This is a genomic window from Legionella anisa (genome assembly GCF_001467525.1).
Taxonomy (GTDB): Bacteria; Pseudomonadota; Gammaproteobacteria; order Legionellales; family Legionellaceae; genus Legionella; species Legionella anisa.
In genome coordinates this window covers 57,672-115,342 of record NZ_LNXS01000004.1, presented here as the reverse complement: position 1 = coordinate 115,342, position 57,671 = coordinate 57,672, and the positions used below count along the sequence as shown (strand labels likewise).

Here is a 57,671-nt window from a genome sequence, read left to right as displayed (position 1 = left end):
TTTCTTGGAAGGCCAAATCGATCTGCTGTCTTTGGATGCGTTGTATGAAATGCAGTATCAAAACAAGCGATTTGTCGTAAATTAGGATAGAGTTTATTGATACTCTCAATTGCTTCGAGATTGTAGGGCTGATGCAGCGGAGCAAAAGGAATGAGTTTTTTTAATTTTTCCATGATTTCCGCAGAAATACAAACAGGTGAATTAAACTCATGACCACCATGCACTACCCGATGTCCTACGGTACTGATTTGAAAACCAAATTGATTGGTTTTTAAGGCTGAGAATAATAATTCATAAAAGTAGCTGTACCCGCGATCTTTTTCGAAATGATTTTCTCTCACTAAAACATTATTTTTGTCATACAATTTCAGAGCAGGTGATTCCCGAATGTTTTCAACAATACCGTGCAGCTGTTTGGGCAAAGTAGAACTCAGTTCGTATACAGCGAATTTAATACTTGAAGAGCCTGAGTTGAGCACAACTATATGGTTATTATCCATAATATCACACACGAGTATAAGGGGAGTGGAATTCCATTATTTTGGTCTTAAGTATAGAGCATTTGGCAAAATTATAATATGTTTTACATCTGTCTCACATTGAATAAAACTAAGAATATTGGGGAATAATGAGTTTGGCGACCATGAATAATATAAGACCTAAACCTTTGCAAGAGGGAGATACTTTAGGCATTGTTTCACCTTCTAGCCCTTTACGATCAAAATCCATTGATTTAAGCGTTCGTTATCTGCATGAAATGGGATTTAGACTAAAGTTTGGAGCTCATTATCAGGATGAGGAGCGATTTTTAGCAGGTAGCGACGCCGATCGTGCTCAAGACATTATGAGTTTTTTCGCAGATCATGACATTAAAGCAATTATTTGTAGTCGCGGCGGTCAAGGATCTCAACGGCTTTTGCCCTTACTTGATTATGAGCTAATTGCGCAAAATCCTAAGATACTGGTTGGTTTTAGCGATACCACCGCTTTGCAGTTGGGGATTCTAAAAAAAACGGGCTTGATTTCCTATACTGGATTTACATTAACCACAGCACTTACTCCTTTAATCAAAGAAACACTTTTAGCCTGTCTGATGAATGAACCTTATCGTATTGTTGCCGGTGAATGTGTTAATCCAGGTATCGTCCAAGGATGTCTTATTGGTGGGAATTTATCACTGATTACTTCATTAATAGGAACACCATATCAGCCCGATTTCAGAGGAAAAATAATATTATTAGAAGATGTAGCAACGGAACCTTTTAATGTAGATAGAATGTTGTCTCACTTAGAACTAGCCTCTGTATTTACGCAAGTTTCAGGAATTGTTTTCGGAACATTTGAACAATGCATTTCAAAAGATCCTGAAGAAGGGACAATTGATGAGGTGATTAATGAATGGTCGACTCGTTTTAAAGTGCCATGTATTACATCTTTTTCTTACAGTCACGGGGAAATAAGCTGTGTGTTACCGCTGGGTGGGCAAATTACCTTAAATGCTTCTGCTTCTTCGTTGAGTTTTTAATTAACTCTTTCTGCAAATTTATTTGTTTTAATGTGCTAAATTTATCATAATGGCTGCTTTTTTCAGTCTAAGGATCCTATGTCATCATTGCTTACAATCCAGGTGCTAGAAGATTTGGTTCGTGCTGCAGAGTTGAATCAAGAGGGTAAAACCGCGGATTATATTCCAGAACTTGCAAATGTGAATCCGGAGTTGACAGCGATTGCTGTTCAACCATTAGGTGAGCAATCGCTTTCTTATAGCAACAGCCCTTTGAATCCAGTCACGTTACAAAGTACAGCAAAAATGATTCCTTTGATTGGCCTTCTTGAAGAGTTTGGTGAAGAACAATTGTTTGACTGGGTTAAGGTAGAACCCTCTGGGGATGATTTTGCGTCAATTACTCGTTTGGAACAATTTGGCCCTAAACCTTCAAACCCCATGCTGAATGCTGGGGCGATTACCTTGTGCTCCCATATTCCAGGAAAAGGTGAGCAACAATTTGGATGGTTAGAGCATTGGACACAAAAATTATTTAATCAACGCCTCAGCATTAACCCCTTGGTTTTTGCTTCTGAAAAACGAACGGGTAACCGCAACCGAGCCCTCGCCTATTTATTAAAAAGTAGAAATAATCTTGGAGCGGATGTTCATGAAACTTTGGATTTGTATTTTGCGCTTTGCTCCTATGAAGCCAAGTTAGAACAAATGCTTTTCCTGCCTACGCTATTAGCCAACGCAGGCCGAGATCCAGAGAGCGGGAACCAAATCATTTCTACCGATACCTGTAAAATTACTTTAGCGATTATGGCAACCTGCGGACTTTATGATGAAACAGGTACGCATATGGTTAAAACCGGCATGCCCGCTAAAAGTGGCGTGTCTGGTTATACGATTGCTGTTCTTCCTGGTAAAGCAGGAATTGTAGTATTAAGCCCCAGAGTGAATGCAAAAGGGAACAGTATCCGCGGTGAAATCATGCTTGAAGGCCTATCCAGAGCGATGAATTGGCATTTTGCATTACCTTAATCGATGAATACAGAAGCGTAGTTTGGATAAGAGTAAACCCGGGTTCCGCTTTGCTTCACCCAGGCTACATTCTGATGCACCGACTTGTTCACTTAATATTACAATTCAAATTTTTTTCTTAGAGAATCATCTTGGTTTTCTAATTTTGCTAACTCCGTCTCTACCGCTTTCTCCTCAGGATCTTCAACATCGTCAGCATCTTTTGCTGGTGTAGCGGTTTTGAGGTCATTCGCCAAGGAGGAAAATAAGCTGGAAAATTGAGTCAATAAGCTACTCATTCCATTTAAGGATTCAATAGTTTCTCTAAGGGTTGCAAGCTCTTTCAGAGAATGTTCCAGATCTTCAGTTAGAGGGCTTTTACTTTCCAATTTCTTTATCTCTTGCAGTAGAGTATCTTGTTCTTTGAGATGCTCTCGATATTTTCTACCTCCTTTTCGATTGTAAATTTGGTAGCGAGTGATCTCTTTCTGGACATCAATGAGTTGAGATTTTTTCTCAATTATTTGTAAGTTATTGTTTAACTTTTCGAGAACGGCAGCTTTTATAAAATCAAAATCCAGATCGGTCAGATCAAGTCCCTCTAATAGCTTATCCATATTTTCGAGTTCATTATTTGCAGTAATATTTCTTTGTCGTCGTTGTGTCCTAGTGAGTTTGGAAGTGAGAGCGGAAGATGCTCTATGTAGTTCTTGGTTGATGGCGATGATCTCCGGCTCTTTCTTCAATCTACTTATTAGAGGGCCGAAATATTTTTCCTCTAGGTGATTCGCATTTTTTATTAAATAGCGTGAACTTGGCTCACTCCACAGGGGGTTTTGCAAAGCTTCCAATTGTACTTCAAAGCTTTTTATTTCTAGTTCTATAGAACTCAATTCTGCTATATCAAGATCATTTCGTTCCAGGTAAGCGTGCAGTAAAATAGTTAGATTTTTTAAAAAATCAATGGAGTCAATCGTTTTGTCACGATTCATTAGTAATGCTTTAAACAGTGGATGAGTGTCGCCGGAGAGTATTGAGTAAGCAATCGGTAAACCCTTATTTTTATTATCGGGTACAAAAAGGGAGCCTCCATGTTTGATGAGTACAGAAAGACATTCAATCATAGAGTTTGAACCACTATGCTCGTAAAAACATGCGTGTACCGCAGAAGGATAAGATGTTTTGCGTACGATGACAGGCTGATTATTTACATCAATATCACTATATTCCAAAATAAAATCCAACAGCTCAGAATTTCGTGTTTGCAAGGCTAAATTGAGGTATTTTTCATCACGTAACAGATGGTGAAAAGAAGTTAATAAAGCAGCCAATTCAAATTGCTTATTTAAGAGTAAGTTAGGTAATAAACTGGCGCCAAGTTTGTGTAAATCTCGACGTATCTTTTGTAATTGCTGTAGATCCTTCAATTTAATTTGATGCTCATAGATCAAGCCGATGGCATATGTTTTAGACAGTAACTGTTCTATTTTTTTAGTTTGTACTTCTTTGGAAGATTCAGAAAGCTTTGCAAATTGAGAACTTAATTTCTTGAGTTCGAGCTCCAATTTGTGAGTAGCCCGAGTGCTCGATTTTTTTGATGCATTCTTTTTCATTTTTGGGAGAGCAGCAATATCTGCTGTGGCGGCTACTTCTGCTTGTGAGAAAGTAACATCTGCTGCGGGAACTTCTACTGCAGAGACTGCAGGCCGTGGCATAACTTCGGCACGTGAAGAAATGTCTTCGTGGGCATCAATTGATGTATTATGCAAATCTTTTATTTGAGAAGTAGCGTCAGCTGCAACTTGAATGGCATGTTGTTCTCGAAGGGAGTGAGCCGCCATTTCGTGAAAGCGAAGAACTTTGGCGTAATTTGAAGAGCGAACAAGGGGAATAAGTTCTCTTAATATGTCACATGCAGCTTTAGTTATCTGTAACGCTTCAATTGTATCCTCTTTTCGAGAGTCAAAAAGTTCTGCAAGACGCTCATCATACTCATTATAACGGGCTTCCAAAAGTCTAATCGTTTCATTATGTTGCTGTCGCAGTTTCTTCATTAAGGGTACTGTATGCTTCAGTGCCAAGATTATAAATTGCTTTTTTAAATCCTTGTTATCTACCAATTCATAACCATTATTGGTTTCTTTCTCAAAGGCTATATTTGGCAGTAAATTATCAAAAGCGTTGAAGTAAACATGCAGTCGATAGCGTCCCCCTAATTGGTTTGTAAATTCAGCAGTGTAATGATATTGGCTTAATTTTGGATTATGCCGATATTCATTTTGATAAACACTAACATGGTGGTTATCCAATTCATATTCATTTTCTTTATCGTTTACGACAATATTTACTTGCGTAGGGCATTCAATACGGTAGTAGTTTTGGCTTTCTTTGTTGGTATCTAATACCAATTTATGTCCTTGAGGAAGTTGGACAGTAGTCTCGTTTTTGAAAAGAAAATTAAACAGTGTATTTTTAGCCATAGGGAATCTCTAAAATAAAAAATTGTCCATATTATAATTAAAAAATACGTTTTGTAAAAAACTATATTATTTTGATTTACAGGGATTCTTTTTGTTGTTATTTAGTGCTTTTTTAGCGTTTCAATAATCAATAAAAACAAAAAGTTATGAAATAAAATAAATGAAAAAGATTGGTTAAGATTCGTAAACGCGTTTGCATTGGGCGCAACCTCTACACGAACTCACCCGCGGGTACTCAATTTCTAAAGGATTCCTTTTGCTCTTTTGTTAGTATTTCATTGGCCGCTCGAAGTCCAGATAAATAAGCACCATGTACGGTACTTGGATCAGTTGTAGAAGTAGCCTCTCCCGCAAAATAGAGCTTTCCAGCTACAGGTTTAGCTAATAATGCAATAACACTTTTATCTACACTGATTGGTAAATAGGAATAACTTCCAAGAGTGAAGGGATCACTACCCCAGTGAGATTGTTTTACTTTGATTGGCTCAGGAATATTTACTCCATAAATCGTTCTTAAGTGTTGCATTGCCCATTCTTTTAGATGGCCTCTTTTTTCCATATCACGTGCAAGTTTGCCACTAGTAAATACAATGAGTACGGGTTTTTTTGTGTATTTGTAATAATTAAAGATATTAAATGCTTCTTTCTTATTTTTAGGTAACATGCCAATCCATTCTTTATCTTTATCCCAAAAGACTTTATCAAACAACAAATATAATTTTTCATAATTCCCCATTTTTAATTGAGCTATTGCGTTACTTTTGTCTTTAGGCAAGGAAGGGTGAAATATAATTTTATTGGATTTAAGTACTCCTAAAGGAACAGTGATAATCACGTGTTTGGCATGATAGGTATCTTTTTGAGTCATGACACGAACATCATCGGCGGTATAATCAATTTGTTGGACAATTTGATTCAAATGGATGGGAATATGCTGTGAAAAGTGTTGAAAAAGCTGAAAATAACCTTCTGGAATAAGTGCATTTTTGCCAGAGGAAAGTGAGTCTTCGTATGCAGAATAAACATTACGTGATAATTGCGTCAAATTATCAGCAAATTCATAAGTGTAAATATTTTCTAATGCATAATACAGTAAGGCGCGCTGATCTGCATTCAACTTTTTTTCCTGTGCAAATGCAGTAAAATTTTGAGCAAAGGAGATCATGATATTCTGTGTTTTACTGTAACGTATAAACTCATAAGCCAAACTGGAAAATAACTTTAAAGAGTTTTCTGATACAGGTTTTCCTTCACTATTATACAAGGCAAAGTCTTTTAGCATATCCGTTGATTTGGAGTTATTGTAACTATTGGGCACGATAGCGTGTTGGTTTAGTAAAGGGATTAGCGGGTTGCGTTCAATCCCATGAATCCAGGTAGCTCCCAAATCAATGGCAAACCCCCAATTATAGTCTGTATGTACTCGGCCACCGAGGCGATCTTTTGCTTCAATAATAAGTACATCTTGGTGCGCTTGATGTAATTGCTTTGCGGCAGTTAATCCAGACACGCCTCCTCCAATGATTATGGTGTCATAAGAATGTTTTGCCCAGGAGCATGGAGCAATCAATAACAACAATACGACGCAAATAAATTGCTTTTTTATAAAATATAAATGAGTAATCTTTGAGAGTAATTCATTATATTTTTTTAATTTAGTTTGTTTATTCATGTAAATCGACCCAAAATTATTTCTCGTGCAATGCCCAGAATAAATAAAAATTAATAGCAGTACATGCTATGTTCCAAGTCGCTCTCTAAATCCTAATTTGTCCTCGTAAACTTTTGGGACTGCTAGCGTATCTTATTTATCACAAAAAAAGATAAAAAATAAGCAAATACTTAAGGGCTGTTTCCATTTCGCGAGCTTGAGTCAAAATGGCCTGATGTTTGAGCACCGAAGCGCGGCATACACGAGTATGTGAGCATCGGAGCGCAGAAAATCAGGACAGTTTGGTCAAGATAGTAGAAAGTTAAACAGACCCTAGTGAATAGTCCAAGTGATAATACCGCTTGCATAATAAGAGATGTTACTTTGATTGCCATACCAATATTGAGCAACAGGCAAGGAAATACCAAGCTGAATCATTATTTTGGGTGTAGAAAATGAGATTGAAGGGGTTGCATAAATAATATTTCCCCCTGTGTTAGGAACAGTATGCGAGTCAAATTTGGTTTTAGCGCTATATTGACCATTTAATTCAAGCAATCCAAAAAGGATGTATTTTTTTTCTGTGCTTTTGATGTTACGTCCTATTCCCAAATTGTAATAATATTGTGTTCCTTGCTGAATTGAATTTTTTTTGCTTGCGAATAAGGCTCCTGGGGCAATAAAACCATACCAGTCAACGAGCATACGCGAGTAAGTGGCTCCAATAAAATAAGTCATCGCATCGAAACTGGATGGAGCATTTTTTCTAGAAAATCCTGATACGCGGCTACTTGGATTAAGTTTTTTAGAAATCTCATCTAAATTACTGACAGGAAAAGAAGAGGAGAAAATAATAGTTGCTTGATCTGAGTATCTTGAATTTTCGTAATTATAAAATGCATATTCTAAATCAAGGGCAAGATCACCGATGCCAGATAGGGTTTGATTGCCATTTTTATAACTAAAAGCATAAGGCAGCGTGAGTAATACCGAGGCTGAGTCTGTGATTCCATAAAGTATGGAAGGGGTTCCGTCTAAAATGATTTGGGTCTGGCTGTATAAGTAATTGGGGTTGAACGAAACAATAAATTGTTTCTTATCAATAATATTTTGGCCAAAAGAAAAAAAAGGACCTGGCTGTTGTGACGTTGCCAGAGTAAAATTCCCTATGGCAGGGGGTTCATTGAGCGATGAAGGCGTAATAGCGGCTGACCACTTTGCATAGCTTATGAATAGTAAAAATAACAATCTTCCAAGTGAGCTTAGTCGATTGGTTTGTTCTTGCATCCTGCACTCCCTCTAAGTAAATCCTTCATATTGTTGAGTGAACCTGCTTATCATAAATCATTTGCACCCTTTCGCTCAAAGAAGTCTATTAAAAAAAATACCTGGATTGCATCATCATTTCTATAAAATCGAATCTATTAAATGAAGTTTAAATCGGGTAACTTATAATGTAAGTTGTTCAATGGGGATATGAGTAAGGACACGTCAAATGACCAAAAATGAAGCAACGCAAAATAGAAGCAGTATCATCAGATGGACAGTGATTGCTATTTATTTTCTGGCAACTCTTTTTTCTGCTGCCTGGCATGGTCCGCTCGCAGTGACGTTTTTACCCATTATTCTCGTCTTTACTATTTTTATTTCAGCTTGCCTGCATGGTAAAGAGCGATATGGACTAAAGAATCTCATTTTATTTTTTATTATAACGTGGCTAGTCAGTCATTTTTTTGAAGCGTTAAGCATTCAGACGGGATTTCCTTTTGGTCATTATTATTATGATAAATTAGCTGGGCCAAGGCTGTTTCAAGTGCCTCTTATTATTATGTTTGCTTACTTTGGAACAGGCTACGCTTCGTGGATTCTGGCGCATATACTTCTGGGGCAATATGCTGCGCCACTGACTGGAAAGCAGATAGTTCTTGTGCCTTTAATTGCGGCATTTATCATGGTGATGTGGGATGTATGTATGGATCCTCTTTCCTCAACAGTCTATTCATTATGGGTATGGAGGGATGGGGGGCCTTATTTTGGTGTTCCGTTGCAAAATTATTTTGGTTGGTTTTTTGTGGTTTATATTATCTATCAAATTTTTGCAGTTTATATTGCCAAGCATGATGTTATGGCTATGAGCAAGCCCCCTCTTTTTTCTTCTAAAAACTTTTGGAGGGAAGCGGTCGCTATTTATGGGATACAAGGTTTATCACAATTAGTTGACCCTTTAGGTGCTTCAACTCATTTAGATATTTATGCGTCGATGGCTCTAATTACCGTGTTTACGATGATGTTCGTGGTCTTACTTGCCTCGCTTAAAATCAATGCGAGTCATTTGGGTGTTATTGAAAAAATACCCGGCATTTGAAGTACTCCTATTAAGAAGAGAAACACTTATGCTTTTTTCAATTCCGCGAGCTCTAAAATAATACCATTGGGTCCTTCAAAATAAACAAGTTTTCTATTGTTAAAATCTAATATCTCACTGAGTATTTTTACATTATTGTTTTGGAGCCGCTCAATAACTTCCTCAATGTTATCCACTGCCAAACACAAATGATTATAACCATATTTATCAAGGCGATGAATATTGGGATCCATTTGTGGTTTAGGATGATAAAAATGCAACAGCTGGATCTCAAAATGAGGCTTTGCTTCTTTATCGCCGTGATATAAAACCAGCGTGACATGATCTGCTTTAACAGCAGGAATATTCATATATTTTGCAAACGGCTCGTTTTCAATGATGACATTATGCGTTTCAATAAAATTGAGTAATTTAAAAAACTCTATTGCTGCGGGTAAATCATTTACTGCAATCGTTACATGGTCAGCATTTTTGATCATTATATTTTCCTTTTGAAAGGAGCTCATAAAATAATAATAGTTGATGCATGTGAAAGTAAAAACCACTCCGGTAATGTAGCCTGGGTGCAGGTGAAGCCGTAACCCGGGTTTATCACTTTTCCGTAACCCCGGGTTCCGCTTCGCTTCACCCAGGCTACATTTATCGTTAGCTGAAAGCGTGAGGCGAAGGTAGAGAAGTGATAAAGCCAAGCACCCAGCTAACCACTTGGTTTTTATAGTTTATATTATACAATAGGATTCATTATTTGTCTTAGTGTTCATATAAGTGCCCATTAACTCTGTAAACACAAAAAATAATGAAGATTTAAACGATGTATCAGGAGCAATTGATGCAGCCGACACCACGGACGGATCCGAGAACCGGACTCCCCAAAGCTTATTCGATATGTGTACCGCATTAATCGCTAAAGATCCTTCCTTGAGTTTAATGATGATTCGCAATAATGACATTGATGCGCCTCATATTAACGATGCCTTAATAAAAATTACTCCTTTTATCCAGCTGTTACCTAATGAGTTAAAGTGCGAGTTCGTTATGTTCCTTCCTGTTCAAGATTGGAAATTGTTACGGAGGGTAAGTCATGAATGGCGGCAAGTAGTGAACACTGCGGCAAAAATTTTTCTTAATCAAGTGGAGCGGGATAACTTGCCAGTTGTTCGGGTTGACGCTAAAGATTTTGATGCAATTTTAAAAAAATTGTTGGCTAATGTAGGCTATTATGCTCACAATGGCGGCAGAAGAGGCAATCAAGTACAAGAGGTAAGGAAACTTGCAGGGGAGGCGAGCTCTTTTATACAGCCTTTAGAAAAATTAATGTACTGTAATAAAAAGGTCAAAGAGATTCAAAGAACTATAGACAATGAATATGAGGTTGGACATATGCTCTCCTTTTTTCGCCGCCCAAATAACAGTCAATTGTATGAAATTCTTAAATCCTTCCTCAATGAAAGCCAAGATTTAATTGGGCGCTCACCCTGGCTCCAAAAAATCAAGTTCTGTGCGAGTCTTTATCCCCAGCATGCAATTACCAAACGACTTTCAGAAGTTCTTTTAGAGATTAAAGGCCAAAAAAGCAAAGTAGAGGAAAAGTCAAAGCCAAAGCAGGATATAGACGACGAAAAACAGGTTTTTTCTCTTTTTCGAGCGGTCTAGTATATGACGAGACATTCATTTCTAAAACACTGGACCCCGCGGACAAGCCGCAGGGCGCAAGCAGAGATGTGATCAAGAGACAGTTTCAAGCAAGCAGGCTTGCTTTTCTGGAGCAGATGTATTTACTTGTTTATCATTCATCAGCCCTTCTTCAAAACAATCATTTTTTCTTTGGACATCTCTTCCATAGTCCAAGGTATTCCTCCTATGCCATAGCCTGATTGTTTTGATCCAGCAAAAGGCATCCAATCGGCACGGAAGGCGGTGTGATCGTTAATGAGTATTGTGGAAGCTTCTAGCTCTTCTGCTGCTTTCAGTGCCGGCGCTATATCCTCAGAAAATACACTGGCTTGAAAAGCAAAGGGTAATGAATTTGCGGTGTGAATTGCCTGGTCCATTTGTTCATATTCATAAACGCAGGTTACCGGACCAAAAATTTCCAATTGCGATACTTTGGCATCGGCAGCTGGATTGAGTAATACGGCGGGAATTAACGTTGTTTCGGAAAGCCGGCCGCCACCAAATACTTTTGCTCCCTTTGCTACTGCTTCATCGATCCAGGACATGACGCGTTCCGTTTCACGTGGAAGAATAAGCGGCCCCACTTCAGTTTCCTTTAAAAGTGGATCACCAACGCGTAGCGCTTTAACTTTATTGACGAATTCGTCCATAAACGAAGTAATAATGTCTTTATGAACAAAGATTCGCTGTACCGAAACGCATACTTGCCCGGCATGATAATACCCCCCTTTGACAAGAGCCTGGATGGTTTTCGCTAAATTTGCACTGCGATCAACAATCACGGGTGCGGCACCTCCATGTTCTAAGGCACAACGCGCTCCCGGAGCGAGTTTGCTCCTTAAGTACCATCCCACTTTTGCTGAACCGATAAAGCTTAAGAAAGCGACTCGTTCATCGGTTGCGAGTCGTTCCGCCAAGTCATTATCTTCAGTAATGAAGGTTTGGCACCATGCATCCGCTAGTCCTGCTTTGCGTAATAATTCGATGAGTTCTAAACAACATAAAGGGGTTGTCGATGCCGGTTTAATAATTATCGGACAGCCCACTGCAATTGCTGGGGCTACTTGATGCACAATCAGATTAAGTGGGTGGTTAAATGCCGAAATAGCGGCTACCACGCCAATGGGTTCTTTAATGGTGAATGCCCAGCGATGCGCGCTGGCAGGGGTGAGTCCCATCGGAATTTCTTTGCCCGCAAAGTGGCGTAACTCTTCGGCAGCATCGTTTAATCCATCTATGGCACGTGTTACCTCAACTGCTGCATCCGTAAAGGGTTTCCCTCCTTCTTGGGCAATCAACTTCGTAAAACGTTCTTGCTCGGATGCCAAGAGCTCGGCGGTACGTTTCAGTATGGCCATACGCTCGTAAGGTTTGAGCCAAGCATCACGATTGCTTAGGGCTGATGCGGCTTTGTTAAGTTTTTCTGCAAGTGCTTGTGCATCATCAGCAGGAATTTCTTTGATTAATGCTCGATCAAATGCACGTACCACACGAAGTGTTTTTGTCATTATTTTCCCTTTTTCTTTGGTGGCATTCGCTCTTGTAATTCATCCACAAGAACACGTTTATTTTCTGAATAATCAATGGGGAATACCACAAGATGGACTCCTCCCTCCTGGAATGCGTTTTCCAGAATGGATTGAAAACTTCCAATGGACTCAACCCGCGTCCCTCGCGCTCCGTAAGATTCAGCGTATTTTATGAGATCAGGATTTGTGAAGGTCATGCCATAATCGGGGAAATGATCTACTGCTTGTTTCCAACGGATCATGCCAAACGCATGATCTTCAAGTACCAGTACGACCAGGTTTAATTTAAGTCGGACAGCAGTTTCTAACTCTTGACTGTTCATCATAAAACCCCCATCACCACATATAGCCATCACGCGGCGATCCGGATACAAGAGGGAAGCCATAATGGCTGAGGGAAGGCCTGCCCCCATAGTAGCAAGCGCATTATCAAGAAGAATGGTATTTGCCACTTGGGTACGATAATTGCGAGCAAACCAGATTTTATACATCCCATTATCCAATGCGAGAATCCCATCACGCGGCATCACTTGCCGAACATCATAGACCAAACGTTGGGGGGTGAAGCGATCTTCGGTGGCTCTTGCCGCGATTTTACTCAAAATCCCTTCACGTAAATGAAGAAGTGCATCCGCATGAGGAAGCTTACCTTCAAGTTTATCTGCAAGCAATTTTAAGGAGGGGCCCATATCGCCAATAACCTCTGCCTGCGGAAAATAAATTTGTTCTACGGTGGCGGATTTGTAACTGACATGAATGACTTCAAGATGAGGTCCCATGATAAAAGGTGGCTTTTCTATTGTACTATGTCCAATAGTGATAATCAGATCGGCTTGTTCTATTGCCTCGTGTACATAATCTCGCTCTGAAAGGGCCGCAGTACCCATATAAAGTTCTGTTGCTCCAGAAACAGTTCCTTTACCCATCTGGGTTGTAAAATAAGGAATTTTTGTTCGCGTAATAAATTGAGACAGGGCATTGGTTGCTCTCGGACGTGAGGCTGCAGCACCAAGCATAACGAGAGGACGTTTTGCTTTTTTAATCATTTCCGCTGCGCGATTTAACGACGTCTCACTCGCTATAGGGTATTCGAGAGGGTGGGGCGGAATGAGTTCAACCTTTTTGCTTTTTTCCGCGGCAATGTCTTCAGGAAGTTCCAAATGCACAGGTCCTGGAGTTTCTTCTTGAGCGAGATGGAACGCTTCCCGTACGATGGTAGGAATCATTGACGGAGAGACAATTTGGCGCGACATTTTGGTTAAGGGCTGCATTGTTGCCACCGTATCTACCATCTGAAATCGTGCTTGACGCGAGGATAAAACGCCTTTTTGCCCAGTAATCATGATCATGGGCATGTGGCCAAGAAGGGCATAAGCTGCTCCCGTAGTGAGATTTAGAGCACCAGGGCCTAATGTGGTGATACAAACCCCGGCTTTACCGGTTAATCGCCCATAGGTTGCTGCCATAAACGCGGCCGCCTGCTCGTGTCGGGTGAGCACCAGTTTGATGGACGAGTTACGGAGTGCTTCTACAACATCCAGATTTTCCTCGCCAGGAATACCAAAAATATGTTGTACCCCTTCGTTTTCCAGGGCAGCAACTAAGAGTTCAGAACCTTTGAGCATCGTTTCCTCACTTATTCCAGAATAACCCCTATCTCAATAGTATAACTAAAATTCACAAATATTCTTCGTTCTTATTTCGATGCTCGCTGATCAGTAATAACGCGAGACATAGAGATATTCTGCGTAAAAGTGTCATCGATGAGTTTTTTTAGTTGAATTTCTTAGCCTGGGCACTAGTGGAAAAGAGCTGTGGGGTATACGAGGAGGAGCTACCACATCCATGTGGTTTTGCATCTTCCGTGATGCGACATATTCCTTTTAAGACATCCATTGTCATTCCTCGTTCTTGTTAAGCATAACAAATTTTTCTAAAAGGTCATCGCCATACTCGCTTAAATTCGTGTAAGAAATTTCTTAAAGTGATCCAATGCTTTTTGACGGCTCGCCCAAATCCAGAGTTTTTATAACTTCATTATCTATCTGGCAATACATCAATTTTAGTGACAAAACATTTCGTTTCACCACTCCAGGGAAGGGTATAGGCATCACAATGATAACTAATAATCACATGTTTATTATTTTGCATGGCAAAATCAGCTTGCTTTACCAATTCTGATTTGAACTGACCCAGAGTAAAATGAAAGGCACGACCGCTTGCCCCACTGGCGTTTTCTAAACCGCCCAGGATCATTTCACCTTCATAGGTTCCCCAAAGTTTACCTTCTTTGGCAACTTTGACAATGACTCCAGATTTTTGTCCCTTCTGTACTGTCCAGCACCCTGTTAAGAAACATAAAGTAATGAGTAAAATGGATGAGAAGAATATTTTTTTCATGATACCTATTCTATGGTTAGAGTGAAATGAATACTCTTTCAATGAGTATTCTATTATTGTAGAGCAGTTTTACTATTGAAGTAATAACATGATGTTGGATTCAGTTCTAAATAAAATAGAAATTTTTATGTTCCATATAAAAAAACTCTATAAGCATGATACCTCCAATTGTAAATGTGTTCCTTTACTGAATCAGCCAAAATAAAATTTGCTTTTATAATGGACAGTGAGAACACCTGTTGATATATTTCCCCATCTATTTTTCACTAAGGAAGAAGAATGTCTCTAGAAAAAGCAATCAAAATAGCTCAGAAAATTTTAGCCGATATTCAAAAAAATATGGTGACTCGTAACAGTATTATCCCTTTAGCTGAATTGCCTTTTGTTTATGAAGATGAACTCGAACAATATCGAGTTAAATTTGGAAAATCTTTGGATTTACTCCTGCAATCCATAACGAATCTTAACTTAGTGAGAGATGCCTCGGAGGTATTAGCAAAAAAAATAAAAGGTTTTCCAAACGGAGCTACGTCAACCCATATGCTGAAACAGCTTGCGGTCGCTTATTGTAAAATGGGTTCCTGTGGCGAGCTTTCAACGTACGCTTTATTTGAATTATTAAAACAGTTTAAGACGGAAAATATTGATTTGCCGATTACCTTCATTGCATTGGATAGTAAAAAGAAGAATGTATTTACAGGAGAATCTTACAATCATGCATGTCTTTTGATTGGAGATGTCAGCATTAATCCGGGTCAACGCATAGATAAATTCAAGAGATTGCCTGATAGTGTCATCTGTTTTGATCCCAGTATAGGGTGGATTGCACCGGCAAATAAAATGCTAGAAATAAACCAAGCATTTTTTGCGGCGCACGAAATCGATCGTGTGACTACAGGGTATCCTGGCGTTATCCTTTTTCAGCCAAATGATAATGCTTTGCAGGAAAAAGTACTTAAGATTGAAGAAGCAGCTCGTATTCTAAGTAAGGAAATGTTAGAAAAATTAAAAGGAATACGTGATTTTAAACCGCTCTCTTTAGATGATAAATCATTGCCGAAATTAGCTAAGAATGAATTCAGTTTTATTAACCAAAACGCTAAAAAAGACTATGAAGATGCTTTAGAGAAATGTACAAGCTCTCTTTTTGAAGACAATTTATCTCATTGGAAATATTATCCTAGACGTGATGGTGAAAAAGCACGTCCGGCTCAAATTTTATTAACTGTAAAGAATGAGGATAAAGCAAGGGTTGTTCTTGAGCACTTAATAAAGCATAAAATAACAGGTGTTCATTCAACAATGCAGCGTGTGCAAACAACTGGTGAATATGCAGTATTGATTGTTGAACCTAATTTTGTCCAGCTGCGCGATTTACCAAAGATAGAAAAAAATCAGAAGGAGCAAGATGAGGTTTTATCGGAAGCTTTAACGGTCTAATTGCTTAATTGGAGGCTCAATCCAGGAAGTTAAATTTTTATTTTTAAGATCGTGCTAATTCTTCATTTGTCTCGCTCTTATAGCGTTTTATTTTTTTAAATAAACGGAGTAACTTGATATTGAGCTTATTTTCTAATTCAGCAAGGGGCATTTGATAGTTGCCTAAATGCAAGTCTTTAACAGAAGATTTACTGGCAAATAAAATATAATTATTGCTCACTGTTGGACAAATAAATAGATCAGCAAAATAATCGTGCATGCATTGAATAAAAAAGGAATCCAGTTCGGGAAGTTCATGGAAATTGATAACCAGCCAACCGAAATCATCTAAAATACGGTGAGTTTGTTCGACAAATTGCTGCTGAATTTGAAATAAGTCCATTCCGTAATCAAGATACATGTCAGCAAAAACGATTTGAGTACTGTTACTTTTTTGAAATTTGATTGCAACTTGCGCATCTGCAATCTCTATTTCGATATTTTTTGCTTTTGGTAATTGAAAAAAATCCATTGCTGCGCCATACACTTTTTCACGGAGTTCAATACAAAAAAGGCGACACTCTGGTAAAAGAAAATGAAGGCAGTGAATTAAACTTCCTCCACCTAATCCTAATAAAGTGATATGGCTTGGTTTAGTCAATGCAAGAACCAATACCATGACACGAGTATATTCATGTACTGGGATGTGAGGATATTGAATAAAAATGCCAGTTTGATCATAGACTGGATCAAAGTTTAACGCCCTGATGCTTCCCTTATCGATTACGAAAATATCGCCCCAAGAATCGTGTGTGCGATAAATAATCGTATTTCCAAAAAAATCATTATGGTTTAAATTCTTAGATCCCAATTGTATGTCCTTTAATACAGCTGCTCATTAAAGAACCCCAGACCTTGGTCATTAATAATTCTCAGGCCTATGGGGTTCAAACATTGGAACTTATCCAAAAGTAGCATTGGGCACTAACGGTTGACTGATCTCTTTGCTGTTGGTTCCCTGTAATGCAAATACACCATGTTGGCGTGCTGCTTTGGCGCTTCCAGGTAACAGGGAAGTTTCCATTGGTTTTTTAGCAAAAGACTTTTTATCGTCAAGCAGGGTATTGCCACTGCTATCGGTAATCGTTAAATGCAAGGTTTCATTATCCTTATGTTGGTTTGACTTTAACGCAACAAATTGTCCTGACATATCGTAAGAACGAACGTATTCTTCTGATTTGGCGCCCAGGTCGGAGCCATTCGTAACCTCTAGACGACAGGTAAATAATTCGCGAGCGGCCGCCCATTCCTGCAATTTACCTTTTTTAGATAATGCTTCGGTAAAATCAATCGTATCGGTATAGAGAACAAGAGAGCCAAATGTGTCTGCCACTTGATGCAAAATATCAGGTTGAGTTGTGCCATAACTCAGGATGAAAAATTTATTGCGCACAGGAATTAAAGAGGAGCCATCCTTTAAGGATTTAACTGCTTTTTCCAGCTCTGCGATGAGTAGATCGTTATTACCTACTGTATTCTCACCATCAGTAAATAATAAAACATTATTATGCTGTGTTGATTGTGCTAGCATCGATAATTGATCAGATACTGTGCCAAAAAGTCGAGTTTGTCCAGAGGCACTTAAACGATTGATTTTTTTAGATAGCTCATCAAAGTCTTGTTTTCGGTAACTACCCATTCCCACTTTTTCACTAGCGCTATTAAATTTAGTGAAATTAATGACTGCATCAGGTTGAAATTGAAATAGGGCATCGGCAAATTCAATAACACTCTTTTTCAACTTAGTCAATGGCTCCCCATCCATACTGCTGCTGGTATCTAAAACAAAATGATAGGTAGGCGGCGTAAGCGCATCCGGAACGAAAAAGTAGGGAGTCACTTCCACTGTATCCTCGCTGATTCTTTTCTCTGCATAAAAAACCTTTTTCTTTTCAAAGGAATCTGAGTGGGCAAACAGCAAAGGTGAGTTTCCATCAATTAAAATAAGTTCTTGCTTATGAGCTTTTAGAAATTCCTTGATGTTGAATTTGATTTGCTCACCTTCAATGCTCAGGTACTTATAATTTAAAGAATTAAATAAGGGAGCAAAAGCAGCAGATGGAAGTTGGATATTCAAATATTCCTGTTCTTCATCAAGCGTGTATTTAAGTCCAATCATTTGTTGTAACGTGCTCAATACAGACAGGCAGGATTGTTTGTGTATTTCAGCCTTTTCATTATCAGAGCAGGTCGCTTGAGCAATTTCTTCAGTTATTAACTCCACAACAGTCATTCGTCTTAGATTCGATTTTACAGTATCTTTTTGTAAGATTTCTTGCAAACTTGTTGCTAGAGTTTCGCCGTCTTTCGTTGTTTTTGGGGTAAAAATAACGCGCTCATCTTTACAGGAAACCTTGGCATTATTTAAATCAATCCCCATAGCGTGCAACAGCGCCTCCATATTTTTTGTGCGTAACACATTATTAACAAGATGTCCCATAAATCCTCCGGTTTATTAAAATAAATGCACAATTACCTACGATAATACACAAAAGAAAAAAATAGGCAATTGCGCTATTTACATAATAAATCCGCGTGCTACTCCCCAATTATTTTCACTAAGACTCTTTTATCGCGGCATCCATCGAATTCACCGTAAAAAATTTGCTCCCAAGGCCCAAAATCAAGCGTTCCCTCCGTAATCGCTACGACAACTTCCCGGCCCATTATTTGTCTCTTGATATGGGCATCCGCATTATCTTCTCCAGTATTGTTATGTTGATAATGCGATATGGGGTCATGGGGCGCAATGTGTTCTAACCATTTTTTATAATCTTGATGCAAGCCTTCTTCATCATCATTAATAAAAACAGATGCAGTAATATGCATGGCATTTACTAGAACCAGACCTTCCTGAACACCGCTATCGTTTAAGCACTCGCGTACTTTCTCGGTTATATTTATAAATCCCATCCGCGCAGGAATATGAAACCATAATTCTTTTCTATAGGTTTTCATTGAAGACTCTCAAGTAAATATTATCGTTAAATTTTAAATAGACTTTCCTCAGCTTTATTGTGCAAATAATTTACTATAATTGTATGGTTTGAACATTGTGCGGAGGAAGTAAATAATGGTTAGTAATTCTCAACATATGATAAGAAATTCTGGATGATATACGTGCAACAACGGAATTTAAAGAGATTTATCAACAAGTAACGCATGAAATGATAGAAACAGAGCTGTGGACGTCTGAAGAAAGGAAGGCCATGCAGTTGTTCTCCCAAGGCCATGATCCCCAATCGATTCATAAGCAAATTCAATTAGATGAAGAGCATTATAGGTACCGAGCCCGGGGTTTAGATTACTTTCACTCCGGGCTACATGAACAACCGGTTTATTATAATTCAAGAGCAAAACAAGCACATGCTGATTCAACTATTTTAGAGTGAGTTGTTCTGAAGTTATGTGTGAGGTGTTATTGTCACTTGGTTTAAAGAACTGTTGTCCAGAAGATGCTGCTTGTTTGCTTAAATAGTCTAAAAACTCATTCATTAGAATGAGTTGATTTTTAAAATCCTCTTCTAACTGAGGATTATTAGCGCGTTTTTCTTCAAACATTTTAATTGAGAGTTTAAGCGCTTCTACTGGTTCAAGAGAACCGCCGTTTTTATCTTGATAGGCGCTCAATTCGGAAGATATTTCACTTTGAATAATAATGTAGGGTAAATGACTCTCTATGGCATTATAAAAGGTATGGGTAAATAAGGATTCTAATTGATTTTTAAGTTCCAGTTGATCTTTTGCAAACTGATTGATGAAGGCATTTTTTAGTGTCATAAAACCAGTGAGTGTTTGCCCCATGGAATGTTGTTTGGAGATCAATGGCCTATGCCCAAATTTTTTTAGATTCTCATTGACGTAAGGGTAATAATCCGCAGCTTGTCCTCCGCGAAATTGCATCACGCCCTCACTATAAAACCAGGTAGTCAGTTTATCGTGTTCTAAGGAGGTTGCTTCGGCAACTTTATTGATGAAGGTACGCATTTCTTTTTCGTAAATGCTAAACGTAGAGAAACTAGGCATGAAAGATCCTTATTCATTAAATTAAAAAAAGGAAAGACTACAGAAAATATCAAAAGGGGTAAAGACCTGTTTTATAAAAAACAAAATCTGGCAGTTTTAGCGAATGTTGCATGCTTAATTTAATAAATTTATTTATAAATGATATTTAATTTGGTCGTAGATAGAACCTTCAATTCCTATATGAAAAAAACCATCAAAGGTGTGTAAGGGTATTTCCATTACCTGCGCAAAAGTATGATAGATGGAGTTACTGTTGATGGTGGCTGATAAAGGAATTGTGAATCCATAAGGGGGATAGTTAAGATCCAAATCATTAATTGTTTTAATCGCTTTTATTCCTTGTAGCCAGTGTTGGACACAATCTTCTTTTAAATATACCGTGCGGTGAACGTGAATAGGTAATGCAAAAGTACCTTGTTGCAAACCATATTGATTGGCAAATTCAGTGTCATAGGCAATGCAGTAGGCTTTTAAACTATGATCTTTGTTGTATCCAATGGGTACTATATTTCCGCTTTTTCTTGACGTAGCAAGGCCATGTAATTGAGCGATTACGGTATTACTCTCAATCTCTCTTAAAATCCAAAAATCATGGGCAAAACGATTAAAAAAGGGGATGGGTAACTGAAACATGGCTGCCTGAATACAATATTTTTGCATAAATATCTCCCAGTTGAACGTGTCCCTAAATTCCTTCTCTCTGGTATGTCCGATCATGCCGAACAAAGATCTCTATTTTGTATTTTAGTACAGTCTATGGGCGAATTTAAAAAATTCAGTTAATTGATCTTTGAAAGCAGTTTCTTACACAATGTGGCGATCTAATCAGTAAAAATTAGTGGCACAGTATTGCTCTAATTTTTACTGATTTAATCTTATTCTAAAGTGAGTGTGCCAACTAAATCAGTCGATACAGAAGGTAGGTTTAGCTGTCTTTTTACTTTAAAAAGTCCATGGCTCTTTAAAGGGATTCCAACTTTAGGTTCATGAGTCATATCAGATTCCTGCTCATTTTCTGGGTCACTCTCTATAGTTAAGCTGTTATCCATTGTCATGTTGTCATCAATTTCTAAGCCAGTATCTGATAGGGTATCTATTTCCGAGATATTATCCATTTCAGGATCATGATTTGTTCCTGAACTAGTGTCCATTTCGGCGTCTACTGTGTGTTGAGGGCTTTTTTCACTGTGTAATTGTTTACTTAAATAATCAGCAAGTTCATTTTGACCACTGGAAGCTGCTTTATTGAAAGCAATCTGTAGGGCTTTCTTTTGTGGTGAGTTTGCAGGAAGCTCACATAAATATCGAGCCATTTGGAGGTTTTTAAGTTTCACTGCTAAGATTAGCCCTTCTTCAATATCCCTTTGATTGAGTGAATTCATTTTATTGTTACATATATAATTAACAATACTCAGTTTTCCCTCTTTTACACCAAGAAGAAAAGCGTGTTTTATAACCGATTTTCCTGGAGAATACTGTTCCCAATGACAGAGGGTACTAAATAGTTCTTCTTGCGCGTGTTTGACGGTCCAATACATTGCTTGATTGATAACATGTTGAGACGGTTTGTTCTTAGCTAGCATGGAACAAAAAAATTCAACAAGAGCAGTCTTTCCTGTCTTTACAGCAGTTATAAATCCTTGATTTACTAAAGATTGACTTGGCGGATAAATGGATGAGTTATATAAATGGCTAATAACTTCCTTATGCTCATTAATGATGGCCTGTTCCACTGCTTTTTCAAGGGTTGTTCGAGGTAACTTTTCAGATAAATCGTGAAGGCATTGAACGGTTGGTAAATGACCTAACTGACAGGCTTTTACAAAAGCTCGGTGAATCGCCTTGGGTCGCGGTGCATTTGTTGATAAAGTAAAAAACCGCTGCATTGCCTCCCGCTGCATTGTGTCTGCTGCATGAGTAAATGCCTTTTCAATAACTAACAGCGAGGGATGATGTCTTTCTGAATTCGCAATAAATAGAGCAATATCCCAAAACCCCAATTCGACTGCTGAATTAAATAGTTTATGGATTACGGATTGAGTTGGCATATTTCTGGAAAAGTTATAGAAATATTCAACGATATTTAACTTGTTATTTTTAATTGCCTGATTAAGAATTTGAATCACTTCTGCAGTGGATGGCTCATAATCGTAAGTACCTAAAAGGTATTTTATAATTTTTATCTGGCCTTGCCCTGCTGCGTGGAGAAGGAGCGTTTCAATTTCTTCTTCGCTCAATTGCACTTTATTAATTCGGCAGAGCCGACCAACACATTTCCATTGATTTGATTCTGCAGCTAGAATTATCGCTTTGTTAAATGTTTCTGGCGCAATGCGATCGTTCAAAAGATTGATTAAGCCTAGATTGCCATGTTTTGCGGCCTTAAGGAAAATTGTTTTGCCTTCATATTCTTTTTCTACCCAATCAAGTCGGTGCACGGGATGATTTTCCAGTTTTTCGATAATTTGCGCCCTAATTGATTCATTATCGATGACCGCAAGAATTTCAATAAGAATCCGCTCGTACTCGCTTATTTCATTTTTTGCAATTACAGGAGGCAGGGATAATGATTCGATGAAAGCATCCAAATCAAAAAGTTCCCCCTGATGAAAAAAAGCAATTTCAGCAATTTTTGCCTGAAGCGCATATTTATGATTGAGATTGAATTTAGCTTGAGGTGAAATGAGATCAAAGACAGTGAGTTTTCGAGTCGCATCAACCCAAATATCTTCGATAATATGATAATTGTGGCTGCTAAATGGGAGGGTGGTTGCTTGTTCAATAATGCAATCATTGACTTGTTTTTTTATTTTTTCACTGTGTTGGCTAAGTATCAGCTGGCAGTCAGGGTATTTCCTTAACTGACGCAATAATTTTTCATCATCTAACAGAAGTGGATGTTGTGGGAGATTATCGATAATTGCTTCGAAGACGAGCTGTGTCATCGGATTTTTTTTCTTCGGGAGCATCCTAAATAATGCCATTAATTGAAAAACAATTTCTGGATCAGAAGTATGTCTCAAGGAAACTTGCTGGATAAATTCGGTAATATTTTTTTGATTGATGTATTCAAAAAGCTTCGGTTTATAAGGCAATAGGTAAAATACTGAACCTTCATTCTTGGATAGTAGGTGCTGCGCGGTATGATCATCGATTAAAGCAGCTAAATTCTCTAGAGTTTGAGGTGAGGATTCCTGAGCAATCTTATTAATAAGCCCGGGGATTTCTTTGGTTACAATTTCTGGCTGATTCAAAGTTTGATTTAACGCTTCGCGCCATTTTAAATTTTTATTTCCTACTGAAGTGATTACCGCTGCAGTTAGAAAAGTTAGACCAAAAAGCTTATGTAAGGCCAAAAAATTCGGTTTGGTTAATGAGAACTCTAACTCGTGCGGTTTCGGGGGGATGCTCTGAAGTTCTTCTTCGCTCAGAATTCCATTAAGTGTATAGCGCTGAAACCCTCGCTCATCACTGCCTGTTAGCTGGGCTGCTTCCACAAGTGATTTGGCCTCAGGGAAGCGACTAAGCATGGCATATAAATGAAAAACTTCGTTGTCCCCTGAGTGCAAGGTAAATAAATGATATTTAAGAAAATCATGCAGTAAGTAGGTTTGGAGAATTTGTTTTGTACTGACATGACGCTGCAATAACCAGAGTATTAATGCAGCAAACTGTTCTGTGTCACTAATCCATCCTTTACATAAACCAATAATTCCTAAAGGATTTTTCTGATTGGATAACTGTTTGTTTAAATGAACCAAATGGTCCTCAACTTGTTTTACCGCTTCATCGCGTTTTTGTTCGCGTAACTCGAGTTCAACCCGCTTTTGAATTTCAGGATGATTTTTAAATAATGTTTCGTTTTGTTGATAAAAAGAAAGAGTATTTCCTCGGTCTTCCTGCAATAAAGCGACAAATAATCCATTCAATTTTGCATTGAGATGGAGATCTTCTTTTTGAACCTTGATGAGCAGATATTTTAAGGTGATTAAAAATAAAGAGTTTTTTGGATTTTCAGTGAATTGTTGGTTACAAAATTCAAGATAATCCATGAAGAAGATGTGTTTTTCTAACTTACTTAGGGCATCGCTTGTTTCAAGGCCGTTAAATTTGGCAAGTCGTACTTCACTCAAAAGTATGCGGTTTGTTTTTTTTGCTAGAGATTGTTCCGATTTGAGAAGGTCTTGCGATAGGTGTTGATTGATGAGATGAACAGTTTTTTCATCTCCTTGAAGCCAATTAAACAGGTCACTAATGATCATATTTTGTTCCGACAGGATAACATACGTATAAGATGTATCACAAATAGTCTCTAGTCAAGGTATTATTTATACTTTGAGATTTCAATTTAATCTTAGTGATATTTAAATGCTGTTTTATGAAAAAAAAATTAACAAGTAAAAATAAATCAAATAAGAGAAAAGCTATGGCGCGCAAAAGAGTTTAAAAAATCATTAATTATCAACACACGGTAATCGATCGCTTTAAAGTAAGTAATTATGAGTAACCGTATCAGTGAATAGAGCGTGCTCCAAAAAGCGATTTTATGATAAATTAAGAACGATTTTCCTCGTTAGGTTTAAGATAATACGTGGGTTTTTAATTATTTGGGTGCACGCTGTAAAATGATTAGAAAGAACAAATGAATTAAGTCTGATTAATGGGCGCATAATCAGACTTATAGCAGACTAATACGAGGAGGGTAACCACATCCTTGTGGTATAGCGTCTTCCATGATGCTATAAATTTCCTTTTAAGACATCCATTGTCATTCCTCGTGTATTAAGCATAACAAAATGTTCTAAATTATCATCGCCTTTTTATCTCATATTCATGTAAGAAATTTCTCAAACTTTAGAACAAGTTGCACTTGAAACAATCTTACTAAAGCGACATGATATCTCAGTAGGTTTCTATTGATCAGCAAGGATATAGTTTTGACCTTAGCTGGGAAGCTGTATTGCTGTGAATAGTAGAAGGATTTTTGCTATGAAATTACCCAACATAAGAATTTTCTATATCCTATTATTTGTCTTTGGTTTTAATGAAATAGCCCCTGCTCGTACGGATTTGTATTATAGACCTACCGTGGTAACCAACCAAAATGAAGGAGGTAATACAGCAAATAATGGTTATGCGACGCCCCAAGCTTTCTGGAATTTATATTATGATTTTACTGGGAATGGAGAGGCACAGTACCCTAAGGGAAAAATCAATATTTCTCAAATTTTATTCCAGTCGGAACTGAAAAAAAACAGTAGATTAGCGCAACAAGATCAGGGTTCATTGATCTTATTTATCGATTCAACATTGTATATTTATAACAGTGAACGTCAGTTAGAGCTGGAACAATTGATGCGTACTGCCCCGAACTCGGGCTTCACGGAAATGACCGCAGTATCCCATATTGGTCCCGCGCTGATGTATCTTGCAAAAATAAAGGAAAATGGCGATAGCAATTGGAAGTCGCAAATGGAAATCTTACTCAAAGATGTAAAAGCAGTAAAAGAACTAAATGCGCAAACAGAAAATAACTGGTTGGAACACGTTAATGCGCCTGCTTGGAAACCGCATTTAACTTTAATTCATAATATGATCGATTATGCTTGTTCCATGGCAGGTAATTATATGAGTGAGGTTCTTAGCGGGAAACAAGCATTTGATATGACCTCGCTACAAAATAATTTTCTTGATGGGAATAACGCATACCCAATTCCTTATAATAATGTGATGGTTGGCACGTTTATGTTAACCGCCTTACAAAGCATGGATGAGCTTCATCGTAAAATAGCTCAATTAAATATTGATTGGCCCACTGCAAAAGTAATCATTCGCTTTGTTGCTGGATCAAATGTTTCGGCGGGTGTGACTAAAGACAGTAATTGGTTGGTTCCCTTTGTTGAGGCACTTTCCAATAACACCCTGCCATCTGATAGAGTTTATATCGCTCCTTATGCAGCGATTAAATCGTCATTAGGTGAACAACAAATACCTCGCGCTGATTATGACTATTACAATAATATATGGGCATCGAGGCACAATCGCACACTAATTGCTAATAAAGTTTTTACCAATATTCCCAGTATCTTTTTACCTGATCGTGCTGCAATACCCGGTGATTACGCTTATTCAAAACAACCCAAGATTGAGGATTTTTTAATGCGTTTAAAATTTTCATTAGCGGAGCCAACGCAAATGTTATCAAATACAGTAGGATTTTGGATGGCCGGTGAACTTGCTACAAAAGACTGGGATTACAATAAAATAAGTATTCCGGGGATTACCACCGGCTTTCCCCTGGGTATATCGACTTACCCGAGTGATAACCCAAAGGTTCAATAGAATTCTCCTCTGTAGCGAGTTTCCGAAGAAGTCTAATAAATAGGTGATACTATTTTCCTGTCAAAATAAGCCCTTATTACCTCATAGAGGTTATAAGATAGGACTTAAATTTTTTTTCATTTCATTCAATTCAAATTGATCGAGAGGAAAATGAAGTGTCCAAGGCTTTATGGGTAGAGGCAAAGTGTTTGTACAGTATGTTTTTAATGTTTCAACTGAACTATCAATACCAAATTCCTCAATAAGCACTTGGAGACCCTCCTCAAAGTTATCCAAAACTCTTTCTGTGACTTCTGCACCCTCACTGGCTGAATATTTTAACTGTTCTGAATGTGCATCCCAAACCAATGATTTTCGACCATGCTCGGTAATTATCCCAATAACCGTTTTGGCATCACGTATTGCAAGATTATTCGGATGACGTTCCAATTTGAGTAAATTCATTGCTGCTTGGTCCTTGCTTATAGGACTCAAATCGGTTTGCATTAAGCGAAACCAACCTTTTCTTGTTTTTTTCTCGAGAACATGGATATTACCCATAGGATAAAACTTAAATTCATCTTCGTTTTGAGCAATCGACTCATTTTTTCCCGTAATGAGTACCGGGAAGCGAGGAGCGGAAGAGCCTAATCCAGGGTCTAGAAGAAACTTTTGATCATCGATTTCAACGGTTAATATAAGATGAGTAGGCGGGAGCTTAAGTATTTCAGGATCATTAGGGATTGCTCCTAGAAGAACTCGTGCGGCACAAAATGAAACGGAATACCCCAGTTGCGATAATGCATCGAATAACAAACCAGCCGTTTGAAAACAATATCCTCCATCTTTTGAAGAAAGCAAATCTTTGTAGCTAAAAAAAGACAATGAATTTCTTTGGATAAGATGCTGTTTGGAAATTTTTCGTAATTCAAAATTTGAATATGGAAAAGTCTGGACATGAGCAAAATAGATTTTTCTTAAAAAATCTATTTTATCTTCACGTGAAGCATCAGTTAGAGAAGGAACAGTAATTTTTATTTTTTTGAGGTAATCTTCTAAATTTATTTTTCCCATGATTAAGATTCTCTATGTAGTGTTTCATGAGGGTCTGTTTCTATTTCTACTATCTTGGCCAAACTGTCCTGATTTTCTGCGTTCCGATGCTCACATACTTCATGTATGCTGCGCTTCGGTACTCGAAAATCAGGCCATTTTGGCTCAAGCTAGCGAAATATAAACAGATTCTATCTTGGCTAAACTGTCCTGATTTTCTGCGTTCCGATGCTCACATACTTTGTGTATGCTGCGTTTCGGTACTCGAAAATCAGGCCATTTTGGCTCAAGCTAGCGAAATGAAAACAGACCCTAATCTAAAGTACTTAATATTTTTATTTAATTCCAGGGCGAATTCTTCAGCTGGAAATTCTTTACTTAGTACATTCGGCGGGACAAGACCTGAGGATCGCACAAATACGTATTTTACAGCCTATTGAATATTTAGCTATAACCAACTATAAATTTCCCTCACTGTGCCACTTAGGAGAAAAAGAGTTTAATTTTTTCTTTCAAAGTGTGTTTTGTTAATCAATCCTTAAGCTTATCTGTTTTACACTGATAAAAAGTCGAAAGGAGATTACCATGTCAAACAAGAAACTAACTGAACGTTTGAATCAGGAGCTCGATGAGCTTGGTGTTCCTGCCTTAATGACAGAACGCGTGCAAGTGTGCTCTAAATTATTCCAATTGCCTAAATTTAAAATTGAAGCGCTATTATATGGTGTTGCTTTGGATTCCAAGTCCATGCAAAGAATTGCCAATGAGCTTGAGGTAAGTATGGATTGGTTGTTTGGCGGTGAGAAAAGCAAAACAACGCACTAGGAAAAATATAGAGTAACCTGAGTGCAGCAAAGCGATGCGACTCGGGTTTATTTCTTTACAGGCAAATCAGTATGCCTTGCTGATGCCTGTATTTCTCTTATTAATTCGTCTCTAAAAAATATTCGCGATAGTTTTTTTCTTTAGCTGATAACCAAAGTCAGGTTTAGTCTGTTTCTCCGCCTAAGGTGTCTGTTTACAGACCCTAATATTGAAGTTGAAAAAAAACGAGTTAAAATAATAACTTGCTTCTGGAAAACCTTAATTGAAAAATGCGCGGAATTTTCAGTGGTTGAAATCGACTCCTCAAATTAACTTTTAAAAAAGGATTTTAAAAAATGCCCTCAGGAACTTATTCTAGTGTATTGGAACGTCTCCAAATGCGTGCTCCCCAGTCTACATCTGCCCATAGAAATACCCAACGAGGTAATGCCGGCTTGGCAGTGGCTCAATTGACAGTGCAAGCAGGCATGCAAATTGCTAGCACAACAAGCCCTATTCCGTTAATACCTATAGCTTTTGCCCAGGTACTCAATTCCGGTCATGCAGTATGTCGTGAAGATACCCATCCCAATGAAAAAATGATTCAAGGACTCCAGACTATTTTTTCGGCAGTTATATTAGGACTAGCCATTACTCTAATGTTTCATGATGAACGGATAGTTGAAGAAGTCATGTACTTATTTCAACTTCTCTACAGCGCGCTACTTTTCGTTTCATGGGGCGGCAGTGAGGTTTCAAAGGAGCCCTCTCCAACTTCCACGACGAATGCAATTGCATCCCATATGCTTAAAGGCATAATTAAAAGTCCGGTTGAACATGATGAGGAAAAAGGGGAAATGAGTGAACACGAAGAGGATTTGGGTACTGATGAGGAGATGCAGTTAGATAAAATAAAAAATAAAAACTCCTAGGGAAGGAGTATAAGCGTATTTCCTAATAGCCCTAAAGAGATATTGAATTTTTAAGCTACAGGGTGCTTTTGGGTGAGTTGGTGTCGCCAAGCTTCAATCCAGTAAGCATTCTGTCAAACACTCCGAAATTATCGGAATGGGATTTGGTATTAATTATGGGAAACATAATATGTTGAAAAAAAAGAGCTCTTTTTTCAATTTCTTCGGCATAAATTTCTGCCACTAATTGAGGGTCATTTTTAAATTCGCCACAACCCCAAGCACCAAGAATTACAAAAGGTTGTCCAGTAAGAATTAATGTATCCAATTGCGCTGCAATTCGTCGACGTAAATCCTCTCTGTATTCTTTTAATACACTGGGGTCCTTTGGTTTTGCCTCAGTAAAATGTTCAGGAGCAGATGATCTTAATTCATGAAAAGGAAAAATACTTAACGGAGAAAGAAACTCATAACTCATCTCAGGGCTTGCAACATGCCCACTTGAGGGATAGTCATCTACTGTTGGTGGCAACGATATTTCCGGACCTCTAAAACATATTCTTGGTACGTCGCTATGGAATGTTTTATAGACTTCAGGAGGAAAAATTATGGGGCAACGTCCTCTTAAGATATCACGCTCTTTTGCCGTCATTTTCTTTCTGGCTTCTATCAATTCTATTCCTTCTTTAGTATAAACAAACGTATCGCTATATTCTTTGTCTAACTTGACCAATTTATCTATCAATGAAAGGGCACAGGTACTACGCAGCCACATATTTTCCTCTTGGGCACTTCCACCCTCCAATGCAGCACCTCCAGGATAGACTGAATTCGCCATATTCAATACGGAATACATTACTCCATACTTTTTAGTAGCTTCTAAAGTTGCAACACCCCAATCTTTATAGACGACTTCGACTACTGATGGAGCCGAAGATTTTGTTTTTTCCCAAAGAGTTAAATTAGCTGTTGCTTGTTGTTGTAATTCTTTATATTTTTGAACATTAGTAATCCTCTCTAAAGTTTGTCCCATTCGTTGATAACGCCAACGCTGACCTGTAAGACTGCCTTTAATGAGAGAGGGTTTATGTGATGCGTAAACATCGCGAACTGATGAATATGCTTCACTTGAAGGCATTTTTTTTGCGAAAAATCGTAACCTTGCTAACATAATTTAAATCCTTAACCTATTTTGCCCTAAGTATAATTGGGACGTTAAGCATTAAACCCGGAAGAAAAGAAGGTTTATATCAATTGCGTATAACAGCCGCTCTGATTGCCTTAACGCATTATAATGTCTGAGAAGTTCTTGGTTCTTCTAATGATGTTATGGATGGATTTGATTTAATTTGCTCATCCAAAAACTCAACAAGAGATCTCTTATCCCCAGGCTTAATTTGTTTGGGAAATGCAGTGACTTTCATCGTCTCACTGCTCCCATACGTATCTCCCCATTCATCTAATTGTTCTACAAGCTCTTCTGCATCGGAAAAAGTAGGTAATCGTTCGCCTTTTTGTATAAGTCCCATATCTCTTGCTTTTTCATTCATTTCTTCATACTCTTCTTGAGACTCATAGAAAACGATATCCAGTGCCACAAGTTCAGGCATAAAATCTGGATTTTTCCAATGTTTTACATGAGCAGGCTCACTCGAACTCATAAACGATGATGCAATACGCCCAGGCCCACACACTTCAATAACACTATGCATGCGTTTGTTAACCTCGGAACGCCAATCATCTTTTGCTGAAGCGCCGATGATCCCCGTAATTTCATTATTATTGCGAGTCATCGTTACAATACTTTGATATCCTCGAGCTTCATCTAGAGGCATCGAATTGATCATTCTTTTATCGTATCGCTCAAACATTCCCTGATTTAAAAGAAGGAGTTTTTGAGGGGTTGTATATACTTTAGGGATTCCGGTAACAAAAATATAACCTATTTTAGGAATTAATGATAAGCCTACAGTATAAGGTTTTACTGTTTCTTTGCAGGGTGTAAAAGAGAGAAAATACCTACTGTCATTATCTCGAATATAGCCTACGATATCATGCGAGGCTGCCTTTCTACTTTCTGTAGACTTTCTACCCACGCGATTTGACTTCATGGTGCTGAGAACCTCATCCGTGCCCTCTGAACCTCGATAAATCAGACTAGAACCAGTCGGAATACTCTCTCGAAGCAGTTGTATCCTTGCAGTTCTTTCTTTGGCTTTATATTTAAGGTAATTGGTATGTACGAGGGTATGTCGAGATTTTGCTACATCGTGATATACCATATGTGAGAATGTTTGTGTCAAAAGTCTTTTAGCTTTCATGGATGCCTCCTTAAAGAATGCATATGATTGCATTGCAAATAAGTGTTTGTGACTATATTTTTATCATAGTGTATATAAATGATAATTCAAGAAAGCATCTAGCATCTGATTTTTAGTCATTAGAAGATGAAAATTTAAGGACTTCAGAGAAAAATCGAAGTATGAATGGCTATGAAAAGCACCGAATATATTCAAAATAATCTTATAGATTTAATAATTTGCATTTTATCCCTGATGATTTTCCCTAATTCATTAAATGGAGTATATTAAAAGCACATAGAACAAGGAGTGTTTTATTATGATAAAAAAGTCTCTAAAAAATTTGAGCGCCCTGGTCCTGCTTTCTTTTTCAATTCAAGCACTTGCCAATGACACGATTCGAGTCCATGTAAAAACCAATGAGAAAACTGCGGCCGCCATAGGTTTTACTGTGGATGGTAAACGATCCGGGTCTCGGGGGAAAATCCATTCAGGTAACGGACCAGTAAACAGGGAATATATATTTGGATATAGAAAAAATTCGGCATTCGGCCGCGATGTTTTATGTGGTTCTGAAGTGCTAACTAAAGACAGTACAGTGACTTTAGTGATTCGAGGTGATCAGTGCTCTATTGTTGTAAATTAAAATCAAAAATGAGCAGTCATTTTGAATGAGGTTTGCAAGAGTTCTTGTTTCTCTGCGGAATTTACTGGGCAGCTAACCCCGCATCCTCAATCATTTGTTCGTAAATCAAAACCAGAACGGAGCCTTGATGCGCTTCCAAAACGATTTCTGGCAATTGGGTTCGATTAAAACAGGACGTTTTTCCTGGAAAGGAAAGATGAGTGTTATTGAGCTCCCATTGCAACCCTTTTGAGGATAGAGTTGCATTAGGTATTCCCATTAATGAAATTTTTGTCTGCGGGGGTAACACACAATTCATCCTGGATTGTTCATGCAGAACAAAACCTCTTATGGGTGGAGCATATAAAAGACAGTTTGTTTCCATAAAGATATTCATGTTGTTCAGTATATGATCCAAGCACCCACCATTTATGCCAACAATAATAGCAGGGAGTAAATCATTATCTTTTAAATAATCCATCGCTTTTTGGTAATCACTTTGATTTTGATCCGGTGAGTGCAGAAAAGGATGGTTTTCCAGAATCATTGGTCGGACGGAATCCAAATCTCCAGTAATTAATTGAGGGTGGATTCCAAGCTCCAATAAACTGTTTGCGGCCCCATCCGCGGCAATGATGGGTAAATTCCTATTAAAAAAAGAGGGCTCAGGTAAATCTCCATTGAGACATAAAATGGACTGATATCCTGTTAAATTAATGAGATCGTGCATCATAATGTTTTTTTAAGAGAATAAGCAGCAGACTGACAAGCAAACCTACTACATTTGAACTGATTACAAAAAAGGAGTCCGTGCTACTTCCATAAATAATCCATGCTACAGAACAAATGAGGTAATTAATCAGCATGATCATAGAGAGATCTTGAGTTGACTTGGTTTTTAAGGACTTGATAATTTGCGGTAACAAACCAATAAATGAAGTAATAAAAGCAACAATACCCGAAAACAAAACAATAGACACATTTTCCTCCGCTCAGACGAATGAGATCAGGTTCAAAGGGTTGGTTATCCTCTCAGCCAAAAATTGGCACCCCCAATGTACAAATATTATTCTACCATGAAAGCGTTTAACGCCAAAGGCAAATTTAGAAATATGCATTGCTTATTTTTCTTCTGAGGCCTTCTTCTGCTTTGGGAGAAATTGGGATAGCTGACTTTTTGATTTAACGTAAACCATAAAATTTAATTTTAAATCGATGTAAGTGATTTTTTTAACAAATGGATTTAATTTTAACTAAATTTAAACAAAAAAGTCATTTTGTTAATATTTTATTAAGGTTAAAGAGTTAAAATTTTGCTCATAAATTTAACAAACAAGGGTAAATTATGGGTAAAGTAATTCTTATTCATGCTAATTGTAAAAATCCTACTGCAAAAGGTGATTTTGCTTTTGCAGGTAATATGGCAAAGGACATGGTTCGCGAACTTGCCAAACAGGGAATAATGGATATTGATGTCGTTTTAGTAAGTACACTTGATGGTATACCTCGATTTACAAGCATGTATGGTGTTCCTGTGGATGGTCGTATATCCGTAGAAGGCACTAGCATTGGACTTTCTTCTTTAGAACTGTTTGATGCAGTTGACAATACAGTAGTTGCTTTTATTGATGCCAACCGTTGTAAGCATGCCCCATCAGATATTATCAAGCGAGTTCTTTCTCCTGACAGTAAATTCTTATTTGTGGGAAATGTAAACCAGATGGCTTTTTCAGATTTGTTTACACAATCTCTCTACCGTATGCAAGCGAAGATAGATCAACCAAAACTCTATGATTCTTTTGATGATGACGATATGTTGATTGGGAGTGCTGGTCTTGGACTAGATCGGTTAGGTATCCCCTCGATTACCAAATCAGAAGATTTACCTACATTATCACTTTCCGACCAAGCAAAAGTTCCTACCGGTAATTATGGATTTATGTATCTTGCTGCAGTAGATTCTTCAAAGGATTATAAATTAATCGCACAGTACATTAAGTTAAGTGATCAAGATAAGTACATTCTTGTTGGGGAGTGGGGAAGTAAGAAGTCTGAAATTCGATATGCTTATGAACATGATTTGACTTTGACTACTTCTAAGCCTCTGCCGGCAATTGAATACCACCAATCATTACCAAACGGGGTGATGCGGCAAACGGTTGCCCAGTCGTCAAGCTCATTGGTTTTATCAACCGGCGTTACCAGTACTCTGGAAGCGATGCGAGACAAAAAGCTGCCTTATTATCAAGATATGGATAATAACACAGAATTTGTTGCTGCTTATTTAATTGCAGTGAAGTCATTAGTTTCGAGTGATACTTCCTTATTTGGAGCAATGCCCGGCATGATTATTGAATTGTCTGGTTTGCTTTTTGCGAACAAGCCACTAAGTCGCAAGGATATGGAGCGTACTGATACTTTGTTGAAACTGGATTCAATAAACTCAAGATTAGTGGGCACTAACCAGACTATTATGGATCAGGCGAGTGGAAAAATTGCACCAAAACTTCTTACTTTTATTGGTGGCGGACGAAAAACGAAAGACCAAGTACAACTGGCTACAGTGTGCGCTTCATTGCGTAAACCAGGCGAAATGGGAAGCCCAGTGTATGATCAAGCCTTAAGAAGAGCTGCTACCTGGGGACGTTTATTTGAACTCAAAGTATTGATTAAATCGATGTCAGTGTCAGATCTGGATAAAGCAGATCCTACTTATGGACGTTCAGCACTTCATTGGGCTGTTTCGAGCAAAAATTTTGATTGTGCTCGCGCATTGGTAAAAGCAGGGGCATCTTTAGATCTTCAGGACAAAGAAGGACAAACCCCGCTACACAAGGCAGTACAAAATGGGGATAAACAAATGATTAAAATGCTTATCGAAGCAGGTGCATCAGTGGATATTCCTGATAAATCGAGTCATAGTCCCAAAGATTGTGCTCCGGATAGTGGCATCTTATTGTTCATCAATGATTGTCATTCTCATACGAGCACTATACAAAAAGTAAGTAACTATTAACCATACAGTATCAATCGATGTTGGATTGCCAATGGGCAATCCAACTCTTTATATGGATGTGCCTAATTAGTCTTAAAATTTAATAACTGCGCGACCTACAGTGTCACTGCTCTTAGCAAATCAAGCTGCTCATTGACTTGTTCAAGGCTGGCCATCTTAACTGTCTGTTTTATCATACCTTGCGAAGCCAGTGCCAAGACTCACTTAAATCATGTCTTGTCCAGCAAGTTTGTCTTTAGAAGGGATATATTCCAAATTCATTCGATCTTTTTTTAATCAAAAAGCACTATTTTTTTTATCTGTTCAAATGGGTTTTTTCTTAGGATAATGGGGCTGCGATGTCAGTTTGGTAAAAATTTATCCTTCCGAATTGATGTTAGAGTAGGTTATTGATCCTTAAAGACACGTTCCTTGAGGATGTTTTTTCAGATAAGGAATAAAAAATGAAAAGAATTACTTTATTAATCATGGGATTGGTTCTAACTGGTTTGGCAATTGCGGAAAGCGCCCCCAAAGAAGAGGTGCGTCATATTGTGACACTCAATGGCCTGACTCAGGGCGATGGACGATATATTCGCACCGATGTTATTGAAAACGGTCAATATAAGTTTGGCTATTATTTTTGTGGAACCCGCCATAGCGTAGTATATGGTGATATCGTTTTCGCGGATGAAGTAGGGGAATCATATCGTGTGGAGCGATCCATTAAATTTTCGATTTGTCAGGATGAAACGTTAACTGAATGTCAGGAGTTTGCTGCGGATCATTTTACTATTTTTAAGAATAAAGAGGGCTATTTAGAAACCGATAGCCGTCCTGTTTTACCTATTAGTGTTGCATCAGTAAAAGATTCTTTTAAAGCATGCCAGCCTAATCCAGAAGAAGATAATCGGATGAAAAAAGTAATTCATGCGGGAAGTAATTATCTGATTCGCAAAGGTTAATTGGAGTTGTAGCCTGGGTGCAGCGCAGCGAAACCCGGGTTCCGCTGCGCTGCACCCAGGCTACAAAACTACAAAAAGAAAGAGATTTTACAAAGAGATTTTACTATAATACTCCGCTCATTTTTATAAAACGAATATTATGCCTCAATCTAGAACCTCTATTTTACTTATTGGATTATTATCAGCTTTTTCTTTACTTACCTTTGATCTCTATCAACCTTCGTTGCCCTATATCACCAATTTTTTTGGTACAACACATAGCCTAAGCCAATTAACCTTAAGTATTTATTTGGTTGTTTTTGGCGTGACCCAATTAGTTTGGGGGCCGTTAATCGATCATTTTGGCCGACGCCGTTTATTGCCTGGTAGCTTAGTGATTGCTGTGCTTGCCAGTATAATATGTGCTCTTGCTCCTAATATTTGGGTACTCATTTTAGGTAGGTCCTTACAGGGATTTGCGTTATGCTGCGCTAACTTGGTTGCTTTTTCAATTTCGCGAGATTTTGAAGATACTGTAGAGCGAGCAAAAGTTTTATCCTATGTTTCGATGATTGTTTCAATCTCGCCCATCCTTGCTCCTGTGCTTGGTTCGCTTATCTTTACCTACTGTGGTTGGCAAGCTAACTTTATGTTAATGGCTGTGATCGGTATCGTGCTCTTGCTTCAGTCTCGTAAAGGATTATTTGAATCACCATTTTGGAATCAACCCAAAGAACCGTTTATCGTAAAAAAAGTAATCAAAGCATATCAAGAGCTCATCCCATCTCCTACTTTATGGAGTGGTTCGTTTATTATGATGTTTAGTTTTGCAGCAGTAATGCTTTCGGTGATTAATTCATCTTATATCATTATTGATCAATTCGGTTTTTCGCCCTTAGTGTATGGTGTTATTTTTATTATCAACGGATTAAATATTATCGTTGGAAATTATTTAGGCATTTGGCTGCGTAAATATTTCAGTATGGCTGCAACCATTTATCTAGGTAGTTGGTTTATTATTATCGGTGGTTTTGCGATGTTATTGGGCGCAGCCCTTTATGAATTCAATTTGTATACACTATCTTTTGCGTTAATTTGTAATTTAGGGATTAGTTTAACTGCACCAGCGACTATGTCGATTATGCTTGCGGATTATAAAGAAAACACCGGTCTTGCCCTTGCCATAATTCATACTGTACGCATGTTTGGTTCCTCTGTATTAACCATCTTAAGTGCGTATCTGCTCATGCAAACACTCAACGCATTGCCTTTAGGGTTAATTGCTTGTGGACTTGGAGCGCTTTACAGCTCCTGGCATTTTAATCGTTTAACAACAGAATCTGATGATGACTCAGAGTTTGATAGGGCAGAAGCAGCATAGTGTTGGCTCTGCCTACGCAGGGATGACCGCCTTTTTGACTTCGATATAGGGCGTCCATTCCTTAGGCTGGATGGATTCAAGTAACAAATGAATTCTACCTGGTTAAATTTTGTGAGGAACTCTCAAAGCTTGTCCGCGGGACGTAGAAATAGATCTGGGCTGAGTTTTTAGGCTACGTTTTTTTTGAAACGCTTCAATAGAATCATGCACGCTATAAATCATACAGATTTTTAGAGTTAAACGACATGAATATGGTATCATTTTGTTTTAACCCATGTTTGTCGTAAACAATGAAGATAAAAATTTTCCTTTATGGCATGCTTGCGACTATCCAAGCGTTCGCTGCCCCACATTTCGTACCCGCAGAGCCTGCTTCTGCAGCTCACTACGAAGTCAATGGACCTGCATTATGTGCGACAGCCAAAGAAACTTTGGCTTATTTAAATAAAGGCAGTCACTATGATCCTCGGGTCATTCACGAAGGCAAGGTTTTGCCTATACCTCTTTCACGAGTTAAAGAAACTTTAATCTTTATTTGCCGACATCAAAATGAATTGAACAATCCTGCTTTTATTAAAAAGCACTTTGATTTTGTTCGCTGGTATCCCGATCTGGAACAAGCCAAAGACTTAAAGGCGAAAAAATCACTCATTGCTCATTTACCCGCAGATAAAATTTTAATGACTAAGTATTATGTGCATCGTGCTAAAGCATCAACGAAACGCAGCGTGGCCTATCCTTTTCCTCTTTATGGACTTCCCAGAGATGAAGAGCAATTGACACTTGAAGAGGCAGATGCAAAACCTGAATTGACACGTTTCCAATATGGGAAGCAAGCTATATTGAAAGGTGCATTGACGAATAAAAATGTTCCTCCACTCGCCTATTTGAATCGAGATGACTTGGAGTCTGCATTAATGCAAGGGACCATTATTGCAGACTACCCAAATCATCAAACAAAAATCTTTAATGTGCATCGATGCAACAATATTGCGTATGACAAAGCCAAAAATCCTTATCTACAAGAGCGGTACTGGTATTTTAAACCGGTATCGGGTATCAAAGGTTATGGAAAAGATGCAGATCATAAAATTACGGTGAATACCGAAGTCACTTTTGCTGCTGATCTCGAACAGTTTGGTGTAGGAAAACTTTTGATGGTACAGTATCCAGATCAGAAGAAAAAAATAGTGACACGAATCGGTATTTTTGCTGATACTGGTGGTGCATTCCAGAGTAATTTGTATCAAGTTGATTTTCTAGCGGGTAGTTATGCAGGGAGAGAAGCTTTCTCGCAAGCCACTCGCCATTTACCCGATTATGTGGTTGCCTATTTTATGGTACTAAAAAAATAATATGAAAATTTTCCTGTATTGCTCATTTTTTATAAGTTCTCTGGTGCATGCATTTTCTTGCTATGACGCGCAAGAAATTCATAAGGCACCGATTCAATTTGATGAACAACGCATTGCTTTAACGCGACAGTATCAATTAACTCATTATGGAATTGATTCTAAGTCAATTGAAATTGAACCGAAAATGATTGTATTGCATTGGACATGTATTCCCACGCTTAAGGCAACTCTTCGTGTTTTTAATCCGCCTACATTCCCTCAAAATTCCCCACGTATTAAAGAACTGCCGGGTAACTTGAATGTATCAAGTCATTTTTTAGTGGATCGTGATGGAACGATTTATCAACTCATGCCTGAAAACTGGATGGCAAGACATGTTATAGGATTGAATCATTATGCGATTGGTATTGAAAATATAGGGGGAATAGACAGTAAGGATGATTTAACGGAAGCACAGACAAAGGCAAATGCATTTTTAGTGTGTTATCTTAAAAAGAAATATCCGGAAATAAAATATGTTATTGGCCATAATGACTATTTGAATTTTAAAAATACCCCCCTTTGGCTTGAGCGGGATCCGAATTATCAAACGGATAAAGAAGATCCAGGACCTGATTTTCTTAATCGGGTCATGAAATTAGTGAGAGGAAGTAAAAATATCCCACGCTAGCAGCGATTCTTGACTTCAAACGAATTAAAAGTAGCCTAGGTGCAGCGAAGCGAAACCCGGGATTAAAGGGTTGATTCATGTCTCCCGGGTTTCGCTTCGATGCACCCAGGCCACGTGGCTCTTATTTTGAAAAAATGTATGGGTTTGTTTACTATGGAAAATCATTCTGCGCCTCCTTGTTTTTTCATCTTTGGTTTTGGGTATACCGCCGAATTTTTAGCCAGAGAATTGCTCGAATTAAATTTCAATGTGATTGGTACAACCCGAGATAAGAATAAGATTCTAAATAGTGCACAAGAAAATTACAAACTTATTGATTTTTGTGAGAATGAAATAGCCGCTCATTTAAGTAAAGCAACCCATATTTTAGTATGTATTCCGCCTTCAGAAAAAACAGGAGACCTTGTCCTTTTGTGTTTTGGTGATTTAATCAGTCAAAACAAAGGGCATATTCAATGGCTTGGGTATCTGTCTTCTACCAGTGTTTATGGAGATCATCACGGTGCTTGGGTAACTGAAGAGTCTCATTCTAGAGCAGCCGGAATACAGGGTAAATTAAGGTTAAACGCTGAAAATAAATGGAAGTCTTTTGCCAGACAACACGAAATTCCGCTTCATATTTTCCGGTTGGCAGGAATTTATGGACCACAAAGAAATGCAATCGAACGCATTATTGCAGGAAAAAAAGCCAGTATTTATAAGGAGGGCCAGTATTTCTCCAGAATTCATGTTGCGGATATTGCCTCGGTTATTCGCGCATCAATAAAAAATCCCCAGCCGTATTCAGTTTATAATGTTGCTGATGATGAACCTACCTCAGCCCATATTGTTGATGCGTACGCTGCATCATTACTCGGACGTCCCCCCCCGCCACTTATATCCTACGAAATGGCAACAATGTCTTCCATGGAAAAGCAGTTTTATGCAAGTAATCGCCGGGTTTCTAATGCAAAAATTAAAGCAGAACTCAGGATAAGCTTGCTCTATCCTTCCTATCGAGAGGGATTAAGTCAGCTTTTTAAAGAACAGCTACAGAAAAAAGAGTAAAAAAACCAAATAGCATTGAAGCAATTAAAATCTCTTAAATATATTGGTTTCATCCTCCTGGAAAAACTGCGGGCATTAGATTTTTAAGCATATTTTATCTTGAGTATCTTTTGTTGCGAGGTTAAAACTTATATCATCTCCCACATGAAAAAACCGTTGATTTTAAGGGCAAATAATAGTCAGGTTGTCTTGTAATATACAAACGGTTGTAATTTATATAAAAATAGAATAAAAATTTGCTTAATGCTTTATATAATTTATTGCACAGAGAGTGAAAATCTGTCAAAAGTACAATAAAAAGAAAATTGAATCCCTTATCTCATCACAAACCTTCATAAACTATGGACTGTTACATGCTGATAGGGACATTTTGGCGTACATTTTTTCCATCCCATTTAAAACGGGATATAGTGTCGATTATTTACGTTAAAAAATTGAATAAAAACAATGAGAAAGGGATCACATACTTTATGAAAATAAAATTTCTGGCGCAGTGTGCTCATATTTTCAGGGAAAAAAGTATTTTACTGTGTTGGCTTTTGAGTATTGTATTTTCAGTGAATGGTTTTGCAAGTCAGAGTAATACCGAGCTAATTAAAAAAATAAAAGATATTGAAAAAAAATCGAACACAGTGATGGGGGTTACTGCCATTTATATAGAGAAAAATAAGGTAATCGCGCATAACAGTAACCAACGCTTTTTTATGGCAAGCACAATCAAGCTGCCCATTGCGATGGCTTTTTTGCATCGTGTTGATGAGAAAAAAGATTCATTAAATCGTGTGATTAAAATGGATTCACGTAATTCGGTTCCTGGATCAGGAGCGCTGCATTATTTATTCGAAAAGAAAAAACTGAGTATTTCCTTAAAACAAATACTGATGCATACACTCAAAAATAGCGATAATAGTGCAAGCGATGCATTATTACAGGCTGCGAATGGGCCCCGATATGTAGCAAAACGGATGAATGCATTAGGATTCAAAAACATTTCCATTAATCGTTCCATTATGGAAATGTTTATCGATACAAATCATGTGGATCGCTCCTTTTTAAAAAAACGCCAACCGGTGTATTCCTGGCAGAAAATATCTAATCGTGTTCCCCTTAAAGAAAAACAGCAAGCTTGGCAGCGCTTTGAAAAAGACATACGCGACACAACTACACCGGATGATATGGCAAAACTGCTCGTAAAATTATATAAAAAACAAGCACTCTCGGAATCAAGTACTGATCTTCTTATGAAGATTATGGAGCAATGCCGCACGGGTCGCAGCAGAATAAAAGGATTATTACCGGCCAATGTGAAAGTGGCTCATAAAACAGGGACCTGGTCAATTTATGAACGAGACTATTTAAGATATCCTGGCTCTAAAAAATTATATCGTTTTGTTAGCGATGTGGGGATTATTACCTTGCCTAATAATAAAGGACATATTGCGATTGCAGTATATGTCAAATCAAAATCAGCCAGTGATTATCCACGCAGTCGCGCCATAGCCCTTGCCAGTCGTGCTATTTATGATCATTTTATGAAGTAACCAATGACAGCGAAGTAAAATCCGGGGGAGAAAACAATGTGTTACACTTCGGTTCCGCGTGCTGCACACAACCACATTCTGTATTCACAAAAAATATTAGAAAAGCGTCCGTATTTCGTATACTCTGTCACAAAAATAATAACAAGGAGGTTGTGATGCGCCGTTGTTTGACTTTGATTATTAATGGACTTATCTATTTTTTCATGAGCTTTGGCTTATATGCTCAATTACCCTGTGATTATCAGGATTTATCTGCTGCAGAAAAGCAAGCTTTATTATGGAATGAAATTACCTTAAGCAACGCAGAAGATCCTTTGCCTCCACTGACTGGCAACAGTTATAATGAAGTACTTGAAAAAATAAAAGGATTGTTTCACTTAAAACCCACATTTGATCATGCCAGTGATGAACTACCAGAAGGTCGAGTAAAAATTATTCATGCCAATGGTTCAGTAGCAAAAATTGCTTTAATTCCTGCTGCGGGCCATCCTTTTACCGGTATTTATCAGTCCGGTGGAATAGGTGTAGCACGTCTTTCGTTGGCGACGCCCCCTGCTGACGACACGTATATTCCCGGTATGGCTATTAAAATTTTAGTTTCCAAACATCCATCTTTAAACCTACACATAATGAATTTACTCGAGGGGCAAAAAGAGAATTGGAATTATTTTGCGAAGGATTTTTCAAATAAAATACCCCATCCCACCAGTTGGACATTAACTGCGATTGAGAAAATATTCGAATTCACTCGGGATCCCGCGAATAATCTGCCTCTGTGGCATTTAGCTGCTTGGACGAGTGAGGGTAAATACAAAGGCATTCCAATATTTCCTGAGCGAATCTATTTCAGACCAACTGAATTAGTCAAAGATCTGATTGCTGAGGATTCGCGTGAAGATTTTAGAGTTTCTTTTTTACAAATACCTATGGGAGCTCTCTATGAGATATATGGAGAATATCAGGGTACAGAGTATCATGTAGGAACGTTAATGCTGGAAAGTCCTTTATTAGCCTCAAATTATGGTGATAAGAAATTATTTTTCCAACATCAACGATAATAAGTGCTTCTATCTATCGTCATTACCATTAAGTTAAAATACTCTGCCTACGCCACGTCCCCACAACTTGTTCGTGGGGTTATCCTCGGGGGGCAGTGATGGTACGAAATTTCTGGATCCCGCGAGCAAGTCCTGAGAGTTCCTCACAAAATTTAACCAGGAAAATAAGTATTCTACAGTCTACAGGGATGACAGTAATATAGCCTGGGTGCAGGCGAAGCCGTAACCCGGGTTTTTGGATAAACATCACATGGTTACGCTTCGCTTCACCCAGGCTACATATATCAATTTGCAATAACGTCGGTTTATCTGAGAGGTTCGGTGATGGTGTGAAATTTCTGAGTCTGCGAACAATTGCGAGACGTAGAGGAACGATTTCTATAGTTTTTAGTTGATTAAATTCAAAGAGGAAAAAAATAGGTCTTCTTGTTTCTCTGTCGTGATGATCAATTCTCTAGGACTCGGTTTGACTGTCGGTAACTCAATAAGTGATGTTGCTGGATGTACAATGGGCCTTCCCAGAAGGCTTAGTTTTTTTATACTGCCATCGAGTTCATTATTTGGGGGAATTATATGAGGCTCTTGTTTCTTTCGTTCATTAGGTTCTAAGCAGTGTTCATCTGAATTAAGGACTTTATATCTTAAAACATTACGAAGATAGACTTCCGAGGGTGTTTTATCTGCAATTTTATTGCGATTTTCAATGAGATAACGAAACGCCTGCTCAATGTGTTGATCTTCAGTTTTTCGTGGCTCTTTGCCGCAAAGTGTGTCCAGGTTATAAATATGGGCCAGGGTACTCTGAAATCCATCATGCCCATGGACATAATTAATCGTGTATCCATTGTGTGTTGCAGGTCTCGCGGTTTCAGTTTCCTTTGTTTCATCCCAGCGATTCCAGAAAAGATAAATTAAAGGCCATGCGGCTCGTTCCTGTTCTGACATGTTGGTTCTGTCGTGAATCGCATCAGTATGAAAGAGGGAATGAATGGTATTGTTCTCAATGTAGGATTGAAATTGGTGATTTATTTGATCAATCGTTGTTGCTAAGGTTTCACTCGTAGAGTCATCGTAATTCACTCCAAGACTTTTAGCCATCAATTCTATGGCGTCAAAACGGATGGGTGCATGACTAAATAAGGTGATTCCCTTTTCGCTTATCGTGTAATCCAGTATCTTTAAGGTAGGTTTATAGCGTTCATTAACTAAATGGATTAACTCTGAATGAGGAACAATTTCTTGATCAAGTAAAAGCTTAAGTCCCCAAAACGAAGGGGTTTGAACATCACCAATATAACCTTGAGGCACAAATGGATGTCCTGCTATGAGTTGCTCATATGCGTAAATAAATTCACTTCCATGGTTCGAAACAAGAATAGTTAATGGACAATGATTTCGATGAAGCAAATTAAGAATTCTTAAGGTGAAATAATCAGAATTTCCACGGTCAGCAACTTCATCACCAAGAAGGCGAACTATTGTTTGATTATCACAGACTCTCAATTGAGCCATAAAGTGATTAAATTGGGCAACACAGTCAGCCAATTTATTTTTAGGTTCACTTAATTTGTGTTTTAATTTTCTTTGTTCTTCTTCAACTGCCTGTAACTTTTCCAGTGTTTGTTGTCGCAATTGGAGCAAAGTTTGGTATTGTTGCGTTTCTTTGTTCGCTTCAAGTAATTGTTTATCCAGATTTGCAATTCGCTCTTTTGCATTATCGATTTTTATTTGTGTAAATTGCAAAAGAGTATGGTTTTCCAGATATTCTTGAAGAATCTCACCATACTGTTCATAAAGCGTCACAAATTGCTGATATGTTTCCTCAACATGCGTTACTTCATCTTTAAATTGAATGATTTGATGACGAAAGAGGAAGTGAATGAGTTTGATTGGGTTGCCATGTAAATCACCGAGTGTGATCGAGCCTAAATTGTGTTCGAATTCACTTGGATACTTATAAATATCAACGTTTTTACTTATAAGATGATTGGTCATCCCTTGACCCAAATAAGATTTCTTATTTAGAAGAAAGTAATTGATCCAATTTTAAATATCAAATAAAGAGACTTTGCATGAGTTTCTAAAGATTGGAGGTTATAGCTCGATCTATAATAAATCATTATGGGTCTTAATTTGAATCGGACTGTGAGCCAGGTAAAACAGGAAAAATAAATGAATGAATTAATTATGGCTTTACCTAAGGTTGAGCTTCATGTGCATATAGAAGGTACGCTTGAACCTGATTTAATGTTCTTATTGGCAGAACGAAATAAAATTGCATTACCCTACGCAAATCCAAATGAACTTCATGCAGCCTATCAATTTTCTGATCTGCAATCTTTTTTAAATCTTTATTATGCGGGGACGAATGTTTTGCAAACGGAAGAAGATTTTTATGATTTAACCTGGGCCTACATGCAAAAAATAAAGCTACAAAATGTACGTCATACAGAAATTTTTTTCGATCCGCAAACGCATACTGCTCGAGGAATTGATATTGGGGTAGTGATTCAGGGAATTCATAAAGCACTGCAACAGGCAAAAAGAAGACTCAATATAAGCTCAGAGATGATTTTATGTTTTTTGCGAGATTTGCCTGAAGAAGATGCTTTGCATACTTTAGACAGTGCATTGAAGTATCAAGATAAATTTATTGCTGTGGGTTTGGATTCTGCTGAGCGTGCTCATCCTCCCCGAGATTTTGTTTCGGTATTTGCTAAGGCAAGAGCTCATGGTTTATTAGCCGTTGCTCATGCAGGCGAAGAAGGCCCGGCTGCTTATATTACTGAGGCTCTGGATCTCTTAAAGGTATCTCGCATCGATCATGGTGTGCGCTGTTTAGAGGATATGGAACTTGTAGCGCGCTTACAAAAACAACAAATACCTCTTACAGTGTGTCCCTTATCCAATATTAAACTGTGTGTTTTTAAGACCATGAACGAACATCCTATTCAAAAAATGCTAAACATGGGGTTGGCTGTTACGATTAATTCGGATGATCCTGCGTATTTCTCCGGTTACATAGAAGAAAATTATCGTGCTGTAGCAGATACGTTCCAATTAACCGCCCAGGAATTAGCTCAATTGGCACGAAATAGCATTCAGGCAAGTTTTTGTTCCGCGCAGAGAAAACATCAATTAGTGTCGGAACTTGATGCGGTGATTAAGAATTTCAAACACAATAACACGTTGTAGATGTCATAGATTGGCTCATGACATTTCATTTTAGATACTTTCTAGGCTATAACTTAGACCTACTTTTTTTAAGAAAATTATTGAATAATATATTTTTCTTCAATTTGCTCTGAATAAGGATGGCATTATATGGATGTATTATCGAGAGTTATTGTTCACCATCGAAAATTTAAAAAAAATGTATGGGTCGCTTTGTGCAGTTTTACCTTGATGAATTCGTTGACTCATGCGAACACATCATGCCCTAGCTTAAATATAAATGCGATGTGTGTTCAAGGAGCATGGCAAGTCATGATTACTCCTAACGATGCACATTGGGTACTCATGGGCGAAAGTGTTAATGGCATACCGTGCACCAGTAATGAACAAACTGATGATGTGCGCTGGAACTATGCTTTTACTTCTGCTCGTTTGGGAATAGCAGGATGTAACTATGGTTTATTTGATAAGCAACTGAAGCAGATTGGTTTGATACAAATTAAATCCTCCCAATATACCCGTACAGGAAGTAACTGGGAGCAAGGTAGTTATCCTGGCAACTGGACCTGTCGCGAATCCCAAGAAGCCTGTTTGTTTCGTTAGATCAAAGAAGGGATACACACGTGCATCCCCTGTTATTTGAGAAAGAGAAGGCCTAAGTTTAAAAATGAAAGGCAGATAATCACGAAAACGGTTATGGTCATTCCTTGTATACGACATTTAAGACGGTGCTTTTCTTTAAGAAACGCATATGCATGGACAATTCGCCCTAAGATAAAGAAAAAAACCAAGGTTAAAAGAACGATCCAGTTTGCTTGGTTTGCCTCAGCACAAAGAAGTAATATTAAGGTAAGGGGAATATATTCGCTGAAATTGCCGTGTGCTCTTATTGCCATTTCCAAATCAGTAAACTCTTTACAACCAAAGGCAACTTTGTGTTTGCGCCGCAGTTTAATAACCTGGATTGCAAGATACATATAACCTAGTGCTAATAATGAGCTGGTTAGGGTTGTGATTGGATACATTGTGCGTCCTTAATAAAAATGAAAATAATGCCTTTTACTCATTAGAGCTCGTCCATTATGGACGAGTTCTATTCATTGTTGCAGAATTCAGCTCGATTACAAAATCATCAAAGCAATGCTGAACTTGATCAAGAGCCATTAACCAAGGCACATGGCCTGCTTGAGCAATTATCTTATTGATATTGTTTTTCCCTTGGAATCTTTTATTTTCCAGGAAGATTTTTGGTGGACAGATAAAGTCATTTTCGCTGGCAATGGTCATTGTGGGTATGGATTCGGGAAACCATTTGCAGGAATAATCCGGATAAAAATGTTCAATGGCATAATAATAAGCTGTATTATTAAAAGCAAAAAGAGGGATGATTTTCTCCCCTTCTTTCAATTCATCCGCAGTAAAACAATAATATTTATAAGTATTCCAAAATTCCTTGTATGCTTCATCTGAAGGGGTTAAATGGTATTGAGTGGCAGCAGGAACCAAATCAGGTAAATGATGTTGCTGTTGCATGGCGCTTACCTGTTCAAAAAAACTGTTTTTGGTCGTGGTATTCATTAATACCAGTCCTGTTACATGGTCTTTTAATTCGGGCAAATTTAACGCAAACATTCCTGCAAAACTGTGGGTGACCAATACCGGCTCAGGAAAGGATTTTAACAAATCAATTAAACCGTCTTGCCAATATTTGATGCTCAGTTCGCCCTGATTATTAGTACCATCTTGAGGGAAATCCAAAAGAAAAATGGACCCAGGCAAATGCAATTTGTTACACAAATCCGTGAGGTACTCCGAGCCCAATCCCGGACCACCGGGCAAAAATAACCAGGAATATCCATGGTCTTGGGTGAGTTGTTTTATCCTATAACCATATTTAGTGTATTTCATGCGTGGACTATCTCTTTTTAGCAAGCATTTATCATAGCACATCGATTAGTTGAATTAATGCTGCATTAACATTTATAGTGGATTAGGTATGCGTTCATTAACTCGAAATATAGGATGAAGCTGAGCCATTGAAACAGGGAGTGTATTGTGAAAAAAACATATCGTATGGTTTTTATATGTCTTTTTTTAATTTCGGGTCAGGTACATGCAAATGCAGCTTATCTTAGATACAGTGGCAAGTGTCAATTCACACTTACTCGAGAGAGATATGCTTATTGTTTGGAAAAAGAGAGGGTTTTTTATGATAGACAATTTAGTCAACTTTATAGTCATTTACCACCTGAAGCATCTCTACTTGCAACAGAAGCATTGGCAACTCAGATTATCGAGCCTAATTGTGATGCTATAGCAATGAAAATTGGTGCGGGCTTGGAATATCATATTGCGTTTCGGACCTGTATGATTCATATCACAAGAGAAAAAATTGCATGCATCAAAAGATTCATTCCCTGCCAAATATGCTGGGGTAGATCATTGGTTAGTTCACTAAAAAGACCTTTATTATTTTTGGAGAATATTTCGATTCATGTATCAGATCCCACGTGATTGCGTCCATGCGTCGTTGAGAGTTTTTAATTGTCAAATGGAACGCAACCGTTCAGAGGGTATGTTTGAATCTTGGAAGCGTAGGTTGCGCGAAAATGATGCCGTTCGGTGAATGGGGCGTGAACGCTTACAATGGAACAAACCCCTCTCATGAGTGGGAGAGGGGGCGAATTTTTGCTTAATTTGTGGATGAAGACTTGGAAGCGACTTCACTATCAGCGCATGTATCGGCAACACCATCAATTTCGTCATAATATTGTTTGTCAGTCATATCATTTGATTTTTTGAGTAGTTCGACTAATTTAGGTTTAGCACATTCGCAATAGGCAGTAATGAATTTTTTATCTTCATCAGTTGGTTTGGGGAGTACAAGTTCCCATCTGTCCTTACAATAATCAGTAATATCACTATCTTTTGCTTTGCTCAAGCCGACATCATCTTCTATAGAATCCATCGCATCATGCAGCAACGTTCTTGACATACATACCTTAACTGCTTTTTGAACGGCTGCTTCATTATCTAACGGTAGCTTGGCAGCACAGCCACAATATTTTTCACCAAAATTCTTAAAATCTACTTTGTCTTTTGCTTCATCTGCTTTTTTCATCCAGGCATCCGTACAACGAGTTTGAAAGTCTCCTCCGGCAGAATCTGCGTTAGCTGATAAGGAAAACAGCATTGTAAGAGCAAAAATACTGATTCCCTTTAAAAAAGACCGATTCATAATATGTCACTCCTTTGATTGTAAATAGCACTGTCTTCACATTGAGCATAGCCAATGTTGTGTAGGTATTCTATAACTTTTTAAAAATTTAGGGTCTGTTTACCTTTCTACTATCTAGTGAAATGTAAACAGACCCTGGTTTTTTATCTAATTACATAGTGCTCTTACTGTATGAGTTCCTAAATCGGTAACCTGAGCTTTAGTGCCAGGATCTGCCAATACGGGAATTTGTTGCATGTTGGTTAAAGTCCAGACTAAATAGTCACCTTGTTTAAAGGAAGTGCCATTGAACTTGCCCTTTCCACTTATAATCTGAATAGAAATAGAGTTTTTTACGCTTGAGACCAAATGTACTTCACATAACATGGAGATCGCTTGCTTATTTGTATTCGTTAAAACAACAGGTTTATTGGGCTCAAGATTGATTTCGATCGGAGCCACTGAAGAGAAAGCAGGGGTGCTGGCTAAAACTAGGATATAGGGCAATAATTGATTGGAGAGTCGATTCATAAATGTCCTTTTTATTTATTGTTATTGAAATTCATTATATTTATCAAGCCTGGTTTTTGGACAATCAGTTTTTTAACTGAGAAGAAAAATTATTCTGAAGAGCATCCACAAACTCTCTTACTGTATGTACTTCCTTACCGACGAGCTCATCCGCTTTACCGGCTTTAATGAAGGCTCTTAATTCTTTGCCTAAATTACCATCTCTCAATGTGTCAATATTCTCCTCGGAGAAAACAACTTTCTCGCCCTGCAATGCACGCTGTGCCAGCTTAACTGCATTGCGTTTTTGGGTCAGACTTTTCTGGAAACAGGTAAAAAATCTATGGAAATATTCTTTAATTTTTCCCGTAGACTCATCAATTACTTTTTCTCTATCTTCGAGATAGCCTGACAAAAGTTTATTGATGTCATACTCTCTAATTTTTTCCTTATTGCCAGCTAGGGTGTAGCCTTGGATAATTGCTTTAATGCTTGCTCCATACTTAAGTCGATATTCTTCAACTTTTGCATGATGGTCAGCTAAAGCATAACTCTCAACAATTGCATTAACATCTGCTTTGAATTCCGTTCGATATTCTTCAACTTTGTCATAATTTCCAGCTGAAGCATAGCCCTTGGCTATTGCATTAATGCTGGCCCCATGTTGGGTTCGATACTCTTCAACTTTTGCATGATTCCCAACAAGAGCGTAGCTTTGAGCAATCACATCAATGCTTGCATTATAGTCCTTGCGATACTTTTCAACTTTATCGTAATTTTCAGCTAAAGCATAACCTTGGACAATTGCAGTAATGAAGGCATTACGGGATTTTTGATCCAAACTTGTATCGGCGAGCCTTTGATAGGAATTAACTTTGTCATAATTACCCGCTAGAGCATAATACTTGGCAATCGAAAGTGTGCTTATATTATGTCGCGTACGGTATTCTTCGGCTTGTTCATCATTTCCAGCGAGAACATAGCCCTTGAGAATCATTAGCGGTTTTGCTCCATACTTGGTTTGATATTCTTCAACTTTTGTATGATTTCCTGCTAGAGCATAGCCTTCAGCAATCGCATCCACACGTGCTTTATATCGTGTTCGATATTCTTCAACTTTTGCGTCATTTCCTGTGATTGCATAGCCTTGGGCAATCGCATCGACACTTGCTTTATGTTCCTTACGGTATTGTTCAACATGATGATGATATCCACCAATTGCGTACCCTTGTGCAATCGTATGAACACTTGCTTTATGTTTTGTCAGATATTTTTCGACTTTTACATGTTGTCCGGTTAAAGCATAGCTTTTAGCAATGGCATCAATGTTCGCTTTTTGGTCTTTTCTATAATGTTTTACTCGCTCATGATTTTGCGCGCGAGCATAACCTTCAGCAATAGCATGAACACTGGCATTTAATTGTTTTCTATAGTGTTCAACCTTGTCATGCTTTCCTGCAAAAGCATATCCTTTGGCAATTGCATGTACACTTGCTTTATGTCGTGCTTGATATTCTCCAACTTTGAGGGTGTTGCCAGCGTGAGCATAGCCTTGAGCAATGATGTTAACATTTGCTTTATATACCCTGCGGTATTCATCGACTTTTCCATGATTTGCAATTATTGCATAAGCATAGGCAATGGAATCAACGCTTGCTCCTAGCTTTTGCAGCCACTCTGCTTGTTTAAATTGTCCTTTTAATATTAACTCGGCTGCTGGGGTAAGGAGCGGGTTATCACTTCTTTTCTCATCGATGTATGCGCCATGTAACTTTCGACGTAAATCCTCGAGGCTAGTCGCTTGTAGTGCTGATTGATATACAAAGTGATACATAAATGAAATTTTGATTAAATCATTGTGGATTTTAATTGTACATTAATTTGCTTTATTAGTCGATTTGTAATTTGAGGTGAATTAATCAAGGAGGATTGAAAAGTAAAAAATCCCATGTAAAATTTTCGTGTGGACATTTGGACGCAAATTTATAAAGGATGATTAAATGCTTAAAAAATTTTTTATCGGTGCTTCTTTTTTCCTATTTTCACTTGCAGCATACAGTATGCCTGATGAAGAGAAAGCCTATCTTGCGAATCAATGCTATGAACTGTCGCAAAAAATTGATGAGTTAAATGTCAATCAAACAAATTCTTGTTCTTCTATAATACACGAAGCGGCAAAATTAGTAGATCATAGTGGAAAATTTATATTAAAAGAATACTGGTTTAATGCCAGAACCAATCTGCATCGTTCATACCGATTACTGAATGATGCAAATCAAATGAACTGTAAAACCACATCAGGAATTTCTGCTGTCCAAAAAGGCATTGATGACATCCTGGAACAATTATATGGATTGGAATAGAGCAAAGTGAAAAAAGTCACAATACATAATGATAGGATAAACGCTCACATGATATATAATCAAAATACCTGGGTTCCTTGCTTTATACCTGGAATCCAGGTAGACAAAAAAAGCTGTTTTATATTCAAAAATTAGCCGCGATTAGCTTGGATAGGATGATTAGGTCTCTAAAAAAGGAAATACAAATGAAAATTATTGTAGTGGGTGGAACTGGATTAATAGGTGAAGCAGTATGTAAAGAACTCAAACAACGTCATACAGTGGTTACAGTCGGACATACTAATGGTGATTTTCAAGTTGATGTTAGAGACGCCCGTTCCATTGAATTGCTTTACAAATCAATAGGTTCGTTCGATGCAGTTGTTGCTGTAACGGGTGAGGTATACTTTGAAGCGTTAACGGCTTTTACTGAAGAACAATATACTATTGGTTTGAATAGTAAATTGATGGGGCAAGTCAGGCTCGTATTAATTGGCCTCAAATACATCAATAAAGGCGGTTCATTTACTTTAACAAGTGGTATTTTAAGCCATGATCCAATCCTTATGGGGACATCTGCGTCTATGGTAAATGGGGCAATCGATTCTTTTGTAAAAAGCGCAGCGATTGAATTACCTCATCATATTCGTATCAATGCAGTAAGTCCTACAGTCATATCCGAAGCAATGAATCGGTATGCACCTTTTTTTCGTGGTTTTGAACCGGTGCCAGTCAATCGAGTTGCTTTGGCTTATAGTAAAAGTGTTGAAGGAGCTCAAAACGGTATGGTTTATTCCGTTGAATAAAACGCCAGAGTACACAAATGATTGATTTTTATGCTGCTCCAATCCATCTATAAAGGAGAGTTGCGTGCTACGTACCATTGTTGCTCATATCTATCCACCATTCGTTTTCTTATTTTGGATAGCGTTCTTTTTGATTCTTACTAAGGTGCTTTTCTATTATAAACGCAAGACCATGCATATTACGGCTGAGATGCACGGTACACGCTTAGTTGTAAGTATTATAGGAGGTCTTTTTAGTATCTTTCTAGGATTTGTAACCTTTATCTCATGGACCAATTACAAAGAGGCAACAAGTTTGGTCGCACAAGAAGTAACACAAATATATACCACTTGGGAGAATAGCAGAGGGTTTCCATCTCCTGTTTTTCAAAATATTGATAAATTGCTTCAAGCGTATGTTTTCTCTATTCTCAACGATGAATGGCCTTCAATGCAAAAAGGGAACGCATCACCAATTACTCAAGATGCAAGTCAAGCTATCTATTCAGAGCTTTTGAAGTTTCACCCGCCGGACTCTTACTCCCAATCCTATTATAATCGAGTGATCTCCTCTTTGAATGCTGCAACTGAAACACGAAACCAACGCATCAATATGCTTAATGTAATTATTCCATCAGCATGGTACCTTATGATCTTAATTGGCACATTTACGATTATTATTGTTTCAATTTTTTTGCTGGAAGGGGTTTTTATCGAGATATGTATTCACGTGATGCTCTGTATTTTTCTGTCATTTTATCTCACAGCAATTATCATCTTAAGCCATCCTTTGTCTGGCTTGATTACGATTTCTGATCAACCCTATAAGGCTCTTATGTCTAAGATGAATGTTTGACTGTCGTGTCACCACAATAGTGCTCTAGTTGATAATGGAATTTATTGACTCGATGTCATCTTTTTATAATTTTACAATGCCTCTCTTTAATTCCTAATTTGAGCTATGCTTATTTCAAATACGCTAGCGCAATATTGTGTTCCAGAGTAATGCAGGGAGAATACCAAAAATGAGTTATTTTAATGCAAAGGACCCAATATGCGAGACTCGAAGATGTCCTGAGCAAGTTAGCGTAGCACTTATTCCACGAACAGTTGATCTTGGCGGGTTTCATGTAGATCGCATTTTACCATCCAGGGAAAAAAGAACTGTAGGTCCCTTTGTTTTTTGGGATCAAGCAGGACCTAGTGAACTGCTTTTGGGCAAGGCTATTGATATACTCCCGCACCCCCATATCGGTTTATCAACCATGACTTATTTATTTTCTGGAAAATTGGAGCATCGTGATACGCTCGGCAGCCATCAAATTATTGTCCCCGGAGAAGTGAACTTGATGACTGCTGGCCGAGGAATTGTTCATTCCGAGCGTACGCCGCGCCAGGATCGTCTCTACCCACAGCATTTTTTTGGTATTCAATGTTGGTTAGCATTGCCCCTTAACAAAGAGGAAACTAACCCTTCATTTACCCATTATGATAAAAGTGCCACTCCCATGCACAATGAAGATAAAAATGTAAGTTTGCGAATCATTTCAGGAGAATGGATGGGGTTAAAATCATCGGTTGTCACTCAAAATGAGGCACTTTTTGTTGAATGTAAATTGAAGGCTCATGCCAAGTTAAGTATTCCATCAACAGTAGAAGAACGGGCAATTCATATTTTGAATGGTAAGATAACGATTGATGGTACCCAATATGATGCCACAACAATGCTCATTCTTAAAACAGGGGCTGAAATCAAAGTAACGGCGACTTCAGATGTACATATGATTATTTTGGGTGGACCGGCTCTTGAACAACAGCGGTATCTTTGGTGGAATTTTGTAGCCAGTTCGAAAGAAAGAATTGAGCAGGCCAAATTGGATTGGAAAGAAGGGAAGTTTGGAAAAATACCTGGTGATGAACACGAATTCATTCCTTTGCCAGAGTAAACTGTTTACGGAGATGTCTCAAGTTAGGTTTTATAATAGATATTCATTAAAAAGGACCTTGAAAATGAAAAAATCAGATCAAGAAACTCAATATCTCAAAGATGGCAGCATCAAAACCCTATTGACAGGTTATAATCTACTGAATAATTCCAGATTGAACAAGGGCACTGCGTTTACCAATAGTGAAAGGGATGCTTTCTCTCTTCACGGTTTGTTACCCCCTCAAGTGAGTACTTTGCATGATCAGCAAAAACGCCGTCATGATAGCTTGACTGCATTGCCGACCACTTTAGAAAAGTACAGTTTCTTACGTGATCTTCAAGATAACAATGAAACCCTTTTTTACTCGTTGATCATTAATAATATCGAGGAAATGCTCCCCATTGTTTATACTCCTGTTGTTGGGGAGGGATGTCAAAAATTCAGTGAAGTATTCCGTAAGCCACGAGGCCTGTTTCTTAGTTATCCCAACAAGAATTTGATTGATCAAATCTTTTCTCATCCACGTTATGACTTAATTAAGTGTATCGTTGTGAGCGACGGTGAGCGCATTCTTGGTCTTGGTGATCAAGGAGCAGGTGGGATGGGAATCCCAATAGGTAAAATGGCACTTTATACTGCTTTAGCAGGTATTCCTCCTCAATATTGTTTGCCTATTCTTTTGGATGTGGGAACAGACAATGAAGAGCGATTAGCCGACCCTCTTTATATTGGTTGGCGGCACAATCGTATTCGTGGCGCAGAGTATGACGAATTTGTTGATACATTTGTATCTGCAGTTAAACGTCGTTGGCCAAATGTTCTTCTACAATGGGAAGATTTTGCAGGTGTGAATGCGGCACGGTTGTTGGAGCGCTATCGGGATCAACTGTGTACTTTTAATGATGACATCCAGGGAACTGCTGCTATGGCAACAGGTACTCTACTTTCTGCCATTAATGTGACTGGAATTCCGCTCAAGGAGCAGAAAATTGTTTTTCTTGGTTTTGGTGGCACGGGCTATGGAATTGCTCAATTGATGCGTGGTGCGCTTAGGGATGCCGGATTAAGTGATCAGGAAGCAGGCGATCGTATTTATGCTGTGGACAGATATGGACTTCTTGTAGAAGGGGGTAAGGGGTTGACCGCTTCTCAGGCAGCTTTTGCCCGCAAACGTTCTGAGGTGGCAGGTTGGCAAGTGACCAATTCCGAGGAAATCGGACTACTCGATGTGGTGCGTAATGTCAAACCTACAGCACTGATTGGTGTGTCAACACAACAAGGGGCATTTACCGAAGAGGTAGTACGCACTATGGCGAAATACACGGATCGTCCGGTTATTTTTCCACTTTCCAATCCAACTTCTCATAGTGAAGCAATACCTAAAGATCTGCTCAATTGGACGGAAGGTCGGGCTTTAATCGGAACAGGAAGTCCTTTTGAACCCGTACAATTCAATGGAAAAGAGTATCATATCGATCAGACGAATAATTCATATATTTTTCCAGGCTTAGCTTTAGGCATTATCTCTTCTAAAGCAAAAAGAGTTTCCGATGGAATGATTAAGGCTGCTGCACTAGCTCTTGCAGCATGCTCTCCTGCTCGGGAAAATAAATCAGCTAATCTTCTGCCTCCACTTGCCCAGCTTCGCTCAATTAGTTTTGCTGTTGCAAAAGCTGTAGGAAAACAGGCGATATCGGAAGGTCTTGCTGGGGTTAATGAATCAGGATTTGAGGAAGAACTTGCTAACAATGTGTGGGATCCAGTTTATAAGCCTTACCTACTTGCTGATTAAGTTGAACTTGGAGTGCTTTCAATAATAGTTTGAGTCACTTGACTAAGGTATCACTACGTTCAATATCTTTGTTTCTATGTTCCACGGCTTGTCCGCGGGACGTAGTAAACAAGTAAAGTATTTCTTGAATAATGATTCAATGCCTCAAAATTATAATCAAAAAACAGACAATACCTTAGGCCGCTTGGGTCATGAGTCCTTTAATTTTTTTATAGACCATTTATAAAAAAATTATATAAAAATCATTATGTTAACTTATAATTTAATATTGTTAGCAAGTACAAAATACTGTGGTATTATTCTCAAAAGTGAAGAAGCAGTTTTTGTTTAACGGCAACTGTAGCGAATAGAGGACATGATGATAAACTCCAAGATATCATTGGATTTAAAAAAGAAATGCTCCAAAGATCTATTTTCGAATAATCGCTCCTATGAAATCTCTCATGATTACTTAATGGAATTGTTAGATGTTGGCAAATTAAATATTTGGCAGTGGGATCTGGGTACAAACGAAGTCATTGATTTTGGCTACTCAGAATCATTGTCTGTTTTAGATGAAAACAGTGAAGTAGGACATATAGATCATTTTATAACACGACTTCATCCAGATGATCGTGAGGAAATTGCCAATGCATTGGTCAATTCTTTAACTCATTTTGAGGATCATTATTCTGATTTTCGTGTTCTATCTAATAAAGGTCATTATGAATGGGTATCGGCTCGAGGTCGTTACATTCGTGATGTGGAGAATAATCCAATTAAAATGATTGGCACCTGGCATTTTATTACGGAAGAGAAACAT

Annotated in this window: 52 protein-coding genes and 1 riboswitch (2 of these 53 cut by a window edge); of the genes, 27 read left to right on the top strand and 25 right to left on the bottom strand. The window is 38.1% G+C overall.

Going from position 1 to position 57,671, the window contains the following annotated elements; genetic code table 11:
• Positions 1-500, bottom strand: the 5' portion of a protein-coding gene (locus Lani_RS02420; RefSeq protein WP_019235236.1) for an acetate/propionate family kinase. The gene continues 685 nt to the left of window position 1, outside the view; the window shows 500 of its 1,185 coding nt (coding positions 1-500); the start codon lies at positions 498-500; its stop codon lies beyond the left edge, outside the window.
• Between the two features lie 143 nt (positions 501-643).
• On the opposite strand from Lani_RS02420, the gene Lani_RS02415 reads away from it, so the two are divergent.
• Both Lani_RS02415 and glsA read left to right on the top strand, forming a co-directional pair.
• A complete protein-coding gene (locus Lani_RS02415) occupies positions 644-1,525 on the top strand; it encodes a S66 peptidase family protein (RefSeq protein ID WP_040523294.1) in 882 nt (293 codons plus the stop codon).
• A 78-nt stretch (positions 1,526-1,603) separates the two neighbouring features.
• The gene (gene glsA, locus Lani_RS02410) at positions 1,604-2,533 is read left to right on the top strand and encodes a glutaminase A (protein WP_019235234.1); all 930 of its coding nucleotides are present in this window, start codon (positions 1,604-1,606) and stop codon (positions 2,531-2,533) included.
• Between the two features lie 98 nt (positions 2,534-2,631).
• Here the strand turns inward: glsA and Lani_RS02405 are convergent, their stop codons facing one another.
• From Lani_RS02405 to Lani_RS02395, 3 genes are all read right to left on the bottom strand, one after another.
• The gene (locus tag Lani_RS02405; protein ID WP_019235233.1) at positions 2,632-4,992 is read right to left on the bottom strand and encodes a hypothetical protein; all 2,361 of its coding nucleotides are present in this window, start codon (positions 4,990-4,992) and stop codon (positions 2,632-2,634) included.
• Positions 4,993-5,227: 235 nt separating this feature from the next.
• Positions 5,228-6,664 (bottom strand): flavin monoamine oxidase family protein, encoded by a 1,437-nt coding sequence (locus Lani_RS02400; RefSeq protein ID WP_019235232.1) that lies wholly within the window; start codon positions 6,662-6,664, stop codon positions 5,228-5,230.
• 312 nt (positions 6,665-6,976) lie between these two features.
• On the bottom strand, positions 6,977-7,930 hold the full coding sequence (locus tag Lani_RS02395; RefSeq protein ID WP_019235231.1) for a hypothetical protein: 954 nt from the start codon (positions 7,928-7,930) through the stop codon (positions 6,977-6,979).
• Positions 7,931-8,138: 208 nt separating this feature from the next.
• Here Lani_RS02395 and Lani_RS02390 point away from each other — a divergent pair, with 208 nt between their 5' ends.
• Positions 8,139-9,008 carry a carotenoid biosynthesis protein gene (locus Lani_RS02390; RefSeq protein ID WP_019235230.1) on the top strand — a complete coding sequence of 290 codons (870 nt, stop codon included), beginning with the start codon at positions 8,139-8,141 and terminating at the stop codon, positions 9,006-9,008.
• A gap of 26 nt (positions 9,009-9,034) precedes the next feature.
• Here the strand turns inward: Lani_RS02390 and Lani_RS02385 are convergent, their stop codons facing one another.
• The gene (locus Lani_RS02385; protein WP_019235229.1) at positions 9,035-9,487 is read right to left on the bottom strand and encodes a VOC family protein; all 453 of its coding nucleotides are present in this window, start codon (positions 9,485-9,487) and stop codon (positions 9,035-9,037) included.
• A 286-nt stretch (positions 9,488-9,773) separates the two neighbouring features.
• Between Lani_RS02385 and Lani_RS02380 the strand changes: the two genes are divergently transcribed.
• A complete protein-coding gene (locus tag Lani_RS02380; protein WP_019235228.1) occupies positions 9,774-10,661 on the top strand; it encodes an F-box protein in 888 nt (295 codons plus the stop codon).
• A 140-nt stretch (positions 10,662-10,801) separates the two neighbouring features.
• Here the strand turns inward: Lani_RS02380 and Lani_RS02375 are convergent, their stop codons facing one another.
• The 3 genes from Lani_RS02375 to Lani_RS02365 all read right to left on the bottom strand — a co-directional run bounded on the left by Lani_RS02375 (position 10,802) and on the right by Lani_RS02365 (position 14,611).
• Entirely contained in the window at positions 10,802-12,190 is a 1,389-nt protein-coding gene (locus Lani_RS02375) for an aldehyde dehydrogenase family protein (RefSeq protein WP_019235227.1), read from the bottom strand.
• A complete protein-coding gene (locus Lani_RS02370) occupies positions 12,190-13,836 on the bottom strand; it encodes an acetolactate synthase large subunit (RefSeq protein WP_019235226.1) in 1,647 nt (548 codons plus the stop codon). The genes Lani_RS02375 and Lani_RS02370 overlap by 1 nt, the downstream gene beginning before the upstream one ends.
• A gap of 412 nt (positions 13,837-14,248) precedes the next feature.
• Entirely contained in the window at positions 14,249-14,611 is a 363-nt protein-coding gene (locus Lani_RS02365; protein WP_019235225.1) for a hypothetical protein, read from the bottom strand.
• Positions 14,612-14,890: 279 nt separating this feature from the next.
• Between Lani_RS02365 and Lani_RS02360 the strand changes: the two genes are divergently transcribed.
• Positions 14,891-16,051, top strand: coding sequence for a hypothetical protein (locus Lani_RS02360; protein ID WP_019235224.1), 1,161 nt, complete (start codon positions 14,891-14,893; stop codon positions 16,049-16,051).
• A gap of 43 nt (positions 16,052-16,094) precedes the next feature.
• Here the strand turns inward: Lani_RS02360 and Lani_RS02355 are convergent, their stop codons facing one another.
• The 3 genes from Lani_RS02355 to Lani_RS02345 form a co-directional block, all read right to left on the bottom strand.
• Positions 16,095-16,901 (bottom strand): class I SAM-dependent methyltransferase, encoded by an 807-nt coding sequence (locus Lani_RS02355; RefSeq protein ID WP_019235223.1) that lies wholly within the window; start codon positions 16,899-16,901, stop codon positions 16,095-16,097.
• A 90-nt stretch (positions 16,902-16,991) separates the two neighbouring features.
• Positions 16,992-18,530 carry a VWA domain-containing protein gene (locus Lani_RS02350; protein WP_019235222.1) on the bottom strand — a complete coding sequence of 513 codons (1,539 nt, stop codon included), beginning with the start codon at positions 18,528-18,530 and terminating at the stop codon, positions 16,992-16,994.
• Between the two features lie 98 nt (positions 18,531-18,628).
• Positions 18,629-19,048 (bottom strand): secondary thiamine-phosphate synthase enzyme YjbQ, encoded by a 420-nt coding sequence (locus tag Lani_RS02345; RefSeq protein WP_019235221.1) that lies wholly within the window; start codon positions 19,046-19,048, stop codon positions 18,629-18,631.
• Between the two features lie 251 nt (positions 19,049-19,299).
• On the opposite strand from Lani_RS02345, the gene Lani_RS02340 reads away from it, so the two are divergent.
• On the top strand, positions 19,300-19,482 hold the full coding sequence (locus Lani_RS02340; RefSeq protein WP_019235220.1) for a hypothetical protein: 183 nt from the start codon (positions 19,300-19,302) through the stop codon (positions 19,480-19,482).
• Here the strand turns inward: Lani_RS02340 and Lani_RS02335 are convergent.
• From Lani_RS02335 to Lani_RS02325, 3 genes are all read right to left on the bottom strand, one after another.
• Positions 19,469-20,116 (bottom strand): hypothetical protein, encoded by a 648-nt coding sequence (locus tag Lani_RS02335; RefSeq protein ID WP_019235219.1) that lies wholly within the window; start codon positions 20,114-20,116, stop codon positions 19,469-19,471. The genes Lani_RS02340 and Lani_RS02335 overlap by 14 nt on opposite strands.
• A gap of 132 nt (positions 20,117-20,248) precedes the next feature.
• The gene (locus tag Lani_RS02330; RefSeq protein WP_019235218.1) at positions 20,249-20,776 is read right to left on the bottom strand and encodes a hypothetical protein; all 528 of its coding nucleotides are present in this window, start codon (positions 20,774-20,776) and stop codon (positions 20,249-20,251) included.
• Between the two features lie 215 nt (positions 20,777-20,991).
• Positions 20,992-24,378 (bottom strand): ankyrin repeat domain-containing protein, encoded by a 3,387-nt coding sequence (locus Lani_RS02325; RefSeq protein WP_019235217.1) that lies wholly within the window; start codon positions 24,376-24,378, stop codon positions 20,992-20,994.
• 727 nt (positions 24,379-25,105) lie between these two features.
• Between Lani_RS02325 and Lani_RS02320 the strand changes: the two genes are divergently transcribed.
• On the top strand, positions 25,106-26,458 hold the full coding sequence (locus Lani_RS02320) for a DUF5624 domain-containing protein (RefSeq protein WP_019235216.1): 1,353 nt from the start codon (positions 25,106-25,108) through the stop codon (positions 26,456-26,458).
• A gap of 90 nt (positions 26,459-26,548) precedes the next feature.
• Here the strand turns inward: Lani_RS02320 and Lani_RS02315 are convergent, their stop codons facing one another.
• Positions 26,549-27,511, bottom strand: a complete 963-nt coding sequence (locus Lani_RS02315) for an arylamine N-acetyltransferase family protein (protein ID WP_058388380.1) — start codon at positions 27,509-27,511, stop codon at positions 26,549-26,551.
• Between the two features lie 564 nt (positions 27,512-28,075).
• Here Lani_RS02315 and Lani_RS02310 point away from each other — a divergent pair.
• Positions 28,076-28,315, top strand: a complete 240-nt coding sequence (locus Lani_RS02310; protein ID WP_019235214.1) for a hypothetical protein — start codon at positions 28,076-28,078, stop codon at positions 28,313-28,315.
• A 335-nt stretch (positions 28,316-28,650) separates the two neighbouring features.
• Positions 28,651-29,226 carry a hypothetical protein gene (locus Lani_RS02305; protein WP_019235213.1) on the top strand — a complete coding sequence of 192 codons (576 nt, stop codon included), beginning with the start codon at positions 28,651-28,653 and terminating at the stop codon, positions 29,224-29,226.
• Positions 29,227-29,281: 55 nt separating this feature from the next.
• Here Lani_RS02305 and Lani_RS02300 read toward each other — a convergent pair whose 3' ends face one another.
• Both Lani_RS02300 and Lani_RS02295 read right to left on the bottom strand, forming a co-directional pair.
• Positions 29,282-30,376 carry a poly(ADP-ribose) glycohydrolase domain-containing protein gene (locus Lani_RS02300; RefSeq protein WP_019235212.1) on the bottom strand — a complete coding sequence of 365 codons (1,095 nt, stop codon included), beginning with the start codon at positions 30,374-30,376 and terminating at the stop codon, positions 29,282-29,284.
• A 118-nt stretch (positions 30,377-30,494) separates the two neighbouring features.
• On the bottom strand, positions 30,495-31,526 hold the full coding sequence (locus tag Lani_RS02295; RefSeq protein WP_019235211.1) for a hypothetical protein: 1,032 nt from the start codon (positions 31,524-31,526) through the stop codon (positions 30,495-30,497).
• A gap of 298 nt (positions 31,527-31,824) precedes the next feature.
• On the opposite strand from Lani_RS02295, the gene Lani_RS02290 reads away from it, so the two are divergent.
• Positions 31,825-32,151 (top strand): hypothetical protein, encoded by a 327-nt coding sequence (locus tag Lani_RS02290; RefSeq protein WP_019235210.1) that lies wholly within the window; start codon positions 31,825-31,827, stop codon positions 32,149-32,151.
• A gap of 61 nt (positions 32,152-32,212) precedes the next feature.
• Here Lani_RS02290 and Lani_RS02285 read toward each other — a convergent pair whose 3' ends face one another.
• Positions 32,213-32,860, bottom strand: coding sequence for a thiamine diphosphokinase (locus Lani_RS02285; RefSeq protein WP_058388379.1), 648 nt, complete (start codon positions 32,858-32,860; stop codon positions 32,213-32,215).
• Positions 32,844-33,110, bottom strand: coding sequence for a SemiSWEET family sugar transporter (locus Lani_RS02280; RefSeq protein ID WP_019235208.1), 267 nt, complete (start codon positions 33,108-33,110; stop codon positions 32,844-32,846). Before Lani_RS02280 ends, Lani_RS02285 begins: the two co-directional genes overlap by 17 nt.
• Positions 33,097-33,194: riboswitch (TPP riboswitch) on the bottom strand. (Overlaps the previous gene by 14 nt.)
• 281 nt (positions 33,195-33,475) lie before the next feature.
• On the opposite strand from Lani_RS02280, the gene ankY reads away from it, so the two are divergent.
• The 8 genes from ankY to Lani_RS02240 all read left to right on the top strand — a co-directional run bounded on the left by ankY (position 33,476) and on the right by Lani_RS02240 (position 43,121).
• Complete coding sequence (gene ankY / locus Lani_RS02275) at positions 33,476-35,146, top strand: Dot/Icm T4SS effector AnkY/LegA9 (RefSeq protein ID WP_019235207.1); 1,671 nt, start codon at positions 33,476-33,478, stop codon at positions 35,144-35,146.
• Between the two features lie 443 nt (positions 35,147-35,589).
• Positions 35,590-36,090 (top strand): hypothetical protein, encoded by a 501-nt coding sequence (locus Lani_RS02270; RefSeq protein WP_019235206.1) that lies wholly within the window; start codon positions 35,590-35,592, stop codon positions 36,088-36,090.
• 139 nt (positions 36,091-36,229) lie between these two features.
• Positions 36,230-37,450: a multidrug effflux MFS transporter gene (locus Lani_RS02265; RefSeq protein WP_058388378.1), complete on the top strand. Its 1,221-nt coding sequence runs from the start codon at positions 36,230-36,232 to the stop codon at positions 37,448-37,450.
• Between the two features lie 290 nt (positions 37,451-37,740).
• Positions 37,741-38,805, top strand: coding sequence for an MltA domain-containing protein (locus Lani_RS02260; protein WP_058388377.1), 1,065 nt, complete (start codon positions 37,741-37,743; stop codon positions 38,803-38,805).
• A 1-nt stretch (position 38,806) separates the two neighbouring features.
• Entirely contained in the window at positions 38,807-39,475 is a 669-nt protein-coding gene (locus Lani_RS02255) for a peptidoglycan recognition protein family protein (protein ID WP_040523284.1), read from the top strand.
• Between the two features lie 153 nt (positions 39,476-39,628).
• The gene (locus Lani_RS02250) at positions 39,629-40,522 is read left to right on the top strand and encodes an SDR family oxidoreductase (RefSeq protein WP_058388384.1); all 894 of its coding nucleotides are present in this window, start codon (positions 39,629-39,631) and stop codon (positions 40,520-40,522) included.
• A 470-nt stretch (positions 40,523-40,992) separates the two neighbouring features.
• Positions 40,993-42,063 carry a class A beta-lactamase gene (gene bla, locus Lani_RS02245; protein ID WP_040523282.1) on the top strand — a complete coding sequence of 357 codons (1,071 nt, stop codon included), beginning with the start codon at positions 40,993-40,995 and terminating at the stop codon, positions 42,061-42,063.
• Positions 42,064-42,218: 155 nt separating this feature from the next.
• On the top strand, positions 42,219-43,121 hold the full coding sequence (locus Lani_RS02240; RefSeq protein WP_058388376.1) for a hypothetical protein: 903 nt from the start codon (positions 42,219-42,221) through the stop codon (positions 43,119-43,121).
• 387 nt (positions 43,122-43,508) lie between these two features.
• On the opposite strand, the gene wip is transcribed toward Lani_RS02240, so the two are convergent.
• A complete protein-coding gene (gene wip, locus Lani_RS02235; protein WP_058388375.1) occupies positions 43,509-45,116 on the bottom strand; it encodes a Dot/Icm T4SS effector Wip in 1,608 nt (535 codons plus the stop codon).
• Positions 45,117-45,293: 177 nt separating this feature from the next.
• Between wip and Lani_RS02230 the strand changes: the two genes are divergently transcribed.
• Positions 45,294-46,316 carry an adenosine deaminase gene (locus Lani_RS02230; RefSeq protein WP_019235199.1) on the top strand — a complete coding sequence of 341 codons (1,023 nt, stop codon included), beginning with the start codon at positions 45,294-45,296 and terminating at the stop codon, positions 46,314-46,316.
• A 129-nt stretch (positions 46,317-46,445) separates the two neighbouring features.
• Positions 46,446-46,898 carry a hypothetical protein gene (locus tag Lani_RS02225; RefSeq protein WP_058388374.1) on the top strand — a complete coding sequence of 151 codons (453 nt, stop codon included), beginning with the start codon at positions 46,446-46,448 and terminating at the stop codon, positions 46,896-46,898.
• Positions 46,899-46,930: 32 nt separating this feature from the next.
• Here Lani_RS02225 and Lani_RS02220 read toward each other — a convergent pair whose 3' ends face one another.
• Both Lani_RS02220 and Lani_RS02215 read right to left on the bottom strand, forming a co-directional pair.
• A complete protein-coding gene (locus Lani_RS02220; protein ID WP_058388373.1) occupies positions 46,931-47,320 on the bottom strand; it encodes an MAPEG family protein in 390 nt (129 codons plus the stop codon).
• Between the two features lie 55 nt (positions 47,321-47,375).
• Entirely contained in the window at positions 47,376-48,203 is an 828-nt protein-coding gene (locus Lani_RS02215) for an alpha/beta hydrolase (RefSeq protein ID WP_019235196.1), read from the bottom strand.
• A gap of 147 nt (positions 48,204-48,350) precedes the next feature.
• Between Lani_RS02215 and Lani_RS02210 the strand changes: the two genes are divergently transcribed.
• Positions 48,351-48,809 carry a lysozyme inhibitor LprI family protein gene (locus tag Lani_RS02210; RefSeq protein ID WP_019235195.1) on the top strand — a complete coding sequence of 153 codons (459 nt, stop codon included), beginning with the start codon at positions 48,351-48,353 and terminating at the stop codon, positions 48,807-48,809.
• A gap of 178 nt (positions 48,810-48,987) precedes the next feature.
• Here the strand turns inward: Lani_RS02210 and Lani_RS02205 are convergent, their stop codons facing one another.
• The 3 genes from Lani_RS02205 to Lani_RS02195 form a co-directional block, all read right to left on the bottom strand.
• Entirely contained in the window at positions 48,988-49,533 is a 546-nt protein-coding gene (locus Lani_RS02205; protein ID WP_019235194.1) for a hypothetical protein, read from the bottom strand.
• A 147-nt stretch (positions 49,534-49,680) separates the two neighbouring features.
• Positions 49,681-50,043, bottom strand: coding sequence for a hypothetical protein (locus tag Lani_RS02200; protein WP_058388372.1), 363 nt, complete (start codon positions 50,041-50,043; stop codon positions 49,681-49,683).
• Positions 50,044-50,107: 64 nt separating this feature from the next.
• Complete coding sequence (locus Lani_RS02195) at positions 50,108-51,856, bottom strand: hypothetical protein (RefSeq protein ID WP_058388371.1); 1,749 nt, start codon at positions 51,854-51,856, stop codon at positions 50,108-50,110.
• Between the two features lie 166 nt (positions 51,857-52,022).
• Between Lani_RS02195 and Lani_RS02190 the strand changes: the two genes are divergently transcribed.
• The 6 genes from Lani_RS02190 to Lani_RS02165 all read left to right on the top strand — a co-directional run.
• Complete coding sequence (locus Lani_RS02190) at positions 52,023-52,385, top strand: hypothetical protein (protein ID WP_058388370.1); 363 nt, start codon at positions 52,023-52,025, stop codon at positions 52,383-52,385.
• Between the two features lie 185 nt (positions 52,386-52,570).
• Positions 52,571-53,170 (top strand): short chain dehydrogenase, encoded by a 600-nt coding sequence (locus tag Lani_RS02185; RefSeq protein ID WP_019235190.1) that lies wholly within the window; start codon positions 52,571-52,573, stop codon positions 53,168-53,170.
• A gap of 64 nt (positions 53,171-53,234) precedes the next feature.
• A complete protein-coding gene (locus Lani_RS02180) occupies positions 53,235-54,005 on the top strand; it encodes a bestrophin-like domain (protein ID WP_058388369.1) in 771 nt (256 codons plus the stop codon).
• A gap of 169 nt (positions 54,006-54,174) precedes the next feature.
• A complete protein-coding gene (locus tag Lani_RS02175; protein ID WP_019235188.1) occupies positions 54,175-55,095 on the top strand; it encodes a pirin family protein in 921 nt (306 codons plus the stop codon).
• A gap of 64 nt (positions 55,096-55,159) precedes the next feature.
• The gene (locus tag Lani_RS02170) at positions 55,160-56,869 is read left to right on the top strand and encodes an NAD-dependent malic enzyme (RefSeq protein ID WP_019235187.1); all 1,710 of its coding nucleotides are present in this window, start codon (positions 55,160-55,162) and stop codon (positions 56,867-56,869) included.
• Between the two features lie 454 nt (positions 56,870-57,323).
• Positions 57,324-57,671, top strand: the beginning of a protein-coding gene (locus Lani_RS02165; RefSeq protein ID WP_223499521.1) for a sensor histidine kinase. It continues 747 nt past the right edge of the window; 348 of the gene's 1,095 nt are visible here — the first part of the coding sequence; it begins with the start codon at positions 57,324-57,326; its stop codon lies off the right edge, out of view.

Excerpts from the sequence above, each read along its gene's own strand:
- Lani_RS02415 (WP_040523294.1), top strand. The coding sequence starts at position 644 with ATGAATAATATAAGACCTAAACCTTTGCAAGAGGGAGATACTTTAGGC.
- glsA (WP_019235234.1), top strand. The coding sequence starts at position 1,604 with ATGTCATCATTGCTTACAATCCAGGTGCTAGAAGATTTGGTTCGTGCT.
- Lani_RS02405 (WP_019235233.1), bottom strand. The coding sequence starts at position 4,992 with ATGGCTAAAAATACACTGTTTAATTTTCTTTTCAAAAACGAGACTACT.
- Lani_RS02400 (WP_019235232.1), bottom strand. The coding sequence starts at position 6,664 with ATGAATAAACAAACTAAATTAAAAAAATATAATGAATTACTCTCAAAG.
- Lani_RS02395 (WP_019235231.1), bottom strand. The coding sequence starts at position 7,930 with ATGCAAGAACAAACCAATCGACTAAGCTCACTTGGAAGATTGTTATTT.
- Lani_RS02390 (WP_019235230.1), top strand. The coding sequence starts at position 8,139 with ATGACCAAAAATGAAGCAACGCAAAATAGAAGCAGTATCATCAGATGG.
- Lani_RS02385 (WP_019235229.1), bottom strand. The coding sequence starts at position 9,487 with ATGATCAAAAATGCTGACCATGTAACGATTGCAGTAAATGATTTACCC.
- Lani_RS02375 (WP_019235227.1), bottom strand. The coding sequence starts at position 12,190 with ATGACAAAAACACTTCGTGTGGTACGTGCATTTGATCGAGCATTAATC.
- Lani_RS02370 (WP_019235226.1), bottom strand. The coding sequence starts at position 13,836 with ATGCTCAAAGGTTCTGAACTCTTAGTTGCTGCCCTGGAAAACGAAGGG.
- Lani_RS02365 (WP_019235225.1), bottom strand. The coding sequence starts at position 14,611 with ATGAAAAAAATATTCTTCTCATCCATTTTACTCATTACTTTATGTTTC.
- Lani_RS02360 (WP_019235224.1), top strand. The coding sequence starts at position 14,891 with ATGTCTCTAGAAAAAGCAATCAAAATAGCTCAGAAAATTTTAGCCGAT.
- Lani_RS02350 (WP_019235222.1), bottom strand. The coding sequence starts at position 18,530 with ATGGGACATCTTGTTAATAATGTGTTACGCACAAAAAATATGGAGGCG.
- Lani_RS02345 (WP_019235221.1), bottom strand. The coding sequence starts at position 19,048 with ATGAAAACCTATAGAAAAGAATTATGGTTTCATATTCCTGCGCGGATG.
- Lani_RS02340 (WP_019235220.1), top strand. The coding sequence starts at position 19,300 with ATGCAGTTGTTCTCCCAAGGCCATGATCCCCAATCGATTCATAAGCAA.
- Lani_RS02335 (WP_019235219.1), bottom strand. The coding sequence starts at position 20,116 with ATGCCTAGTTTCTCTACGTTTAGCATTTACGAAAAAGAAATGCGTACC.
- Lani_RS02330 (WP_019235218.1), bottom strand. The coding sequence starts at position 20,776 with ATGCAAAAATATTGTATTCAGGCAGCCATGTTTCAGTTACCCATCCCC.
- Lani_RS02325 (WP_019235217.1), bottom strand. The coding sequence starts at position 24,378 with ATGATCATTAGTGACCTGTTTAATTGGCTTCAAGGAGATGAAAAAACT.
- Lani_RS02320 (WP_019235216.1), top strand. The coding sequence starts at position 25,106 with ATGAAATTACCCAACATAAGAATTTTCTATATCCTATTATTTGTCTTT.
- Lani_RS02315 (WP_058388380.1), bottom strand. The coding sequence starts at position 27,511 with ATGGGAAAAATAAATTTAGAAGATTACCTCAAAAAAATAAAAATTACT.
- Lani_RS02310 (WP_019235214.1), top strand. The coding sequence starts at position 28,076 with ATGTCAAACAAGAAACTAACTGAACGTTTGAATCAGGAGCTCGATGAG.
- Lani_RS02305 (WP_019235213.1), top strand. The coding sequence starts at position 28,651 with ATGCCCTCAGGAACTTATTCTAGTGTATTGGAACGTCTCCAAATGCGT.
- Lani_RS02300 (WP_019235212.1), bottom strand. The coding sequence starts at position 30,376 with ATGTTAGCAAGGTTACGATTTTTCGCAAAAAAAATGCCTTCAAGTGAA.
- Lani_RS02295 (WP_019235211.1), bottom strand. The coding sequence starts at position 31,526 with ATGAAAGCTAAAAGACTTTTGACACAAACATTCTCACATATGGTATAT.
- Lani_RS02290 (WP_019235210.1), top strand. The coding sequence starts at position 31,825 with ATGATAAAAAAGTCTCTAAAAAATTTGAGCGCCCTGGTCCTGCTTTCT.
- Lani_RS02285 (WP_058388379.1), bottom strand. The coding sequence starts at position 32,860 with ATGCACGATCTCATTAATTTAACAGGATATCAGTCCATTTTATGTCTC.
- ankY (WP_019235207.1), top strand. The coding sequence starts at position 33,476 with ATGGGTAAAGTAATTCTTATTCATGCTAATTGTAAAAATCCTACTGCA.
- Lani_RS02270 (WP_019235206.1), top strand. The coding sequence starts at position 35,590 with ATGAAAAGAATTACTTTATTAATCATGGGATTGGTTCTAACTGGTTTG.
- Lani_RS02265 (WP_058388378.1), top strand. The coding sequence starts at position 36,230 with ATGCCTCAATCTAGAACCTCTATTTTACTTATTGGATTATTATCAGCT.
- Lani_RS02260 (WP_058388377.1), top strand. The coding sequence starts at position 37,741 with ATGAAGATAAAAATTTTCCTTTATGGCATGCTTGCGACTATCCAAGCG.
- Lani_RS02255 (WP_040523284.1), top strand. The coding sequence starts at position 38,807 with ATGAAAATTTTCCTGTATTGCTCATTTTTTATAAGTTCTCTGGTGCAT.
- Lani_RS02250 (WP_058388384.1), top strand. The coding sequence starts at position 39,629 with ATGGAAAATCATTCTGCGCCTCCTTGTTTTTTCATCTTTGGTTTTGGG.
- bla (WP_040523282.1), top strand. The coding sequence starts at position 40,993 with ATGAAAATAAAATTTCTGGCGCAGTGTGCTCATATTTTCAGGGAAAAA.
- Lani_RS02240 (WP_058388376.1), top strand. The coding sequence starts at position 42,219 with ATGCGCCGTTGTTTGACTTTGATTATTAATGGACTTATCTATTTTTTC.
- wip (WP_058388375.1), bottom strand. The coding sequence starts at position 45,116 with ATGACCAATCATCTTATAAGTAAAAACGTTGATATTTATAAGTATCCA.
- Lani_RS02230 (WP_019235199.1), top strand. The coding sequence starts at position 45,294 with ATGAATGAATTAATTATGGCTTTACCTAAGGTTGAGCTTCATGTGCAT.
- Lani_RS02225 (WP_058388374.1), top strand. The coding sequence starts at position 46,446 with ATGGATGTATTATCGAGAGTTATTGTTCACCATCGAAAATTTAAAAAA.
- Lani_RS02220 (WP_058388373.1), bottom strand. The coding sequence starts at position 47,320 with ATGTATCCAATCACAACCCTAACCAGCTCATTATTAGCACTAGGTTAT.
- Lani_RS02215 (WP_019235196.1), bottom strand. The coding sequence starts at position 48,203 with ATGAAATACACTAAATATGGTTATAGGATAAAACAACTCACCCAAGAC.
- Lani_RS02205 (WP_019235194.1), bottom strand. The coding sequence starts at position 49,533 with ATGAATCGGTCTTTTTTAAAGGGAATCAGTATTTTTGCTCTTACAATG.
- Lani_RS02200 (WP_058388372.1), bottom strand. The coding sequence starts at position 50,043 with ATGAATCGACTCTCCAATCAATTATTGCCCTATATCCTAGTTTTAGCC.
- Lani_RS02195 (WP_058388371.1), bottom strand. The coding sequence starts at position 51,856 with ATGTATCACTTTGTATATCAATCAGCACTACAAGCGACTAGCCTCGAG.
- Lani_RS02190 (WP_058388370.1), top strand. The coding sequence starts at position 52,023 with ATGCTTAAAAAATTTTTTATCGGTGCTTCTTTTTTCCTATTTTCACTT.
- Lani_RS02185 (WP_019235190.1), top strand. The coding sequence starts at position 52,571 with ATGAAAATTATTGTAGTGGGTGGAACTGGATTAATAGGTGAAGCAGTA.
- Lani_RS02175 (WP_019235188.1), top strand. The coding sequence starts at position 54,175 with ATGAGTTATTTTAATGCAAAGGACCCAATATGCGAGACTCGAAGATGT.
- Lani_RS02170 (WP_019235187.1), top strand. The coding sequence starts at position 55,160 with ATGAAAAAATCAGATCAAGAAACTCAATATCTCAAAGATGGCAGCATC.